General features: G+C 67.1%; 48 protein-coding genes and 1 riboswitch (2 of these 49 only partly in view). Of the genes, 27 read left to right on the top strand and 21 right to left on the bottom strand.

All coding sequences use genetic code 11. The features are described from left to right. Both CAL11_RS10770 and CAL11_RS10765 read left to right on the top strand, forming a co-directional pair. Positions 1–478 carry the 3' portion of a hypothetical protein gene (locus CAL11_RS10770; protein ID WP_086092921.1) on the top strand. 2069 nt of this gene lie to the left of the window's left edge, so 478 of the gene's 2547 nt are visible here — the last part of the coding sequence; its start codon lies beyond the left edge, outside the window; the stop codon is at positions 476–478. Between the two features lie 2 nt (positions 479–480). After that, positions 481–1443 (top strand): hypothetical protein, encoded by a 963-nt coding sequence (locus CAL11_RS10765; RefSeq protein WP_033466364.1) that lies wholly within the window; start codon positions 481–483, stop codon positions 1441–1443. Here the strand turns inward: CAL11_RS10765 and CAL11_RS10760 are convergent. Further along, positions 1386–3329 carry a sensor histidine kinase gene (locus tag CAL11_RS10760; RefSeq protein WP_086094558.1) on the bottom strand — a complete coding sequence of 648 codons (1944 nt, stop codon included), beginning with the start codon at positions 3327–3329 and terminating at the stop codon, positions 1386–1388. The genes CAL11_RS10765 and CAL11_RS10760 overlap by 58 nt on opposite strands. Next, positions 3322–3996: a response regulator transcription factor gene (locus tag CAL11_RS10755; protein WP_086092920.1), complete on the bottom strand. Its 675-nt coding sequence runs from the start codon at positions 3994–3996 to the stop codon at positions 3322–3324. The genes CAL11_RS10760 and CAL11_RS10755 overlap by 8 nt, the downstream gene beginning before the upstream one ends. A 129-nt stretch (positions 3997–4125) precedes the next feature. On the opposite strand from CAL11_RS10755, the gene CAL11_RS10750 reads away from it, so the two are divergent. After that, complete coding sequence (locus CAL11_RS10750) at positions 4126–7212, top strand: autotransporter domain-containing protein (RefSeq protein WP_086092919.1); 3087 nt, start codon at positions 4126–4128, stop codon at positions 7210–7212. 33 nt (positions 7213–7245) lie between these two features. On the opposite strand, the gene CAL11_RS10745 is transcribed toward CAL11_RS10750, so the two are convergent. After that, entirely contained in the window at positions 7246–7869 is a 624-nt protein-coding gene (locus CAL11_RS10745; RefSeq protein ID WP_033459951.1) for a glutathione S-transferase family protein, read from the bottom strand. A 117-nt stretch (positions 7870–7986) separates the two neighbouring features. Continuing rightward, positions 7987–8940 (bottom strand): LysR family transcriptional regulator, encoded by a 954-nt coding sequence (locus CAL11_RS10740; protein WP_086094557.1) that lies wholly within the window; start codon positions 8938–8940, stop codon positions 7987–7989. 122 nt (positions 8941–9062) lie between these two features. On the opposite strand from CAL11_RS10740, the gene CAL11_RS10735 reads away from it, so the two are divergent. The 3 genes from CAL11_RS10735 to CAL11_RS10725 are packed head-to-tail and all read left to right on the top strand — an operon-like array spanning position 9063 to position 11988. Next, entirely contained in the window at positions 9063–10025 is a 963-nt protein-coding gene (locus tag CAL11_RS10735; RefSeq protein WP_086094556.1) for a Bug family tripartite tricarboxylate transporter substrate binding protein, read from the top strand. 14 nt (positions 10026–10039) lie between these two features. Beyond that, on the top strand, positions 10040–11434 hold the full coding sequence (locus CAL11_RS10730; RefSeq protein WP_086092918.1) for an arylsulfatase: 1395 nt from the start codon (positions 10040–10042) through the stop codon (positions 11432–11434). Then, complete coding sequence (locus CAL11_RS10725; protein ID WP_086092917.1) at positions 11431–11988, top strand: LamB/YcsF family protein; 558 nt, start codon at positions 11431–11433, stop codon at positions 11986–11988. Before CAL11_RS10730 ends, CAL11_RS10725 begins: the two co-directional genes overlap by 4 nt. A gap of 12 nt (positions 11989–12000) precedes the next feature. On the opposite strand, the gene CAL11_RS10720 is transcribed toward CAL11_RS10725, so the two are convergent. From CAL11_RS10720 to CAL11_RS10690, 7 genes are all read right to left on the bottom strand, one after another. Then, positions 12001–12819 (bottom strand): IclR family transcriptional regulator, encoded by an 819-nt coding sequence (locus CAL11_RS10720; protein ID WP_244172941.1) that lies wholly within the window; start codon positions 12817–12819, stop codon positions 12001–12003. A 150-nt stretch (positions 12820–12969) separates the two neighbouring features. Continuing rightward, the gene (locus CAL11_RS10715) at positions 12970–14196 is read right to left on the bottom strand and encodes a CaiB/BaiF CoA transferase family protein (protein ID WP_086092915.1); all 1227 of its coding nucleotides are present in this window, start codon (positions 14194–14196) and stop codon (positions 12970–12972) included. A gap of 37 nt (positions 14197–14233) precedes the next feature. Further along, positions 14234–15376, bottom strand: a complete 1143-nt coding sequence (locus CAL11_RS10710; RefSeq protein WP_086092914.1) for a thiolase family protein — start codon at positions 15374–15376, stop codon at positions 14234–14236. Between the two features lie 21 nt (positions 15377–15397). Then, positions 15398–15817: a Zn-ribbon domain-containing OB-fold protein gene (locus tag CAL11_RS10705; protein ID WP_033459941.1), complete on the bottom strand. Its 420-nt coding sequence runs from the start codon at positions 15815–15817 to the stop codon at positions 15398–15400. Between the two features lie 79 nt (positions 15818–15896). Then, positions 15897–16913 carry a Bug family tripartite tricarboxylate transporter substrate binding protein gene (locus CAL11_RS10700; protein WP_086092913.1) on the bottom strand — a complete coding sequence of 339 codons (1017 nt, stop codon included), beginning with the start codon at positions 16911–16913 and terminating at the stop codon, positions 15897–15899. Between the two features lie 189 nt (positions 16914–17102). After that, the gene (locus CAL11_RS10695; protein WP_167382483.1) at positions 17103–17915 is read right to left on the bottom strand and encodes an SDR family NAD(P)-dependent oxidoreductase; all 813 of its coding nucleotides are present in this window, start codon (positions 17913–17915) and stop codon (positions 17103–17105) included. A 156-nt stretch (positions 17916–18071) separates the two neighbouring features. Continuing rightward, the gene (locus CAL11_RS10690; protein ID WP_068926173.1) at positions 18072–18968 is read right to left on the bottom strand and encodes a LysR family transcriptional regulator; all 897 of its coding nucleotides are present in this window, start codon (positions 18966–18968) and stop codon (positions 18072–18074) included. A 146-nt stretch (positions 18969–19114) separates the two neighbouring features. Between CAL11_RS10690 and CAL11_RS10685 the strand changes: the two genes are divergently transcribed. The 9 genes from CAL11_RS10685 to CAL11_RS10645 are packed head-to-tail and all read left to right on the top strand — an operon-like array spanning position 19115 to position 28800. Then, on the top strand, positions 19115–20086 hold the full coding sequence (locus tag CAL11_RS10685) for a Bug family tripartite tricarboxylate transporter substrate binding protein (protein ID WP_086092912.1): 972 nt from the start codon (positions 19115–19117) through the stop codon (positions 20084–20086). Between the two features lie 17 nt (positions 20087–20103). Beyond that, positions 20104–21330 carry a CaiB/BaiF CoA transferase family protein gene (locus CAL11_RS10680; protein ID WP_244172940.1) on the top strand — a complete coding sequence of 409 codons (1227 nt, stop codon included), beginning with the start codon at positions 20104–20106 and terminating at the stop codon, positions 21328–21330. After that, positions 21327–22085 (top strand): enoyl-CoA hydratase/isomerase family protein, encoded by a 759-nt coding sequence (locus CAL11_RS10675; protein ID WP_086092910.1) that lies wholly within the window; start codon positions 21327–21329, stop codon positions 22083–22085. Before CAL11_RS10680 ends, CAL11_RS10675 begins: the two co-directional genes overlap by 4 nt. A gap of 29 nt (positions 22086–22114) precedes the next feature. Further along, the gene (locus CAL11_RS10670; protein ID WP_086092909.1) at positions 22115–22915 is read left to right on the top strand and encodes a crotonase/enoyl-CoA hydratase family protein; all 801 of its coding nucleotides are present in this window, start codon (positions 22115–22117) and stop codon (positions 22913–22915) included. 31 nt (positions 22916–22946) lie between these two features. Continuing rightward, positions 22947–23921 (top strand): Bug family tripartite tricarboxylate transporter substrate binding protein, encoded by a 975-nt coding sequence (locus CAL11_RS10665; protein WP_086092908.1) that lies wholly within the window; start codon positions 22947–22949, stop codon positions 23919–23921. Between the two features lie 10 nt (positions 23922–23931). Continuing rightward, positions 23932–26016, top strand: coding sequence for a 3-hydroxyacyl-CoA dehydrogenase NAD-binding domain-containing protein (locus tag CAL11_RS10660; RefSeq protein WP_086092907.1), 2085 nt, complete (start codon positions 23932–23934; stop codon positions 26014–26016). Then, positions 26013–27185: an acetyl-CoA C-acyltransferase gene (locus tag CAL11_RS10655; protein ID WP_086092906.1), complete on the top strand. Its 1173-nt coding sequence runs from the start codon at positions 26013–26015 to the stop codon at positions 27183–27185. Before CAL11_RS10660 ends, CAL11_RS10655 begins: the two co-directional genes overlap by 4 nt. Then, positions 27182–28336 (top strand): iron-containing alcohol dehydrogenase, encoded by a 1155-nt coding sequence (locus tag CAL11_RS10650; protein ID WP_086092905.1) that lies wholly within the window; start codon positions 27182–27184, stop codon positions 28334–28336. Before CAL11_RS10655 ends, CAL11_RS10650 begins: the two co-directional genes overlap by 4 nt. Then, positions 28333–28800, top strand: a complete 468-nt coding sequence (locus CAL11_RS10645) for an acyl-CoA thioesterase (protein WP_086092904.1) — start codon at positions 28333–28335, stop codon at positions 28798–28800. Before CAL11_RS10650 ends, CAL11_RS10645 begins: the two co-directional genes overlap by 4 nt. A 10-nt stretch (positions 28801–28810) precedes the next feature. Here CAL11_RS10645 and CAL11_RS10640 read toward each other — a convergent pair whose 3' ends face one another. From CAL11_RS10640 to CAL11_RS10630, 3 genes are all read right to left on the bottom strand, one after another. Further along, positions 28811–30022, bottom strand: a complete 1212-nt coding sequence (locus tag CAL11_RS10640; RefSeq protein ID WP_086092903.1) for a D-amino acid dehydrogenase — start codon at positions 30020–30022, stop codon at positions 28811–28813. 159 nt (positions 30023–30181) lie between these two features. Further along, positions 30182–30270, bottom strand: a riboswitch (glycine riboswitch). An 89-nt stretch (positions 30271–30359) separates the two neighbouring features. After that, positions 30360–31565: an FAD-dependent monooxygenase gene (locus CAL11_RS10635; RefSeq protein WP_086092902.1), complete on the bottom strand. Its 1206-nt coding sequence runs from the start codon at positions 31563–31565 to the stop codon at positions 30360–30362. Between the two features lie 39 nt (positions 31566–31604). Continuing rightward, entirely contained in the window at positions 31605–32600 is a 996-nt protein-coding gene (locus tag CAL11_RS10630) for a Bug family tripartite tricarboxylate transporter substrate binding protein (protein WP_086092901.1), read from the bottom strand. A 155-nt stretch (positions 32601–32755) separates the two neighbouring features. On the opposite strand from CAL11_RS10630, the gene CAL11_RS10625 reads away from it, so the two are divergent. From CAL11_RS10625 to CAL11_RS10605, 5 genes are all read left to right on the top strand, one after another. Then, positions 32756–33679: a LysR family transcriptional regulator gene (locus CAL11_RS10625; RefSeq protein ID WP_086092900.1), complete on the top strand. Its 924-nt coding sequence runs from the start codon at positions 32756–32758 to the stop codon at positions 33677–33679. Positions 33680–33819: 140 nt separating this feature from the next. Then, positions 33820–34950 (top strand): BamA/TamA family outer membrane protein, encoded by a 1131-nt coding sequence (locus CAL11_RS10620; RefSeq protein WP_167382482.1) that lies wholly within the window; start codon positions 33820–33822, stop codon positions 34948–34950. A gap of 124 nt (positions 34951–35074) precedes the next feature. Next, complete coding sequence (locus tag CAL11_RS10615; RefSeq protein WP_244172939.1) at positions 35075–36868, top strand: N-acyl-D-amino-acid deacylase family protein; 1794 nt, start codon at positions 35075–35077, stop codon at positions 36866–36868. Positions 36869–36931: 63 nt separating this feature from the next. Beyond that, on the top strand, positions 36932–37903 hold the full coding sequence (locus CAL11_RS10610) for a Bug family tripartite tricarboxylate transporter substrate binding protein (RefSeq protein WP_086092899.1): 972 nt from the start codon (positions 36932–36934) through the stop codon (positions 37901–37903). Positions 37904–37916: 13 nt separating this feature from the next. After that, positions 37917–38630: an SDR family oxidoreductase gene (locus CAL11_RS10605; protein ID WP_086092898.1), complete on the top strand. Its 714-nt coding sequence runs from the start codon at positions 37917–37919 to the stop codon at positions 38628–38630. A gap of 5 nt (positions 38631–38635) precedes the next feature. On the opposite strand, the gene CAL11_RS10600 is transcribed toward CAL11_RS10605, so the two are convergent. Continuing rightward, entirely contained in the window at positions 38636–39553 is a 918-nt protein-coding gene (locus CAL11_RS10600; protein ID WP_086092897.1) for a LysR family transcriptional regulator, read from the bottom strand. Between CAL11_RS10600 and CAL11_RS10595 the strand changes: the two genes are divergently transcribed. Both CAL11_RS10595 and CAL11_RS24365 read left to right on the top strand, forming a co-directional pair. Continuing rightward, on the top strand, positions 39552–39962 hold the full coding sequence (locus CAL11_RS10595) for a hypothetical protein (RefSeq protein ID WP_244172937.1): 411 nt from the start codon (positions 39552–39554) through the stop codon (positions 39960–39962). The genes CAL11_RS10600 and CAL11_RS10595 overlap by 2 nt on opposite strands. Positions 39963–40696: 734 nt before the next feature. Next, positions 40697–47065, top strand: a complete 6369-nt coding sequence (locus tag CAL11_RS24365; protein WP_208617580.1) for a hypothetical protein — start codon at positions 40697–40699, stop codon at positions 47063–47065. 138 nt (positions 47066–47203) lie between these two features. Here CAL11_RS24365 and CAL11_RS10580 read toward each other — a convergent pair whose 3' ends face one another. The 3 genes from CAL11_RS10580 to CAL11_RS10570 all read right to left on the bottom strand — a co-directional run bounded on the left by CAL11_RS10580 (position 47204) and on the right by CAL11_RS10570 (position 50379). Next, positions 47204–48043: a pirin family protein gene (locus CAL11_RS10580; protein WP_086092894.1), complete on the bottom strand. Its 840-nt coding sequence runs from the start codon at positions 48041–48043 to the stop codon at positions 47204–47206. Positions 48044–48062: 19 nt separating this feature from the next. Continuing rightward, complete coding sequence (locus CAL11_RS10575) at positions 48063–49277, bottom strand: hypothetical protein (protein ID WP_086092893.1); 1215 nt, start codon at positions 49275–49277, stop codon at positions 48063–48065. A gap of 160 nt (positions 49278–49437) precedes the next feature. Then, on the bottom strand, positions 49438–50379 hold the full coding sequence (locus CAL11_RS10570) for a sensor domain-containing diguanylate cyclase (protein ID WP_086092892.1): 942 nt from the start codon (positions 50377–50379) through the stop codon (positions 49438–49440). A gap of 204 nt (positions 50380–50583) precedes the next feature. On the opposite strand from CAL11_RS10570, the gene CAL11_RS10565 reads away from it, so the two are divergent. From CAL11_RS10565 to CAL11_RS10555, 3 genes are read left to right on the top strand one after another with little or no spacing between them, the layout of a single operon-like run. Then, a complete protein-coding gene (locus tag CAL11_RS10565) occupies positions 50584–51747 on the top strand; it encodes an iron-containing alcohol dehydrogenase (protein ID WP_086092891.1) in 1164 nt (387 codons plus the stop codon). 47 nt (positions 51748–51794) lie between these two features. After that, complete coding sequence (locus CAL11_RS10560; protein WP_086092890.1) at positions 51795–53342, top strand: NfeD family protein; 1548 nt, start codon at positions 51795–51797, stop codon at positions 53340–53342. A 42-nt stretch (positions 53343–53384) separates the two neighbouring features. Then, positions 53385–54146 (top strand): slipin family protein, encoded by a 762-nt coding sequence (locus CAL11_RS10555; protein ID WP_086092889.1) that lies wholly within the window; start codon positions 53385–53387, stop codon positions 54144–54146. A 49-nt stretch (positions 54147–54195) separates the two neighbouring features. On the opposite strand, the gene CAL11_RS10550 is transcribed toward CAL11_RS10555, so the two are convergent. From CAL11_RS10550 to CAL11_RS10540, 3 genes are all read right to left on the bottom strand, one after another. Continuing rightward, positions 54196–54948: an amino acid ABC transporter ATP-binding protein gene (locus tag CAL11_RS10550; RefSeq protein ID WP_015063819.1), complete on the bottom strand. Its 753-nt coding sequence runs from the start codon at positions 54946–54948 to the stop codon at positions 54196–54198. Between the two features lie 25 nt (positions 54949–54973). After that, positions 54974–55627: an amino acid ABC transporter permease gene (locus CAL11_RS10545; protein ID WP_015063820.1), complete on the bottom strand. Its 654-nt coding sequence runs from the start codon at positions 55625–55627 to the stop codon at positions 54974–54976. Positions 55628–55721: 94 nt separating this feature from the next. Further along, on the bottom strand, positions 55722–56513 hold the full coding sequence (locus CAL11_RS10540; RefSeq protein WP_003817462.1) for an amino acid ABC transporter substrate-binding protein: 792 nt from the start codon (positions 56511–56513) through the stop codon (positions 55722–55724). 316 nt (positions 56514–56829) lie between these two features. On the opposite strand from CAL11_RS10540, the gene napE reads away from it, so the two are divergent. Continuing rightward, on the top strand, positions 56830–56988 hold the full coding sequence (gene napE / locus CAL11_RS10535; RefSeq protein ID WP_086092888.1) for a periplasmic nitrate reductase, NapE protein: 159 nt from the start codon (positions 56830–56832) through the stop codon (positions 56986–56988). Further along, a protein-coding gene (locus CAL11_RS10530) for a chaperone NapD (protein WP_086092887.1) crosses the window boundary here: on the top strand, positions 56988–57144 show its 5' portion. The gene runs 179 nt beyond the window's last position; 157 of the gene's 336 nt are visible here — the first part of the coding sequence; the start codon lies at positions 56988–56990; its stop codon lies beyond the right edge, outside the window. The genes napE and CAL11_RS10530 overlap by 1 nt, the downstream gene beginning before the upstream one ends.

The raw sequence follows: 57144 nt of genomic DNA, 5'->3' as shown, positions 1-57144 counted from the left end.
GCTGCTGGTCGGCTCGCTGGCGCCCCTACCGCTGGACGCCGCCCGCATCGCCGCGCGCTACGCCCAGCCCGGCGTGAGCGAAGCGCTGTCGGAGGTAGGGGTGGGTTCGCCCGCCGCGCTGCTGGCGACCTGGGTCACCGACCGCGCGGGGCTGGCGCGCTTTGCCGGCCAGACGCCGGCGGTGACCGACGACCGGCCCGCCATCGAATACGCCGGCTGGGTGCGGCCGCGCGAAGTGACGCGCACGCTGCCGGCCCTGATGGCGCTGCGCGGCGCGCCGCCCGTGCAGGACGACGGCGTCATCGCCGCCGCCGAGATCGCCCGCGCGCGCGCCGAACTGGACCTGCTGTACCGCAGCGCCCTGGCCGCCTACCAGGGCGACCGGCAGGCCTGGGCCAGCCATGCGCCGGCGCTGGCGCGCGCCAGCCGCGACAATCCGTATCTGCGCTGGTTCGTGGGCGGCGCCGGGGAGCGCTAGGCATGCGGCCGGCGGCCGGGCGCCCGGTCCCGTGGCTGATGGCGCTGGCGGCCTGCACCGTGGCGTCGGCCGCATGGGGCCAGCAAGGCCTGCGGCTGAGCAAGGACGACCTGCAGAAGCGCGCCAATGGCGTGCTGGCGCTGATGTCGTTCTCCATCGTTCCCGACATCACCACCAGTGCCCTGAACATCGCCGGCGGCGGGGGCTCGACCAGCGGGTCGACCGAGTTCTACATGACGCAGCTGGGCGGCGGCGACACCATCTCGAAATCGGTGCCCCTCTACCTGGAAGGCGTGCTGGCGGCCAGCCGCTACGATCCGACCTTCGTCGCGACCCAGGGCGCCGATTCGCGCCGCATCCCCGCCAAGTGGAACAGCGTCTCGGCCACCGGCGGCATAGGCTGGGATTTCCCGCTGACCGACGAACTCAAGCTGCGGCCCATCTTCAATGTGGCGCTGGGCAACGTGACCAGCGACCTGCGCGCGGCCAGTTGGTACGTGGGGCGGCAGACCGGGCAGGACATCGACTTCCTGGACCGCGGCTCGCTCAATGCCTACGGGCTGGGCGGGTCGCTGATGCTGGACTACGAGCATTACCGGCCGGGCTACGAGGTGGACGTGGAGTTGCGCTACTCGGATATCCGGCTGCGCAGCTTCGATAGTTCGGCGGCGGTGCGCGGCCAGGCCACGGCGCAATCGGCCAACCTGTGGGCGCGCTATCGGGCGCCCACCGGCGCGACGCTGCTGCAGCGGCCGCTGCGCTATGTGCTGGAACTGACGCATTCGGAGTTCCTGGGCGATCAGCGCGGCATCCTGGGCTTCGATCGCCTGACTTCGGTGGGCGCGGGCCTGGAGCTCGATTCCAGCGCCTACGACGTATTCGTGACGCGCACCCGGCTGGTCGGCCGCTATGTGTTCGGCAACAACGTATCGGGGTTCTCGGTCGGCCTGGCGGTCAGCTTCTGAGCGTGGTCGCACGGCAAATGCAATTCGAAATGGGTGCCGCGCGCCACCTCGCGCCACAGAATGCGCGCCTCGATGGCGCGTGCGCGCGCCTGCATGCCGGTCAGGCCGCGCCCGGGGCTGGCCGCGGCCGGCGCCTGCCGCCCGCCGCGAAAGCCCGCGCCGTCATCGACGACGGCGATGACCGCGTGCGCGGGCTCCAGCCGGGTGCTCACGGTCAGGCGGCGCGCCCGCGCATGCTTGAGGATATTGGTGAACACCTCCTGCAGGATGCGCAGCACGTGCAACGCGGCCGGCGGCGTCAGCCAGGACACCGGCGGCAGCGGGCCGACCCGCCAGTCGATCGCCAGCCCGGCGGCCTGCAGGCGCGGTCCGAGCCGAAAGCGCAGCGTGGCCAGCAGCAGGGCCAGGTCGGTCTGCGCGGGTTCGAGCGAATCGATGGTCAGCCTGAGATCGTCCAGGCATTCCTGCAACACCTGCGCCACCGCGCCTTCCGAGCTGTTGCCGTGCTGCACCATGCGCAGCGCCGACACCAGCGAGGACCCCAGGCCGTCGTGCATGTCCTGCATCAGGCGTTCGCGCTCGCCGGCCAGGATACGGGTGCGCTCGACCTCGCGCAGGCGGCGATGGCTGCGCTCCAGCTCCCGTTCGCGCTCGGCCAGGCGGTGTTGCAGCGTGGCCTGCGCGCCGGCGGCCTCGGCCAGGGCGTTGACGTAACGCCGATAGGCGACATACAGGAAGATGACGAACATGCCGATGCCGGTATAGGGCAGCAGGTAGACATGCTCCATGCTGAGCCGGTAGTTCTGCAGCAGCATGTCGTGCACCGCCACCGGGATGGCCGCCAGGTTCCAGCAGGCCAGCACCAGGCCATCGCGCGAGCGGGCTCGCCACGCGCCCCAGACCGCCAGCAGGCAGGCGAACAGGCTGACCACGGTAATGCCCAGGTAGGCCAGCGGCGCCAGCAGCACCAGGTGCGGGTGGATTTGCCAGACCGGCAGCATGGCCACCGTCAGCGCGCCCATGCCGGCCAGCATGGCGCGCTCGCTGCGCGGATAGGCGCGGCCGTGCAGGCGGAACGCAAAGAAATACGAGGCAATCGCCAGCCAGCCGACCGAGGTGATGGTCAGCCAGCTGAACCATTCATCGTCCAGCAGCAGCTGGAACGGACCGGCGTGGTAATGCAGGCAACGCAGGTAGAACACCACGGAAGCCGCGAAGAACAGCCCGTAGATGGATTCCTTGCGGCGCACCGCCCACACCCCCAGCGCGAACAGGCCAAGCGCCAGGAACACGGCGCTGGCCAGGTACGGCAGGTCCTGTTGCAGCCAGCGGCGCAGCTCGTAGCGCCAGCGCAGCTCGCCGGCGGCGCCGACCCAGGCGGTCGAGAGCCCCGCGCCCGCGCCGTCCAGGCTGCCGATGCGCAGCAGCAGCGTCGCGGGCGGCGCGCCACCGGCGGCCAGGGGCAGCCATAACGGCCGGTTGAAGCCGCTCCATTGCGCGCTGCCGCCGGAGCGGTACAGCAGCTTGCCGTCGCCATAGACGGCCAGGCGCCCGACCGTCTGCCAGCGCGGCAGGTACAGCACGGGGTCGTCGACCCCGCTGGCGTCGAGGTCCAGCCGGTACCAGGCCAGCGCTGCGTCGCCGGCGCGCGGGTCGGGCACCATGTGGCGCCGCAGGCCGGCATGGGGCAGCGCCACGCTTTGCCAGTCGCCGGGCGGGCCCTGCGCCGGCACGCGCTGCGGCGCGGCGGCCGCCGCCTCGTCCTGCAGCAGGAACTGCGCGGCCGTGAAGTGGCGGGGCTCGGCCTGCACGGCCGCGGGCAGCGCCAGCCACAGCCAGGCCAGCACCGCCCAGGCCCGACGCATCAGCCGCCGGCGCTCATCCATGCGGGCGCAGGCCGCGCGCTGCATTGATCGCGTCGACCTTGGAATGGACCTGCAGCTTGCGGTAGATGCGCCGCACGAAGGTCTGCACCGTATGGTGCGAAACGTCCAGTTCGCGGGCGATTTCCTCGTAGGTGTAGCCCAGCGTGATCCGTTCGAGCACCTGCTGCTCGCGCGGCGACAGCGCCAGCGCGGCGGGCGGCTCGGCGGGCGGCAGGTCCGCGCGCAGCCGGTCGAGCAACTGGCGCGCGATCAGCGGGCTGATCGGGCTGCCGCCGTCGCGCAGCGCGCGGATGTCGCGCACGATGCCGGCGGGCTCGCTGTCCTTGAGCAGGTAGCCGCAGGCGCCGGCCTCGATGGAGCGCAGGACGTGGGCGTCGTCGCCGAACATGGTGTTGACCATGACGCCGCAGTCGCGCCACAGACGCCGCGCCTGCCGGATGACGTCGATGCCCGAGCCGTCGGGCAGGCCCAGGTCGACCAGCAGCACGTCGGCCGGCGGGCCGTGCAGCATGGCCAGCGCGTCGGCGTACGTGCGCGCCTGGGCCAGGACCGACATGCCGGGCTCGTGCGCGATCGCCGCGACCACGGCGTGGCGAAACGCCGGGTCGTCCTCGACGATGGCGATGCGCAGCGATGCGGCAGGCCGCGCCGGCGTACAGGTTTGCATGGCGTGCGTCTCCGTGCGGCCCCGGCTGTCCCCAGTTCGGGGGACAGACACAGAGCGAAAGTAATCGTAACTTTTGCTGCACTGTAGCGCGGCCCCTGGGCCGCGACAACCCGGACTCGATGCTCGTTCATGAAACCGATTTTTCGAATCGAATACCCATTTGGACCGTTGCCCGCCCGGGCCGCGCGCGGCGGACTGCTGCTGGCCGGCGCGCTGGCCTGTTGCGCTGCCGCGCATGCCGAGCTGCTGGGCGTGGACGGCGGCGGGCCGTCCGGCGGCGCGGGCTCCCCCAGCCGGGGGCTGCCGGGACAGCCAGGCAGCGGACCCGCGCCGGGCCTGGGCGGCGACAGGACGACGCCCGTACCGGGCGGTAACGGCGGCGCCGGCGGCGGCGCGGGCGCCGCCGGCGCCAGCGAATCGACCCATAACGGCGGCGGTGGCGGCGGCAGCGACAGCGGTGGAGGCGGCGGCGCATTGGTCCTCGAGATGGGAGGGGGGGCGGCGGGCGGCAACGGCGGCAACGGCGGCGGCGTGGCCCAGGCGCTCAGCGTCGGCGCGGATCTGCAGTCCAGTCGCGGCGGCGCGGGCGACGACGGCGGCGCCCCGAGCGACGGCACGGAGCCCGGCGGTGGCGGTGGCGGCGGCGGAAGTGGCGCGGCCATACTTGCCGGCGGCGGTTATCGTGCGCGAGGCGCGGCCATCGTGGGCGGGCGTGGCGGGACGGGCGGCGCGGGGTTCGAGTCGGGTGGCGGCGGGGGCGGCGGCCACGGCATACGCGTCGATGCGGCGGATGTACGGATCGACTTGCTCGCCGCGCAGGTCGCGGGCGGCCAGGGCGGAGACGGCGGCGCCGGTTCCGGGGGCAGCGGCGGCGGCGGCGACGGCGGGCATGGCCTGGCGGGCGCGGCGAACGACCTGCGCCTGCGCGTGGCCGCGGACAGCAGCCTGCGCGGCGGCGATGGCGGCACCACGCGGCCGGTTAGTCACTGGGCGGGCGCGGGCGGAGCCGGCGGGGCCGGCCTGTTCGTGTCGGCGTCGCGGTGGCAGGTGGAAACCGCGGGCCTGATCCAGGGCGGCAACGGGGCCAGGGGCAACGCCAGCCGCGAGTTCGACGGCGGCAAGGGCGGCGCGGGCGGCACGGGCCTGGCGTTGGCCGGCGATATGGGCTGGGTAGTCAACCACGGCCGGATCCAAGGCGGCCTGGGCGCGACGGGCGGCACGAGCGAGCGGGCCGCCCCCGGCGCACCCGGCGCGGGCGGCGCCGGCGTGCGGATCGCCGGCAACGGCAATCGCCTGGTCAACGCCGGCCGCATCGCCGGCGGGCTGTCCGCCGATGGCGCGCGGGCCGACGCAGTGCGCATCGACGGCGCGGGCAACACTTTCGAACTGCACGCGGGGTCCGTCCTGCAAGGCAACGCGGTGGCCATGGGCGGCGCCAACGTGCTGGCTCTCGGCGGCACGGAAAGCGCCGCCTTCGACGTCTCGGCGCTGGTGGCCGGCGCGCCGGCCGCGTGGAGCGGCGTGCCCCGGTATGCCGGTTTCACGGCGTACGAAAAGACAGGCGCCGGTACGTGGCGCCTGACGGGCAGCAACCCGGCCGCCTTGCCCTGGACCGTACGGGCCGGGCGGCTGGCCGTGGATGCCGAGATGGCGGGGTCGACCATGACGGTGGCCGCTGGCGGCACGCTGGGCGGCACGGGCACGGTGGGCGACACGACCGTCCGGGCCGGCGGCGCGCTGGCGCCGGGCAATTCCATCGGCACCTTGCGCGTGGCGGGCGACCTGGTGTTCGAGCCGGGTTCGCGTTTCGAGGTCGAAGCCGACCCGGCCGGCACCTCCGGCGATCGCGTCGCGGTCAGCGGCGCCGCCGACATCCGCGGAGGCGCGGTTCTGCATGTCGGGCCGGAAGGCGGGTTCGAGGCGCGCCAGCGCTACGTGATCCTGACGGCAGGCCAGCGGCGCGGCCAGTTCGATACGGTCAGCTCGGACTACGCCTATCTGGCGCCGTCGCTGTCGTATGACGCGACCAGCGTGGCGCTGATCCTGCAACGCCGCGCCGGCCCAGGGGCCGGAGGCTCGATGGCCTTCGCCGACCTGGCCGAGACGGCCAACCAGCGCGCCACCGCGCGCGCGGCCGATACCTTGCCGGCCGGGCATCCTGTCTACCGTGCCGTGGAAACGCTGCCGGAGGGTGCGCCGCCGGCGGCCTTCGACAGCCTCTCGGGCGAAGTGCATGCCAGTACGCGCAGCGCGCTGCTGAGCGGCGCGCGCCTGGCGCAGCAGGTCAGCCTGGGACGTTTGCGCAGGCATCTGGACCTGGGTTCGCAGGCCGGCGCGCCCATCGCGGCTGCCGGCGGCGCGCCCGGCGCGGCGGCGCTGCCGGGCGCGCCGTCGCCGGCCTGGGCCGAGGTGGTCGGCGCCTGGCAACGCCTGGATGGCGACGGCAACGCGGCGCAGGTGCGCCAGCACACGGGCGGCCTGTTCGTCGGCGCCGATACCGAGCTGGGCAATGGCTGGCGCGTGGGCGGCTCGCTGGGCTTTACCGATGCCCGGATCGAGGTCGACGGGCGCGCCTCGCAAGCCGACGTCGACAGCTACACCGCCGCGCTCTACGGCGGCCGCGCCTGGGAGCTGGGCGCCGGACGGCTCAAGCTGCTGGCCGGCGCCGCCTACACCTGGCACGACATCGCCAGCGAACGCCACGTCGCCGTGGGCGATCTGCGGCAGGACCTGGCGGCGGACTACGGCGCCAGCACCACCCAACTGTTTGCCGAACTGGGCTACGCCATGCCGCTGGGCGCGTCGGCCGAACTGGAGCCGTTCGCCGGGCTGGCCTGGAACCAATTGCGCGTGCGCGGCTTTACCGAGACGGGCGGCAGCGCCGCCTTGCATGGCGCCAGCGGGCATGACGACATCGCGGCCAGCACGCTGGGCGCGCGCGTTGCGGTGCCGGTCGGGGCCGGCGCCACGCTGCGGGCAATGGCCGGCTGGCGGCACGCCTTCGGCGACCGCACGCCGCAAAGCATGCTGGCCTTCGGCCAGGGCAGCGCCTTCGAGGTGGCCGGCGCGCCGATCGCGCGCGACGCGGCCCTGGTCGGCGCGGGCGCCGAGATCGCGCTGGCGCGCAACGCCAGCCTGAGCGCGGCCTATACGGGGGAATTCGGCGGCGGCAACCGCCAGCACACCGCCAGCGCGGTCCTGCGCTGGCGGTTCTGAGCGGGGCCGACCCCGCCGGCGGCCCGGCGCAGGTCAGCCGTTCATCTCGGCCAGCGCGCGCTGCACCGCCGGCCGCGCGCCGACGCGCGCCAGGTAGTCGGCCAGCTTGGGAAAGCGCGACATGTCCACGCTGTCGCCTTCCAGCCAGCTGCCCACCGTGTACAGATAGCCGTCGACCACGCTGTAGCGCTCGCCCAGCGCCCAGGGGCCGACGATCTGCGATTCCAGGTAGCCCGCGATGGCCGTCATGTTCTCGGGAATCTTGGCGCGCATGGCCTCGTGCGCGGCCGGGTCGTCGGCCCAGCGCGCGCCGCGCCGCTTGTGCGCGTGCGCCACGTGCGCCGTGGACGCCAGGTAGTTGGCCAGCTCCTGCATGCGCGCGAACGCGAACGGATCGTCCAGCGGAGCCAGTTGCGCCTGCGGGAAACGCTGCGCCACGAAGGCGAGCAGGGCGGGGTTCTCGGTCAGCACGCCATCCTCGGTGGCCAGCGCCGGCACGCGGCCCTTGGGGTTGACGCGCAGGTAGTCGGGGCTTTGCTGCTGCGTGGCGCCGAAATCCAGCTTGACCAGATCGAAATCGGCGCCGGCTTCATGCAGCGCGATGTGCGTCGCCAGCGCACAGGTGCCAGGGGCGGTATAGAAGGTCCAGCGGGACATCGTCATCCTCGTCGTGTGTCGTTGAGCAGCGGTATCGCCGCGTCGCCGCGGCGGACTGCATACAGAGTAGCCGGCGCGGCCCGCCAAGCAAAGCCCCGTCGATGCCCAGGCCGCCGCTCAGGCGCCCGGCAGCTGTTCCGGCATGGCCTCGAACACGGAGCGAAAGCGCACGACCTGCGGATGCGTCTCGGCGCTTTTGCGCAGGATCAGGCAGACCTGCATCGGCGCCACCCCCAGCGCGATGTCCAGCACCTTCACGCGGCCGCTGCGTGCGTGCGCCATGGCGGTATGGCGCGGCGCCGCGGTGAGCAGGCGGGTGGCGGCCACGATGTCCAGCGCCTGGGTGTAGGTGGGGGTCTCCACCACGGGGTGGGGCAGCACCAGCCCCTGGCGCAGGAAAGCCTCGGCCAGCGCCTGGCGCACGCTCGAACTGATCCGCTGCAGCACCCAGTCGCATTGCGCCAGCCGGGCGTATCCGGGTTTCTTCAGGCGCGCCGCCGGATGGTCGGGGCCACACACCACGCAAACGTCGTCCTCGTACAGGTTGACGAAGGTCAGCGTGGCGATGTCGCGGCCCAGCTTGGCCACGTCCGGCGGCAGGCGCCCCAGCACGCAATCCAGTTCGCCGGCCAGCAGCCGCGCCAGCAAGTCTTGCGCGCTGCCTTCCACCGTATGCAGATGACAGCCGCCGGCCTGGCGAAAGCCCTCGATGGCGCGCGGCAGCAGGACGGTGAACGCCTGCGGCACCACGCCGACCCGCAGCACCTCGTGCTCGCCGGTGTCCAGCCGGTCCAGCATGGCGCCCAGTTCGTCGAAATCGTTCATGAGGATGCGCAGCCGCGGCGCCAGCGCCAGCGTTTCCGCCGTCGGCGCCACGCCCTGGCGGCTGCGCGTGAACAGCCGCACGCCGAGCAGGCTCTCGATGTCGCTGAGCATGGCCGTGACGGCCGGCTGGCTGATGCTCAGCCGCCGCGCCGCCTTGCGCAAGGTGCCTTCCTGCAGCAGGTACTGGATGAGGGCGATGTGGCGGAATTTCAGGTGCGAGAGCGCCGCGCGCGAACGTTGGGCCATGGCGGGGATGCGCTTTTCGTGAAAGGTATTGGTTATCACATAAGAGGATTTTTTGAATATTAACGGTTCAGACTTGTCCCTACACTTTGTTCTTTCGCGACGCAGACGAAAAGGGGAAGAGCATGAAAACAGTCTTTCGTATCCTGCTGCTGGGCGCCGGCCTGCTGGCAGCCGCCGCGGCCCGCGCCGAGTGGCCAGCGGACCAGCCCATCAAGATCATCGTGCCGCAGGCGGCCGGCGGCACCAACGATACGGTGGCGCGCCTGATGGGCGTGGAGCTGGGCAAGGCCCTGGGCCAAAGCGTGGTGGTGGAAAACCGGCCCGGCGCCTCCGGCGCCATCGGCATGCAGCTGGCGTCGCGCTCGCCCGCCGACGGCTACACCCTGGCGATCGCTTCCGACACCGCGTCCATCCTCAGCGCCACCCGCAAGATGGACTGGCGGCTCGACCAGGACATGGCCGGCGTGGCGATGGTCGGCGACCAGCCCATCGGCGTGGCCGTATCGGTGCGCTCGCCGTACGCCAGCCTTGACGCGCTGCTGGCCGCCGCCCGCAAGGAGCCCGGGACCATCGCTTTCGGCACCTCCGGACTGGGCACGTCGCAGCATATCGTCGGCGAATGGCTGACCCACCTGGCCGGCGTGCAAATGATCCACGTGCCGTACAAGGGCGGCGGCCAGGCGGTCACCGACCTGGTGTCGGGCACCACGCCGGCGGCGGTGCTGGGCTTCGCGCCCCTGCTGGGGCAGGCGCGCAGCGGCGGGATCCACATCGTCGCCGTCACCACGGCCGAACGCAACCCCGCCATGCCGGATGTGCCGACGCTGACCGAACTGGGCTACCCGCAGATCACGCGTTCGCAATGGGTGGGCGTGGTGGCGCCGCGCGGCACGCCGCCGGCGATCGTCAAGCGCCTGTCCGAGGCCATGGCCGCGATCGGCGCGCAACCCGACGTGCAGGCCAAGTTGCGCGAGATCGGGCTCACGCCCAAGTCGATGGCCGCCGCGGAATTCGACGCCTTCATCCACAAGGACGTGGCCGACTGGGGCCGCCTGGTCACGGAACTGAACATCAAGCTGGACTGATTCGGAGGTTTTTCATGTCGCAAGTGAAGCAACATCCCAATGTCGTGTTGATCCTGGCCGACAATCTCGGCTGGGGCGAACTGGGATGCTACGGCGGCGGCGCGATCCGCGGCGCGCCCACGCCGCGCATCGACGCGCTGGCCGCGCAAGGCACGCAGTTCCTCAATTTCAATGTCGAAAGCGACTGCGTGCCCACGCGTTCGGCGCTCATGACCGGCCGCCACCCGGTGCGCACCGGCGCCATGCAGTCGGTGCCCGCGGGCCTGCCGCAAGGCCTCGTGCCGTGGGAGCGCACGCTGGCGCAGGCCTTCGCCGAGCAAGGCTACGCCACCGCCATGTACGGCAAATGGCACCTGGGCGACAAGGAAGGCCGCTATCCCAAGGACCGGGGCTTCGACGAGTGGTACGGGATCCCGCGCACCACCAACGAAAGCATGTTCATGGAGGCGGTGGGCTTCGATCCCGACGTCGTCGAAGTGCCATACGTCATGGAAGGCCGCAAGGGCCGGCCGGCCGAAAAGCGCGAGCGGTACGACCTGGAAATGCGCCGCCGCATCGACGAGGTGCTCGCGCAGCGCAGCTGCGAATTCATCGGCCGCCACGCGGGCAAGACCCCGTTCTTCCTCTACGTGCCGTTGACGCAGCTGCATTTTCCCACCATCCCGCACCGCGGCTTCGAAGGCCGCACCGGCAAGGGCGACTTCGCCGACTCCCTGGTGGAGATGGACGCGCGCGTCGGGCAGATCCTGGACGCGGTCGAGCAGCACGGCATCGCCGACGATACGGTCTTCATCTTCGCCAGCGACAACGGGCCCGAGTATCGCCGGCCCTGGCGCGGCAGCGCCGGCATGTGGACCGGCACCTATCACACGGCGATGGAAGGCGCGCTGCGCGTGCCGCTCATCGTGCGCTGGCCGGGCAAGGTGCCGGCCGGCCGGCAGACCAACGAGATCGTGCACGTGGTGGATCTGTTTCCCACGCTGGCCGGCATCGCCGGCCTGCAAGTGCCGCGCGACCGGCCCATCGACGGCGTCGACCAGTCCGCGTTCCTGCTGGGCCGCCAGGAGAAATCGGCGCGCGAGGGCTTTGTCTACTACATCAAGAACGAGCTGCGCGCGGCCAAATGGCGCGACTGGAAAATGCATTTCGTCTGGGAGGTGGAGCCCAACGCCGGGCCCAACCATCTGGAGACGCCTTATGTGTTCAACCTGGTGCAGGATCCCAAGGAAGAAACCGACGTCAACACCATGCAGGGCTGGGTGCGCGGCCCCATACGCCGCATGGTCAATGCGTTCCAGGCCTCGCTCAAGGCCTATCCGCCGATCCCGCCCGGCGCGCCGGACGATTATGCGCCGTCCTACGACATGACGCCGCCGGCCGCCGAGGACGGCGGCCGGGAGGCGCCGTGAGCGGCGGCCGGGCCGAATGGGCCGCGCACATCCGCACGGACGTCGACGCCGCCTTGCCGGCGCTGCCGCCGGCGTGCCGCGTGGCCTATCTGGCCGACGGCCCGGCCCCGGCCCTGGGCCGGGCCGTGCGGGCGCTTGCCGCCGGCCTCGACGTGGGCCTGAGCCTGGACTATCCGCGCGGGCTGGACCCGCGCGATAGCGGCATGGCCACGCCGGATATCGAGCTGGAGGACGCCTTGCTGGCGCGGCTGGCCGCCTTCGCGGCCATCGCGCGGCGCTGGGGCCGTCCGCTGCGCACGGTAGGCTGCCACGGCATGCTGGCGCTCGACCTCGCCGACGACGAACGCACCACCCAGGTCGTGGCGCGGACATTGCAACGCTACGACGCGGCGCTGTCGCTGGCCGTGCCGGCCGGGCGGCGCGGCATCGCGGTGGCGCACCATTGCGGCATCGCCGTGGTGCGGGAAGCCTGGGCGAGCGCGCCACAGTCCGATGTCGCCGATGCGCGCGTCGATCGGTACCGACTCCATGCGTGCGCCGGCGCGCCGCCGTGATTTGCCGCCCGCTCAGGCCCGGCGCGCGGCGGCGGCCGGTTTGCGGGGTTGTGCTTCCGACGGCGGCGCGTAGCCCAGGCTGTGGCTCAACCGCGCTGCATGCTCGATCAGCGCCTGGGTGTATTCGGCCTCGCGCCGGGCGTTGAAGCGTCCGTGGGGAATGGTCAGGCACAGCGATCCGAGCACGTTGCCGTCGACGCCGAAAAACGGCGCGCCCAGGCCGATGGAGCCGGCGATGCGTTGCCCTTTGGTTACGGCATAGCCGCGCTTGCGGATCACGGCCAGGTCCTTCTGCACCGTTTCATCGACCACGCCGGCGCCGGTTGCCGACGGGCCGGCCTCGGCGAGGATGCGGTCGATATCGTCCTGGGGCAGAAAGGCAAGAATGCTGCGCGCCGTGGCGCCCCATGCCATCTGCAGCGGCGTGTTCTCCTTGACGTCGTAGCGCAGGAGTTCCGTGCCGTGGTGGACGCTGACGATGGTGTAGCGGCGCTGCTGGGCCAGGTACAGGCACAGCAGCGTCGTTTCGTTGAAGCGCTCCACCAGGGATTGCAGCAGGGGCGCGGCAAGGTCCTTGATCTGCGACGAATCCACCACCAGCGACGCGATGCGCACGAACTCGACATCGCAGTAATACATCTTGGTGACGGGGTCCCGGGCCACCAGGCCTTCGTCCCTGAGCAGCGCCAGCAGGCGATGGATCGTGGAAGGCGCCAGCGCCAGCTCCGACGCCAGGTCGCTCAGGGTGACCCGGTTGCTGCGTTCGGCCAGGATGCGCAGCAATGCAACCACGCGCGCGACGGTCCCCAACGTATTGTCTGTCTTTGCCATAGTTCCCATGTCGGTAGCGACGAGCGTGGCCGCCGGCCTGGCGCGTCGTCGTCCTGACCGCGCAGAAAAGGCCTGCGGTCGACTCTGTAGGCCGACATTGTAGCGGGGCGCCATCCCGCGGACGGCCCGGGGGATGGCGCTGGCGGGAAACTACATGACGACTTTCCTGGCCTGCATGGCCAGGATCTCCTGTTCGCTCCAGCCGAGCCACCGCGCCAGGATCGCCGGCGCGTCCTCGCCCAGACGAGGCGGGTAGCGCGCCGGCGGCTCGGCTTCGCCCATGAACTTGATCGGGTTGCCGACCACTTCGATCTGCGGCCCGCCCGGCCGCCGCAACGGCATGACCATGCCGCGCCCGCTGGTGCGCGCCTCGCTCAGCGCTTCGGGCACCGTCTTGATCAAGGCCACGGGCACGCCGTTGGCGGCCAGGGGTTCTATCCACTCGGCGGCGGGGCGGGCGAGGAAGGCCGCTTCGAGCAGATCCCACAAGGGTTCACGGTTCTGCAGGCGCTTCTCGCCATCGGAGAAGCGGGCGTCCTGGACCAGGTCCGGCAACCCCAATGCCTCGCACAGGCCTTTCCACATGCGCTCGGTGTTGGCGGTGACCACCAGTTCGCGGCCGTCGCCGGCGACGAACGATCGATAGGTGGGGATGGAATCGTGGCGGGCCGCCTGGCGTTGCGGCGTCACGCCGGCCACCAGCGCGTAGGTGCTTTGGTACGAGAGCATGGCCAGCTGGCAATCGAGCATGGAGATGTCGATATGGCGACCCCGCCCACCGCGCTCGGCGTCGGCCAGCGCGGCGTTGACCGCGATGGCGGCGTACATGCCGGCCGCCAGGTCCCCGGCGGGAATGCCCAGGCGGACGGCAGGGCGGCCCGCTTCGCCCGTCAGGCTCATCACGCCCGACATGGCCTGCACGATCATGTCATAGGCCGGGCGGTCGCGCAGCGGCCCGACCTGGCCGAAACCGCTGATCGACGCCCAGACCAGGCTCGGATGCCGCGCCATCAGGGCCGCGATATCCAGGCCGATGCGCGCCGCCACGCCCGGCCGGTAGTTCTCGACCACCACGTGGCTGCGGGCGATCAGCGACTTGACCAGGGCCAGCCCCTCGGGCTGCTTCATGTCGACGGCCAGGCTTTTCTTGTCCCGGTTGATGCCCAGGTAGTAGGCGCTGTCGCCGTCCACGAAGTGCGGCGGAATGTGCCGGCTGGAGTCGCCGTCGGGCGCCTCCACCTTGATGACTTCGGCGCCGAGGTCGGCGAGGATCTGCGTGCAGAAGGGGCCTGACAGGAAGGTCGTCAGGTCCAGCACGCGATAGCCGGCCAACGGCCTGGCGGCCGGGGCGGGGGACTGCTCGGGGACTTCATGCATGGTGCTGCGATTCCAGGCTTGTTCTTGTCGTAGCGTCTCAGACGGCTTCATACAGATGCACGGTACATGCGCCATGGTCCAGGCCGGCGATGCCGCCGCCGGTCACGTGGCTGAGCGCGCGTCTGGCGCCGGCCACCTGGCGCTCGCTCGCCTGGCCCGTCAGTTGCCAATAGACCTCGACGGCCTGCGCCACGCCGCTGGCCCCCACCGGATGTCCCTTGGAGAGCAGGCCGCCGCTGGGGTTGACCACGACCTGGCCGCCGTAGGTGGACTGGCCGGCGCGCAGGAACGCGGCGGATTCGCCGCGCGGGCACAGGCCGAGGGCCTCGTAATAGACCAGCTCGGCAATCGAGAACGCGTCGTGCAGTTCGACCACGTCGAGGTCTTGCGGGCCGAAACCGGCCGCTTCATAGGCGTCGCGCGCCGAGTCGGTGCTGATCTCCGGGTTGAGCATGTCGCGATAGCCCGCGGTGACCTGTCCGCTATGGACGACCGAGGCCGCCACGCGCACGGCCGGGGCGGCGAGTTTGCGCCGGCCCGCCTCGGACACCATCACGACCGCCGCGGCGCCGTCGCCGGTGGGGCAGCACTGCAACAGCGTCAGCGGGTCGCAGATCGGGCGGGATTGCAGCACTTCGTCGACCGTCACTTCCGAACGGAACTGCGCGTAGGGATTGCGGGCGCCATGCCGGCGGGCCTTGACACTGACTTGCGCGAGATCCGCCACGGTGGCGTCGCGTTCGTACAGGTAGCGTTGCGCGCGCATGGCATAGACCGCCGGCATCACGATGCCCTGCCGGACTTCCGGGTCTTCCGCGACCAGGGGCAGCGTTCCGCCGCCGAACTGGGTCAGCTTGTCCACGCCGATGACGAGCACGATATCGTGCTTGCCGGCCTGGATATCCTTGTAGGCCAGGTGCAGCGCCGACGCGCCGCCCGAGCAGGCGTTATCGACGTTGAAAATGGGGACCGCGCCTATCCCCACCTCCTTGACGATGCGCTGGCCGGTCAACATGCCGCCGAAGGCATGGCCGCAGACCACGGCCTGGATGTCCTTGGGCGCGATGCCGGCCGAGCGCAGCGCGTTGAGCAGGGCGGGCACGGCGAGGCCCGAATAACTGGACTGGCGGTGCTTGCCCATGGGGATCATGGCCGCGCCGGCGATATAGACTTTGCTCACTGGTATCTCTCCTGGTCCTGGTCAGGCGGGCGTGACGAACCAGCGTTCGCCATCGGCGCGCAACCGGACCGCTTGGCCGCAATGCAAGGGTTGGGCGGGGTCGGCCACGACGTGGGCGAGCACGCGCACTCCATTGGGAAAATCCACGTAGCCCAGCGTGTAGGGCACGGGCCGCGCGGACGAAACGTGGACAGTGGTGTACGAGTACAGCGTGGCGTCGGGGCCGAACAGGAACGGCTCCATGTCGCGCGCGCCGGTCTGCAGGCATACCTCGCGTTCAGGAAAGGCCATGCTGCCCGAGGACCGGCTGCGGCTGCCGCGCAGGTACACCACCGCGTCCTTGATCTCGAACGGCGGAAGCGTGGCTTCCTTCAGATCCTCGATGGGAAGGGCATCGTCGGCATACCGCTGGCCGCCGCTTGCCTGTGCTGTTTCTTGCATTTTGCTTGCTCCTGTGGCTTTGCCTCGGGCGGCGAGGGGCTCGCCGTCCGGGTGGTGTCGCTGTGCGGGCCGATGGCGCTCAGCTCGGATTGATGCCGGCGTCCTTGACCAGCGTGATCCAGCGTGCGGTGTCTTCCGCGATGACTTGCTCGAACTCCTTGCCGCCCCGGGTGTCGACCTGCATGCCCATGGACTGGTAGGCAGTGCGCACTTCCTCGGTGCGCGTGGCTTTCTCGATGGCGGCGTGCAGCTTCTCGCGGACGGCCTCGGGTACGCCGGCGGGCGCGGAGATGCCGTACCAGATGGTCATCTCGAACGGCACGCCCAGTTCGCGCAACGTCGGCACGCCGGGCCAGGCCGGGTCGCGGTCCCGGGAAGTCACCGCCACGCCGCGCACGTTGCCGCCGCGCACCTGGGCCGACGCCGAGCCCGACGTATCGATGGCGAACTGCACGTTTCCGGCGATCAGGTCCACCATCATGGGCCCGGTTCCCTTGTAGGGAACATGGATCGCGCTGAGTCCGGCCGCGCTCAGGAACGAGGCCGTCGCCATGTGCAGCGCCGCGCCCACCCCGGACGAGCCGTAGTACAGCTTGCCGTCGTTGGCGCGCAGATACTCCAGGAACTCCTTGCCGTCCTTGACCGGCAGGTCCTTGTTGATCTCCAGGACGCAAGGCACCTGGCCGAGCAGGGAGATCGCCGACATGTCCTTGCTGAAGTCGTACGACATGTTCTTGTACAGGGCGGGCGCCGACGTCAAGGTGACATTCGACAGCAGCAGCGTGTAGCCGTCGGCGGCCGCGCGCGCGACATAGGCCGCGCCGATGGTGCCGCCGGCCCCGCCTTTGTTCTCGACGATGACCGACTGCCCCAGCTCGGCCGCCAGGGCCTTCGCGACGACGCGCGCCAGCATGTCGGTGGACCCGCCCGCGGCAAAGGGAGCGACCAGCGTGATGGGCTTGGCGGGGAAGGCGTCGGCGGCATGCGCCGGCGCCAGGACCGCCAGGGGAGCCAGGGTGAGCGAGCACGCCGCCGCGAGGGTTTTCAGTGCGCGGCGGCGCGGGACGACAGCATCTTCGGGATGGCGGTCTTGCATGGAAAGTCTCCTGTCTTTTCTCGGCGCGGAGGCCGGGCGCTGCATGCGCGGTAGTTGGTATTAATTCCGTTGAACGGAAATGACTTCCGTTAAACAAAATTCTAAGCGCCCGACAAAAGGCAGGGATAGCTAGGGTTTTCCCGCGGGAAGGGCCGGACGCATGGCGGCGCGGCGGTCGCGGATCCGCGTTCAGGGCCCGACGCGCGCCAGGGCTCCGCCGTCCACGGGCAATTGCGCGCCGGTGATGAAACCCGCCTGGTCGGACGCCAGGAACACCGCGGCGTGGGCGACGTCCCAGCTCGTGCCCATGCGGCCGCGCAAGGGCACCATCGCATTGCGTTCGGCGACGATCTGCTCGCGCGGCTTGCCGGTCAGCCGGACGCGGGCCTCGATAGCCATCGGCGTGTCGAGCAAGCCCGGCAGGATGGCGTTGGCTCGCACGCCGTGCTCGGCGTAGGTCGTCGCTATGTGCTGCGTCAGGCCCAGCACGCCCATCTTCGTGGCCTTGTAGGCCACGTTGGGATACAGCGCGTAGGCCGCCGTCGACGCGACATTGATGACGCAGCCGCTGCGTTGGCCGCGCATGGCCGGCAGCACGTGCTTGCATGTCAGCACCATGCCTTTCAGGTTGAGGTTGGCCAGCAGATCGAACGCCTGCGCGGAGATATCCTCGACCGGCGCGTCGCCGCCGGCGCCCGCGATACCGACATTGTTGTGGAGGATGTCGATGCGGCCGTGCGCATCCATGACCTGGCGCACCATGGCGGCGATGGAGGCTTCGCTGGTGATGTCGGCTTGCACCGCCATGGCCTGGCCGCCTTCGGCCAGAATCAGTCCGACCGTCTCGTCGGCCGAGGCCATGTCGCGGTCTACCGCCACGACCTTGGCGCCCGCGCGCGCGAAGGCGATGGCGGTGGCGCGGCCATTGCCCATGGTGCTGCCGGGCGTCTGTCCGGCTCCGACGACGATGGCGATCCTGTTTTCAAGAACATTGGACGACATGGCTTTCCCTTTTCCGATGGAACCCGCCGGTTCGCGGGTTCATGCTGCGAATACAGGCCCATCCTGTATTTCCGTTGAACAGAAACTGATTTGGTTCAACGGAAATAAGTGTATTCGATCGGAAAGGGCGGCGCGGCGCCCGTGCCTGGGCGCGGCCTAGGAAAGACCGTCGAAATCGCGTAGCGGCTCCAGGCTGTCCACCAGTTTCTCGACCAGCCCGTCCGCGGTGCCGTCCTGCCAGATAAGGCTCAGTTCCAGATAGTGCGGCGCGCCGCTGAACGGCAGGAAGACGGCGCTGCCCTTGTAGATCCGCTGCAAGGAGCGCGGCACGACTGTCACGCCCAGGCCCATGGCCACCATCTGCAGGATGGTCGACTGGTGGCGCGCCGTGTGGTGGATCTTGGGGCTGAAGCCGGCGCTTACGCAAAGCGACACCATCTTGTCGAACAGGCCCGAAGCCAGGGAGCGGGGAAAGAACACGAACTCCTCGCTTGCCAGGTCGGAGACGGCCACGGCCTTGCGGCCGGCCAGGCGATGGCCGCTGGGCACGGCGGCGTAGAACGGTTCGCGCAGAACCTGGCGAGTCCGCAAGTCGGCCGTATCGATGGGCGTATGCACCAGGCCGATATCGAGCTCATCGCGCAGGACCGCCAGGGTCTGCTCGCGCGAGCTCATCTCCGTCAGTTCCACTTTGGTGCCCGGCATGGACTGGCCGACCTGGGCCAGGATGCAGGGGACGAGATGGGCCAGCGCCGAGCTGACCGTGCCCATGCGGACCGTGCCCAGCATCCCGGCGGCGATCTGGCTGGTCTCCTGGGCTGCCATCCTGACCTGCGTCAGGATCGCGCGGCACGATTTGAGCCAGGCGGCGCCCGCTCCGGTAAGCGCCACGCCACGGGGCAGGCGGCGAAACAGCTGGGCGTTGAGCTCGTCTTCCAGCGCCTTGATCTGCTGGGACAGCGGCGGCTGGGAAATGTGCAGCCGTTCCGCGGCGCGGCTGAAACTGCGCTCTTCGGCCACCGCCACGAAATACCGCATCTGCTTCAGATCCATGGTCCTGTTCTTCGATTCGATATTGGTAGTCGATTTTCATATGGGAAGGATATAAATTCAATATTTGTTGATATGGCACTGCGTTGGCTACGCTTCCTTCCGTCACAACAAGAACCCGCTCATGGCGGGACAACGGGAGACAGGAAATGAACCGACGCGATGCGCTGGGCGTGTTCGCCGCGCTGGCAACCACAACCTGGCTGGGCAGCGCCGTGGCCGCCAGGCCTTACCCCCAACGCCCCATTACGCTGATCGTTCCGTATTCGCCCGGCGGGGCCACCGACAACGTTGCCCGGGTCATCGCCGAGCACATGCAGGCCGCGCTGGGGCAGCCGGTCATCATCGACAACCGCGCCGGCGCCAACGGCCGCATCGGCACGCTGGCCGTGGCGCGCGCGGCGCCGGACGGTTATGTGCTGCTGCTGGGCGGAATCGGTCCGATCACGATCGCTCCCCACATCGAGAAAGTCCCGTACGACCCATTCCAGGACTTCGCGCCTGTGAGCCTGCTGGTCAAGAACGACGTCGTGCTGCTGGTCAACCCATCGGTGCCGGCGCGCGGGCTGGACGAGCTGATCGCGTTGCTCAAGGCCGAACCCGGCAAGTTCAATTACGGGTCTTCCGGCACGGGCGGCCCGTTCCACCTGTCGGGCGAGCTGTTCAAGAGCCTGGCCGGGGTCGAGATGACCCACGTGCCCTACAAGGGCGACGGCCCCGCGCTGGTGGACCTGATGGCGGGCAACGTGCAGGTCATGTTCACCACCATTTCGGCGTCGGCCGCGCACATCCGGGCAGGCAAGCTGGTCGCGCTTGCCTGCGCGGGCGAGGCGCGCTCGAACCAGATGCCGGATCTGCCGACCATCGCCGAATCCGGGTTGCCCGGTTTCTCCTCGGAAACATGGCAGGCGCTGTTCGCGCCGGGCGGAACGCCCGCCGGGGTCGTCGAGGCGCTGCAGGGCGGCCTGGCAACCGCCATGCGGGACCCGCGCCTGCGCCAGGCGCTGCAGGCGCAGGGCAACAGCGTCGTCGGCAGCGATGTGGCGACCTGCGCGAAGTTCGTGCGCGATGAATACGACAAATGGGGCGGCGTCGTGCGCAAGGCGCAACTTGCCGGGTAACGGAAAAGGAAGCGGTAATGAGCAGTGATGGTGCAAGCAAGCCCATGCCGATGGACGGCATCCGGGTGCTGGACCTGTCGCGCGTGCTGGCCGGCCCGTGGTGTACGCAGATGCTGGCCGATTTCGGCGCCGATGTGATCAAGGTGGAACGTCCGGGGCAGGGCGACGACAGCCGGGCGTGGGGGCCGCCGTTCTACGAGTCGGCCGATGGCCAGGCGCGGGTGTCCGCATACTTCTGCGCCGCCAACCGGGGCAAGCGTTCCGTCTGCCTGGACCTGGAGTCCGAAACGGACCGCCAGGCGCTGCGCGAACTGGCGTTGCGCAGCGATGTCCTGGTCGAGAACTTCAAGGCCGGCGCGCTGGCCCGCCACGGGCTGGACTACGCCACGCTGTCGGCGCTGAATCCGCGCCTGGTGTACTGCTCGATCACGGGCTACGGGCAGACCGGCCCTTATGCGGCAAGGCCGGGCTACGACTCGATCATCCAGGCCGTGGGCGGAATGATGAGCGTGACCGGCCTGCCCGACGAGGCCGCCGGCGGCGGCCCGCAGAAAACGGGGATTCCCATCATCGACCTGATGACCGGGGTCTACGCCTGCTGCGGCGTGCTGATGGCCTTGCGCGAGCGCGACGCGAGCGGGCAGGGCCAGCACCTGGATCTCTCGCTGATGGACGTGCAGGTATCGGCGCTGTCCACCCTGGCGGCGAACTTCCTGGCGTCGGGCCAGGCGCCGCAACGCAATGGCAACGAGCACCCAACCGTCGTGCCGGGCGATGCGGTCCATTGCATGGATGGGCCGCTCATGCTGATGGTGGGCAACGACCGGCAGTTCCAGCGCCTTTGCCGCCACCTGGGCCGCGAATCGCTGGCGCGGGATCCGCGCTACGCGACCAACGAACTGCGCGTCCAGGGCAAGAACGCATTGATGGCGCAATTGCGCGAGGCATTCCGCGGCCAGACGCGCCAGTACTGGATGGAGCGCCTGCTGGCCGAAGGCATACCGTGCGGCCCCATCCAGACCGTGGCGGAGGTGCTCGACGATGCGCACGTCCGCCATCGAGCGCTCGTGGCCGCCGCGCCGGACCCGGTATTCGGCGAAATCCGCTCGATGGGCAGCGCGTTGCGCATGTCGCGCACGCCGGCCCGGCACGGCAGGCCGCCGACCGTGCTGGGCGAGCACACCGAAGCGGTGCTGTCGTCGCTGTCCGCATCCCGTCTTCAAGCCAACCCGGAAGTCAAATGAACACATCCTCGACCGTAAGATTCGAAGCGCGCGAGCAGATCGCGATCATCACGCTGAACCGGCCCGACAAGCGCAACGCCATCAACCTGGAGATGCGGCAGGCGCTGATCGCCGCCTGGGAGCGGTTCGAAAACGATCCGTCGCTGCGGGTCGCCATTCTCACCGGCGCCGGCGAGCGCAGCTTCAGCGCCGGGCGCGACCTGTCCGAGAACACCGATCTCAGCCAGAAGAGCTTCCTGCCCATACTGGGCGACAACGTCCAGGCAAGCAAACCCGTCATCGCGGCCGTCAATGGGGCGGCGCTGGGCGGCGGCTGGTTCTTCACGCAAATGTGCGACCTGGCGGTGGCCGCGGACCATGCCGTGTTCGGCATGCCGGAGTCCAAGGTCGGCCGGGCGCCCGCCTGGGCGGTCTGGCTGCAGGGGGTCATTCCGCAGAAACTGGTGCTCGAACTGTTGCTGACCGGCAATCCCATCAGCGCCCAGCGGGCCGCCGAGATCGGCTTCGTCAACCATGTCGTGCCCGCCGCGCAGCTCATGGACAAGGCCATGGAGCTGGCGCGCGCCATCGTTGCCACCGCGCCGCTGAGCGCGGCGGCCTGCAAGGAGATGGTCTACGCCGCGGCCGAGATGGGACGGGGCGCGGCCCTGCGCACGGCTTTCCACATCATGGAGCCGCTATACCGCTCGGACGACGCGCGGGAAGGCGCGCTGGCGTTTCGCGAGAAGCGCGCGCCGCGCTGGAGCGGACGTTAAGAATTGCTCAACGAGGAGAAACAACGGATATGACCCGATTTCTTGAGGTGGAGCGGCGCGGCCGCATTTGTATCGTCAGAATGAATCGCCCCGAGGCGCGCAATGCGCTGACCGATACAGAGCAGTTCCAGGAGTTCGAGGATCTTGTGCGCGACCTAAACACCGACCTGGACGTAAGGGCGGCGATCCTGACCGGCAACGGCCCCTCTTTCTGCGCGGGTGGCAATGTCAAGAAGATGCTGGAGGATTATGGCCCGGACAGCGGGCCCGCGGCGCGCATCCCCGCCAAGTACGCCACGGGAATCCAACGCATTCCCATGGCCCTGGCGCAACTGGACGTGCCCTTGATCGCCGCGGTCAACGGCGCAGCCATCGGCGCGGGCTGCGATCTGGCCTGCATGTGCGATATCCGCATCGCCGCCGACGATGCGCGATTCGCCGAAAGTTTCGTCAAGCTGGGCATTATTCCGGGCGATGGCGGATCCTGGTTCCTGCCGCGCATCGTCGGGCTGGCGCGCACCTACGAAATGGCCTTCACCGGCGACATGCTGGATGCGGCAACCGCGCTGCAATGGAACCTGGTTTCCAGCGTCGTGCCGGCGGGGCAACTCATGGACGCCGCGTGCCAGCTGGCCGAGCGGATTGCCGCCAACCCGCCGCAGCAAGTGCGCTTTGCCAAGCGACTGATCCGCGAAGGGCTGCACCAGCGGCTGGAGGCCATGCTTGAACTCTCCAGGCTGTACCAAACCCTGTCGCATCGCACCGCCGACCACCAGGAGGGCATCGCGGCCCTGCTGGAAAAGCGGCCGCCGGTTTTCCACGGACGCTGAAGTCCGCACCGTTCTAGCACGAGAGGAGACCATGAGAAAAAAACAGTTCGTTCTGTCGGTCCTGCTGGGCGCGACATCGCTGCTTGCGAGCAGCGCGCCGCTGGCGCAGCAAACATTCCCGGCGCGCCCGATCCGGCTCATCGTGCCGTTCGCGCCGGGCAGCGGCACCGACAACACGGCGCGCTATCTGGCGCGCGAGATGGAAGCCGTCTTCAGTTCGCCGGTGGTGGTCGAGAACCATCCTGGCGCCAACAGCTTCATCGCCGCCAAGATGGTGGCCGCCGCGCAGCCCGACGGCTATGCATTGCTGATCTCCGGGTCGTCGGCCATGACGGTCAACGCGGCCATCTTCAAGGCGCTGCCCTACGACCCGCTGAAGGATTTCGCGCCGGTCGCACGGCTGGCAAAGGGCGCGATGGGCCTGGCGGTAAATGCCGAGTCTCCCTACCGTTCGGTGGACGATCTGGTCGCGGCGATGCGGGAGCGGCCTGGCGCGCTGAACTACGGCTCGGGCAGCGCCGCCTACCAGATCACCACGGAGCTGTTCCTTTCGATGGCCAGCAGCAAGGCCAGCCACATTCCCTACAAGGGGGCTGCCCAGGCGTTGACGGACCTGGCCGGCAGACAAGTCGATTTCGCGTTCGCCGATTACGCGGCGCTGGTGCCTTTCCTGCGCTCCGGAAAATTGCGCCTGCTGGCCGTCAGCAGCGCCGAGCGCCTGGAAAGCGAGCCCGGCGTGCCCACGGTCGAGCAGGCGGGCTATCCGGGTTTCGACATGGTGAACTGGACTTCGGCGTTCGCGCCGGCCGGTACGCCCGAGCCGGTCATCGACAAGCTGAGCAGCGCCATCGTGGCGATTTACGAGCGTCCGCAGACGCAGGAGTTCCTGGCCGGCACGAATTGGGACAGCTTTGCGGCGGGTCCCGCGGCGTTGCGCCGGTACCAGATCGACGAGATCGCCAAGTGGAGCCGCGCGGCCGAGATCGCCGGCATCGAGAAACAGTAGGAGCCTGGACATGTCGGTAGCGATCACGATGCGGGGCGAGATAGGGGTGCTGACCCTGGACAGCCCGCCAGTGAATGCATTGGGCCATGCGTTGCGGCGCGACCTGGCCCGCTGCCTGGAGGACGCGTATGCGAGGCCGCAATTGCGGGCATTGCTGCTCGTCAGCGCCCGCGCCGGCATCTTCTCGGCCGGCGCGGATATCAAGGAGTTCGACCATGCCGGCCCGCAGCAGGCCCCCGGGCTGGGCGAACTGATCGACCGGATCGAGAGCGGGCCGTTGCCCGTGGTGGCGCTGCTCGACGGCGTGACGCTGGGCGGCGCGCTGGAGCTTGCGCTGGGGTGCCACTACCGGCTGGTGTCGCCGCGCGCTTCGCTGGGATTGCCGGAGATAAAGCTGGGATTGCTGCCCGGCGCCGGGGGGACGCAGCGCCTGCCGCGCCTGGTGGGCGCGCGCCAGGCCGTCGAGATGGTGCTCGGCGGCGAACCCGTGACCGGCGAGACCGCGCTGCGGCACAAGCTGGCCGATGCGCGGGTGCCGCAGGTCGATACGCTGGAGCAGGCGCTGGCGTGGATGCGCGGCGCGCCGGGCGGGTTGGCGCCGCGCCGGGCGTCCAGCCTGCCCGCGCTGGCGCCGCAAGCCATCGCCGAGGCGGCGCGCGAAGCCGCCATCCGGCCAGTCGGCAGCGCGCCGGCGCGCGAGGCGGCGCTGCTATGCCTGGCCGCGGCGCAGGGGCCGTATGAAGCCGGGCGGGCGCTGGAGCATGACTGGTTCGCGCGTCTGCGCGACGGCCCCGAGGCGCGGGCCTTGCGCTATGCCTTCTTCGCCGAACGGCCGCGCGCGCCGGCCGGCGATGCCTCGGCCAGGCGCATCGACCAGGTCGCGGTCATCGGGGCCGGCACGATGGGCACCGGCATCGTTATCTGCCTGGCCGAGGCCGGCCTGCCGGTGCTCTGGCACGATGTGGATGCCGGCTGCCTGGCGCAGGGGCGCGCGCGCGTGCGGCAGCATTTCGATCGCCAGGTCTCGCGCAAGCGCTTGACGCCTGGCCAGGCCGACCAGTACGCCAGCGCCGTCACGACGGTCGGCGACATGGCGGACGTCGCGCAAGCGGACCTGGTCATCGAGGCCGTGTTCGAAGATATGGAGGTCAAGCGCGGGGTTTTCCGCCAACTCGACCGCATCCTCAAGCCGGGCGCCATCCTCGGCACCAACACCTCGACGCTGGACGTCAACCGGATCGCGCACGCCACGCGGCGTCCGCCGGACGTGGTCGGCCTGCATTTCTTCAGCCCCGCGCCGGTGATGCCCTTGCTGGAAATCGTGCGCGGCGACGCCACCCATGCGGATGTCGTGGCCGCCGTGCAGGGGCTGGCGCGGCGCTTGCGCAAGATCGCCGTGGTGGCCGGCGTGTGCGACGGTTTCATCGGCAACCGCATGTGGCACCAGTATCTGCGGCAGGCGGCCTTGCTGGTGCAGGAGGGGGCCATGCCCATGGAGGTCGACGCGGCGCTGCGCGAGTGGGGGTTCGCCATGGGGCCATTCCAGGTCGCCGACCTGGCGGGTCTGGACGTTGGCTACAGTATCCGGCAGCGGCAGCGCAGCGAAACGCCCGAGCGCCCCTGGCCGGACTGGCTGGACCGGGTCAGCGAGTCGGGCCGCCTCGGCCTGAAAGGAGGCAGCGGAATTCACGCCTATCCGGACGGCGGCCGCCAGCCCCGGCGCGATGCCGAGGTGGAAGCCATGATTGCCGCCGCCTCGCGCGAGGCGGGCGCCTCGCCCCGGGCGATTCCGGCGGGGGAAATCGTCGAGCGTTGCCTGCACGCGCTGATCGCCGAGGCCGCGCGCCTGCTGGAGGAAGGCATCGCGGCCAGCGCGGCGGACGTGGACGCGGTATTCCTGGCCGGGTACGGCTTTCCGCGATGGCGCGGCGGCCCTTGCTACAGCGCCGACGTTTCGGGCCTGCCGGCGGTCGTGGCCGCCCTACGGCGGCGCGCGGCCAACGAAGAGCCGCAATTCTGGCAACCGGCCGAACTGCTGGTCCGCCTGGCGCGACAGGGCGCGCGGCTGCGGGATTTTTGCAGGGAGGAAGCATGAACGACGAGGTGGTCATCGTCTCGACCGCCCGCACGCCCATCGGCAAGGCGTATCGCGGCGCGCTGAACAATACCCATGGCGCCACCTTGGGCGCGCACGCGGTCGAACACGCGGTGCGGCGCGCCGGCGTCGACGCAGCCGAAGTCGATGACGTCATCATGGGTTGCGGCCGGCCCGAGGGCACGGCGGGCGAGAATATCGCGCGCCAGGTCGCCTTGCGCGCCGGCCTGCCCGTGGAGGTGCCGGGCGTCACCGTCAACCGGCTTTGCTCGTCCGGATTGCAGGCCATCGCCATGGGAGCGCAGTCCATCCTGTGCGGCAGCGCGGATATGGTGGTGGCTGGCGGACTGGACTCGATTTCGTGTGTGCAGAACGAGCACATGAATCACCATATGGAGCAGGATCCGTGGCTGGCGCATCGCATGCCGGGCATCTTCCTGCCCATGATAGATACGGCCGAAGTGGTTGCCAGGCGCTACGGTATTTCGCGCCAGCGCCAGGACGACTACGCGGCCGCCAGCCAGCAGCGTGCCGCGGCGGCGCGCGCGGCGGGCCGCTTGCGCGAGGAGATTGCGCCCATGCGCGTGCGCCGTCTGGCGGTCGATCCGCCCGGCGAAATCGAAGTCCTGCTGGAGGAGGACGAGGGCATTCGTCCGGAAACGACGGCCGCGAGGCTGGCCACGCTCAAGAGCGTGCGGGAGGGCGGCTGCGTCACGGCCGGCAATGCCAGCCAGCTTTCGGACGGGGCCTCGGCCTGCGTGCTGATGCGCGCCGACGCGGCGCGAGCGCGCGGCCTGCGGCCGCTGGGAGGTTTTCGCGGCTTCACGGTGGCGGGTTGCCGTCCCGACGAAATGGGTATAGGTCCGGTGCACGCCGTGCCCAGGCTGCTGGTGCGCGCCGGGCTGGCGATCGGCGACATCGGTCTATGGGAATTGAACGAGGCGTTCGCCGTGCAGGTAATCTATTGCCGTGACCGCCTGGGCCTGCCGGACGATCGGTTGAACGTCAATGGCGGCGCCATCGCGCTCGGCCATCCCTATGGAATGTCCGGCGCGCGGCTGGTAGGGCATGCGCTGCTGGAAGGGCGCGCCCGAGGGGTGCGCTACGTCGTGGCGACCATGTGCGTGGGCGGCGGGATGGGCGCCGCGGGATTATTCGAGGTGCTATGAACGGATTCGAATTTCGGACACACGCCCGCACGCTCGCGGGCGAGGGGGCTTCGCAACGGCTGGGCGAGGCGGTCGCGGCGCAATGGGGGCCGTGCCGTATCCTGGTGGTCACCGACGAGCAGCTGGTGCGGCTGGGCCTGGTTGCCGCCTTCGCGGCGGGTCTGCGTGGCGCCGGCCATACGGTTGATGTCTACGACGGCGTGCTGGCCGACCCGCCCGAAGCGGCCGTGGACCAGGCGATCGCGCAGGCGCGCGGAATGGACGCGCAATGCGTGATCGGCTTTGGCGGCGGCTCGTCGATGGATATCGCCAAGCTGGTGGCGGCTTTCGCCCGATCCCCGGCGGACTTTCGCGATAGCTACGGGATCGATCGCGTCACCGGCGCGCGGCTGCCGCTGGTGCAGGTGCCGACCACTGCCGGCACCGGATCGGAAGCCACCCCCATTGCCATCGTGACCCGCGCGGACAGCTCCAAGGCGGGCATCGTGTCTGCCGTCCTGTATTGCGACATCGCCGTGCTGGATGCGGAGCTGACCCGCGGCCTGCCGGCGAGCGTGACCGCCGCCACCGGCATCGACGCCATCGTGCACGCCGTCGAAGCCTATACCAGCAGGTTGCGCAAGAACCCGATCTCCGATGGCCTGGCCCGCGAGGCGTTGCGCCTGCTGTGCCGTTCCATCGGCCCCGCATGCCGCGACGGCGCCGACATGGCGGCCCGCCACGACATGCTGCTGGGCGCGATGCTGGCGGGGCAGGCGTTTGCCAATGCGCCGGTGGCGGCCGTCCATGCGCTGGCGTATCCGCTGGGCGGCGCGTTCCACGTGCCGCACGGCCTGTCCAATGCCTTGATGTTCGGGGCGGTGCTGCGCTTCAACCTGCCGCGGGCTTGCGCCGCCTATGCCCAGCTTGCGCAGATCGTCTGCCCGGAAGTCGGCGGCACGGAGCAGGCGCGCGCCGAAGGGTTCGTGCGGGAGATGGCAGGCCTGGGTCCGCGGCTGGGGCTGCCGCGGCGCCTGGCCGAAGTGGGCGTGGCCGAGCCGGACCTGCCCATGCTCGCCGAACAAGCCATGCAGCAACAGCGCTTGCTGGTCAACAACCCCAGGCAGCTTGGCTACGACGACGCCTTGCGGCTTTACCGGGAGGCGCTATGAGCGACGCCACGCAGCCGTCCCCGCGCGCGCCACGGTGGCAGCGCGCCGATTTCGGCCATTTCGAGGCCATGCCGGTGCGCTGGATGGATTGCGACATGTACGGGCACGTCAACAACGTCGTGTATTACGCGTACTTCGACACGGCGGTGAATCGCTACCTGTCGCTGGCCGGCGAACTCGATCCGCGCCAGGGCGCGGTGATCGGCCTGGTGGTGGAAACGCACTGCAATTTCCACGCGCCGGCCGTATTCCCGGAAACGCTGGAGATCGGCCTGCGCGTGGCCCACGTGGGGCGCAGCAGCGTGCGCTACGAGCTGGGCGTGTTCCGGGCCGGCGACCAGCTTTGCACCGCCCAGGGCCACTTCGTGCACGTCTACGTCGACCGCGCCAGCCGCCGTCCCGTGGCGCTGCCACCTGGCCTGCGGGCATGCCTGGGCCGGCTGGACGCGGCCGGGCGCGCCTGAGGCGCGCCCGCTATTTCCCCCCGCCCGCCGCCACCGCGTCGGCCACCAGTTGCGCCGTCGCGGCCGACAGCGTCCAGCCAAGGTGGCCATGGCCGGTGTTGTAGTACACGCCCGGCCGCTTGCCAGGGCCGACGCGCGGCAACATGCTGGGCAGCATGGGCCGCAGGCCCGCCCAGGGCACGACGCGGCTGGTCGAGACCTGCGGGAAATACCTGCGCACCCACGCGATAAGCGGTTCGATGCGGTCGGCGCGGATATCGCGATTGAAGCCATTGAATTCGGCGGTGCCGGCCACCCGGAACCGGCCCGCGCCGAGCCGGCTGGTCACGATCTTGGCGCGGTCGTCCAGCAGGCTGGTCCAGGGCGCGCCGGCCTGGCTGGCCTCGTCGTCCAGGCTGACCGTGATCGAATATCCCTTGACCGGATAGACGTTGACGCGGTCGCCCACCATGCTGGCGAACTGGCGGCTGCCCACGCCGGCGCAGATCACCACCTTGTCGAAGGGTTCGACGTCCTCGGCGGTCGTGATGGCGATGGCGCCGCCGCGATGCTCGATGCCTCTGACGGGCGTTTCGTAGCGGAACACGGCGCCGTGCCGCGCGGCGGCCCGGGCCAGGCCGGTGGTGAATTTGTGGATGTCGCCGGTGGAGTCCGACTCGGTAAAGAAGCCGCCGTGGAAATCGCCCTGCAGGGCCGGTTCGATGGCGCGCATTTCCTCGGGCGATACGGGCCGCCGCTCCAGCCCGCCGGCGCGCAGCAGCGCGTTGACGCGCAAGGCGCCGTCGTACTCCTGCTTGCTGGCATAGAAGTGCAGGATGCCGCGCCGCTCGTGATCGAAATCGATCCGTTCGCGGGCCGCGATCTCGAACAGGTGCTGGCGAGCGGCGATGGCCAGGCGCACGGTCTCTATGGTGTTGGCTTCGTAGCGGGGAATCTGGCGCAGGAACTCGCCCAGCCACGAGTACTTGTGCCAGCTGGGACGGGGATTGAGCAGCAGCGGGGCGTCGCGCCGCAGCATCCAGCGCAGGCCCTTGAAGAGCGTGGAACGGCTGTTCCAGACCTCGGCATTGCTGGCGGACAGCTGTCCGCCGTTGGCGAACGAGGTTTCCATCGCGCTATAGCGGTGGCGGTCGAATACCGTGACCTGGTGTTGGCGCAATGCGAGCGCATAGGCGGTGGTGACGCCGGTGATGCCGGCGCCGATGACGGCGATTCGAGACATGGTCGTGGTCCCAGAAGAGGTTGGCGTCTGCCGGCCATCGGAATGGCCCGGCCACAACCCCATCTGTCCATTTACCTGAGAGCTTCACCCGTGCGCCGATGCAAGCGCGCCAGGGATCCCCTTCGGTGGGCGCCGTACCGCGCGCCACTCTCCAGATGTTCCTGCAGGTCGGTCCTTTTGCCTGAGAGTTTCCGGGGTGGTTGCTCCGTCGGCGTCGTCCGCTGGACGATCTCTCCCGAACTGCACGTTGGTGGAACCGGCACAACTTACAGCGATTGCGCCGGCACGACAAGGTGCCGGCGCGCATCCAAGGGGAAACCCTGTCTCCCGGAGGCGTTCAGACGGGCTCGGCGTCCACGTCGTACGTGAACAGCCATTCGTACCGTTCGCGGACCCGCGCCTCGCTCCATTGCTGTTCGACATAGGCGGCCGCGCCGGCCGCGTGCGCCAGCTCCGGGTTGTGGAAGCGCCTGGCGTTCTCGGCCGAGCCGCGCACCACGCGCGCCGTGCGCTCGACGCGCAGGTCCTGGTAGCGCACCAGCGCCCGCGGCGCGTCGGCCCGCATGCCGTCGAGGCAGCGCGCCAGCACGTAGCCGTCCTCGATGGCCATGGCCGCGCCCGAGGCCAGCATCGGCAGCGTCGGATGGCAGGCGTCGCCCAGCAGGGTGATGCGCCCGCGGGTCCATTGCGCCAGGGGTTCGCGCAGCATCATCGCCCACTTGAAGGGCGTATCCAGCGCATGGATCAGCGTCTGCACGTCCTCGTGCCAGCCGGTGAAATCGCGCGCGCATTCCGCGATCGTGCCTTCCTGGGTCCAGGATTCCACCTGCCAGTCGTCGCGCTCCAGGATGCCGACGAAGTTCACCAGTTCGCCGCGGCGCAGCGGGTAGTGGATGACGTGGGCGCCGGGGCCTACCCAGTTGACGGCATAGGGTTCGCGCAGATGCGGCGGCAGCTTGTGCGCCGGGATGACGCCGCGCCAGGCCAGCGCGCCGGAGAAGCGCGCCTGGTCCTGGCCGTGCAGCGCGGCGCGCACGCGCGAGTGCACGCCATCCGCCCCCACCAGGATATCGCCCCGGCGCGTGCTGCCGTCGGCCAGCGTGACGCTGGCCCCGGTGTCGTCCTGCGTGACGCTTTCGACCCGGGCGCCCAGTTCGATGGCGTGCGGGTCGCGCGCCAGCACGGCGTCGGCCAGCACGCGGTGCAGGTCGGCGCGGTAGATGGTCAGGTACGGGTAGCCATAGCGCTCGACCGATTGCGCGCCCAGGTCGAACAGCGGCCAGGTCTGGCCGGTGTTCCACAGGCGGATGCGCTTGCCGGAGGCCGGGCTGGCCACCTGTTCCAGCGCCGGGCCCAGGCCGAGCTGGTACAGTACGCGGTTGGCGTTGGCGCTGAGCTGGATGCCCGCGCCCAGTTCGCGCAGCTGCGCGGCCTGCTCCAGCACGCGGACTTGGAAACCGCGCGCCTGCAGGGCCAGCGCGGCGGTCAGGCCGCCCAGGCCGGCGCCCGCGATAAGGATCCGGGGTGAGGTGGTGTCGGGCATCGTGGATTGTCCTTCTGTGTAGCGGATACGTAGGCGCGGTTACTGGGGCTTGACGCCCGCGCTGCGGACCACGCCGGTCCATTTGTCGAGGTCGGCGCGGATCGACCGGGCGAACTCCTGCGGGGTGTCGCCCACCGGCTCCAGGCCCAGCGCGCTGAGCTGCTTGATGACCTCGGGATCCTTGGCGGCGGCGGCCAGCGCGTCGGTCAGCGCCTGCACGGCCGGCGCCGGCGTGCCGGCCGGCGCCATCAGGCCGAACCAGGAATAGGCCTCGAAGGGCTTGCCGATCGTCTCCGAGACGGTCGGCACGTCGGGCAGGCCGCTGTAGCGCTGGCTGCCGGTGACGGCGTAGGCGCGCAGCTTGCCGGCGTGGATCTGCGGCGTCAGCAGCGTGACCGTGTCGAACAACAGGTCGACCTGGCCGCCCATGACGTCCGTCAGGGCCGGCGCGCCGCCCCGGTAGGGCACGTGCAGCATGCGGGCGCCGGCCTCGCTCTTGAACATTTCGGCGGTCAGGTGGCCGATGGAGCCGGTGCCGGCCGAGGCCACGCTCAGGTCATGGTCCTTGGCGTAGTCGCGCAGCTGGCCGATATCCTTGGGGCCCAGGTCGGGGCGGCTGACCAGGATCAGCGGGCCGCGCACGGCCATGCCGATCGGCGTGAAGGACTTGATCGGGTCGTACTGCAGATTGGTGTACAGGGCCGGCGCGACCACGATGCTGCTGGTGCCGCCCCACAGCAGGGTGTAGCCGTCGGGCTTGGCGCGCGTGACCACGGTGGTGCCGACGCTGCCGCCGGCGCCGGCGCGGTTCTCGACGATGACGGGCTGGCCCAGCTGGTCGGCCATGACGGCGCCGAACAGGCGCGCGCTGGTGTCGGTGGGGCCGCCCGGCGGGAAGGGCACGACCAGGGTGACGGGCTTGGAAGGGAACGTCTCGGCGGCCGCGGGAGCGGCCGGACCCAGCGCCAGGGTGGCGGTGGCGGCCAGCGCCAGCACGGCGCGCAGCGTCATGGTCAATGCGGGCGAATTCGTCATGTCTCGTCTCCAGTGTCTTTTGCGGCAATGGGGCCTCGGATGGGCCGATCCACTATTTCAACGCACCGGGTTAAATAAGTAAAAGAACAATATTGGATAAATTGACAAGCAATGCTTGTTAATATGAACGCCTGTTCTCCCCGGGCCGGCCGACCATGAACTTCTCTTTTCGCCAGATGCGCGCCTTTCTTGCGGTGGCGCGCCATGCCAGCTTCACCAAGGCGGCCGAACAGCTGCACATCTCGCAGGCCGGGCTGAGCGCTATGGTGCGCGACCTGGAAACGCAGCTGGGCAGCCGGCTGTTCGAGCGCACCACGCGCGCGGTCCGCCTGACGCCGGCGGGCCAGAGCCTGTTGCCGGTGGCGCAGCGCGCGGTGCAGGACCTGGGCGCGGCGGTGGCGCAATTGGGCGCCCTGGACGCCGACGGACGCGACCGCCTGCGCATCGGCGTGACGCCATTGATCGCCTGCAGCGTGATCCCGGATGTGCTCAAGCGCTTCCAGGCGCTGGCGCCGCGGGTGCGCGTGGAAGTGATGGACCTGGATCGCAGCCTGATCGCCGCCCGGGTCGAAAGCGGCGACCTGGACGCCGGCTTCGGCGCGTTCTTCACGCGCGCGGCCGGCATACGGCGGCAAACGGTCTTTCCGGCCCGGCTGGCGCTGGCCGTGCCGCGCGTGGAGGGCGAGCGGCGCAGGTCGGTGCGCTGGCCGCAGATCGACCGCGACGGCCTGATCGCCTTGCCCGACGGGAATCCGATCCAGCGCCTGGTGAACCAGCACCTGGGCGTGCAGGGCGACGCGCCGGGGCGCGTGGTCACGCACCTGGAAACGGTACTGGCCATGGTCGAGGCGGGCCTGGGCCAGGCCGTGGTGCCGTCGTTCGCCGCGGTGGCGAGCCGGCGCTGGCGCGTCAGCCTGGTGCCGGTGGCGCCCCGGGTGGCGGTGGATTACTACTGCATCATGCGGGCCGGGCAGGGCGGCGGCGAGCGCATCGACGCCTTCGCGCAATGCTTCGGCGCCGTCGCGGCCGAGCACATGGGCGTCGCGCGCGCCAAAGCCCCCGCGCCAGGCGGCGCGTAGAGGGCAGGTGTTGGTTTTTCGCCTGTTGCGGCGCGGCGGCGATAGGGGCCAGCGGTTTTTGCGCCTATGCTAGTTCAAGCGGAACGCGGACGGTCGAGACGCGGCGGTCCGCGGCTTGCCTGGGACCGACGGGACGCTGGATGAGAACCACGAGAGGACTTGCATCGGGCTTGCTGGCCGGCGCCGCCATGGGCGCGGCAGCCTGCATGGCGCAACCCTCGTCCTGGAGGGATCCGCAGGATGGCGCGTTCGACATGAGCGACTACCTGCTGCATCGCAAAGGCGTGTTCCCGGTGCCGATGGTGATCACCGAGCCCGCCGTGGGCTATGGCGGCGGACTGATGCTGATGTACTTCGCCGAATCGCTGGCCGAGGCGGGGCAGAAGGCCCGGAAGGAGGGCGACGCCCTGGCGCCGCCGAACGTGACCGGCGCGGGCGTGCTGGGCACCGAGAACGGCTCGCGCGGCGCCGGGCTGTTCCACTTCCATACCTGGGACGGCGACCGCTACCGCTACCTGGGCGCGCTGGCGCAGGGCAAGGCCAACCTCGACTATTACGGCATGCTCAACCGCGGGCGCAGCTATGAGCTGAAAGGCACGTTCCTGGTGCAGCAGCTGCTGGCCCGGGTGGGCGACTCGCATTGGTATGTCGGCCCGCGCTACACCTACTTCAAGTCCGACACGCGCTTTACCGGCCAGGCCGCCACCGAGCTGGGCGTCAGGGACCAGGCCGCCAGCGTGGGCAAGCTGGGGCTGGTCATCGACTACGACAACCGCGACAACATGTTCTATCCCACCAAGGGCAGCTACGCGGAACTGGAGGCGCAGTTCGCGCGCGGCTGGCTCGGCGGCTCCAAGTCGTTCGAGACCTACCGGGCGCGCGGCTATACCTGGCTGCCGATCGATCCGAAATGGACGCTGGGCCTGCGCCTGGACGCCCAGACGACCAGCGGCGCGGTGCCGTTCTACGCACAGCCCTATATCGATCTGCGCGGCGTGCAGCGCGGCCGCTACCAGGACAAGACCGCGCTGGCCGGCGAGGTGGAGCTGCGCTGGAACGTCACGCCGCGCTGGTCCCTGCTGGGCTTTACCGGGGTGGGCAAGGCCTACGGCCGCTGGAAGTCGTTCGGCGAAGCCTCCAATGTGACCAGCATCGGCACCGGGTTCCGGTACCTGATCGCGCGCAAGCTGGGCCTGTCCGCGGGCATCGATATCGCCCATAGCAAGGACCAGAACGCGTTCTACATCCAGGTGGGCAGCGCCTGGCGCTAGGCGTGCGAGGCGGCGTCGGCGAACGCGCAAGCGGCCGCGCCGTGGATTGGAAATCCTTGTCACAGCATAAGAAATCCTTGCTTGTCGCCCGCCGGGTTCGCCGTTGTAATCCGTCGGGACAGGCATGGTGAACCCCGCCCCGCACGCAGGCGCGCAGGGCAGCTCAAGCGAGGAAGAAATGCACGACGAACAGGCGCTCGATCTTGTCATCCGCGGCGGACTGCTCATGGACGGGCGGGGCGGCGCGCCCCGGGTGGCGGACATCGGGGTGCGCGGCGCGCTGATCGCCGAGATCGGCAACATCGCGCCGGGCGCGGCCGCCGAGATCGACGCGCGCGGCAAGATCGTCACGCCCGGGTTCGTCGACATCCATACGCATTACGACGGGCAGATCATCTGGAATTCCCGCCTGGCCCCGTCCAGCTGGCACGGCGTGACCACGGTGGTGATGGGCAACTGCGGGGTCGGGTTCGCGCCGGTGCGCGCGGCCGATCGCGGCAATCTGATCGAGCTGATGGAAGGCGTGGAGGACATCCCGGGCGTGGCGCTGCACGAAGGCCTGGACTGGGCCTGGGAAACGTTTCCCGACTTCCTGCGGGCGACCGAACGGATCGAACACGATATCGACTTCTGCGCGCAACTGCCGCACGCGGCGCTGCGCGTGTATGTCATGGGCGAACGCGCGCTGCGGCTGGAGATGGCCACGCCCGAGGACATCGCGCGGATGCGCGGCCTGGCGGCCGAGGCCATACGCCATGGCGCCATCGGGTTCTCGACCTCGCGCTCGATCAATCACCGTTCGGTCACCGGCGATCCGATGCCGTCGCTGCGCGCGGCCGAGGAAGAGCTGACCGGCATCGCCCTGGGACTGGCGGACGCCGGCGGCGGCGTGCTGGAGATCATCATCGATTTCGACGATCCGGACCTGCTGGAGGCCGAGTTCGGCATGATGCGCCGCCTGGTGGAAAAGTCCGGCCGGCCGCTGTCGTTCTCATTGATGCAGAAGCACGGCAACAAGGAAGGGTGGCGCCGGCTGCTGGCCCTGACGGCGCAGGCGGCGGCCGAAGGCCTGCCCATCCGGGCGCAGGTCGCGCCGCGCGGGGTGGGCGTGCTGCTGGGCATGCAGGGCAGCCGCAACGTCTTCTCGGATTGCGCCAGCTACAAGGCCATCGCCGACCTTCCCCTGGACGAGCGGGTACGCCGGATGCGGGATCCGGCGTTGCGCGCGCAGCTGCTGCGCGAATTGCGCGAGAGCCGGGATACGCCGCTGGGCAAGCGCCTGAACGAATTCGACAACATCTTTCCGCTGGGCAACCCGCCGTGCTATGACCCAGGCCCCGAACGCTCGATCGCGGCGCTGGCCCGGCGCGCCGGCGCCGATCCGGCCGGCCTGGCCTACGACTGCCTGCTCGAGGACGACGGCAAGGCCTTGCTGTTCTCGCCATTCGCGAACTACGCCGACAAGAACCTGGACGCCTGCGCGCAGATGATTGCCGATCCGAACACGGTCATCGGCCTGGGCGACGGCGGGGCGCACGTAGCGTTGATCTCCGACGCCAGCTTCCCGACTTTCCTGCTCAAGCATTGGGGCGGGGGGGCAGGGCAGCCGGCCTTCGACCTGCCGTGGCTGGTCAAGCGCCAGACGGCGGACACCGCCCGGGCCGTGGGCCTGCTCGACCGCGGCGTGCTGGAAGTCGGCAAGAAGGCGGACATCAACGTCATCGATCCCGCGACGATGGATCCCGGCGTGCCGGTCATGAGCATGGACTTGCCGGCCGGCAAGGGCCGCTATCTGCAAAAGCCCAGCGGCTATGTGGCGACCATCGTGTCCGGCGTGGTGGTCTACCGCAACGCCGAGGCCACCGGCGCGCTGCCCGGCAGGCTGGTGCGCATGGCGGCCAAGCCCGCGCACGCCTGACCGCATCGCCGCCGGCCATGGCCGGCGGATGGCGCTCAAACAATAAACAAGGAGGAGAAGACCATGATGAAAGGCATCTGTGCAGCGTTTGCGTTCGCCGTGCTCTCGGCTTGCCGGCCAGGCCTGGCCCATGCCGCGTTTCCCGAGCAGCCCATCAGGCTGGTGGTGCCCTTCGCGCCGGGCGCCACGATCGGTCCGCTGGCGCAACTGGTGTCCGAGCAACTGTCCAGCGATCTGGGCACGCCGGTGTACACCGAGTTCAAGACCGGCGCCGGCGGCAACATCGGCGCCGACATCGTGGCCAAGTCGCCGGGCGACGGCTATACGCTGCTGCTGGGCACGATCAGCATCCTGACCATCAACCCGTCGCTGTACCACGACTTGCCGTTCGACCCGGTCAAGGACTTCAAGCCGGTTTCGATGCTGGTCACCACGCAGAACATCCTGGTCGTCAATCCGGACAGCAAGATCCAATCGGTGGCGGACCTGGCCGACTATGCCAGGCAGCATCCTGGCCAGGCCACCTTCGGATCGTCCGGCACCGGCAGCACCATGCACCTGGCGGGCGAACTGTTCAGCACCACGGCGCAGGTCAAGATGACGCACGTCCCGTACCGCGGCGGCGGGCCGGCCCGCTCGGACCTGCTGGGCGGGCGGCTGACGCTGATGTTCAGCGACCTGAGCGCCATCCCCATGGTGCAGGCCGGCAAGCTGCGCGCGCTGGCCGTGACCGGGTCGCAGCGCGACGGCCGCATCCCCGATATCCCGACCATGCAGGAAAGCGGCATGAAGGGCTTCGATGTCGAACCCTGGTATGGCCTGGTGGCGCCCGCAGGCACGCCCGACGCGGTCATCGCCCGGCTCAACGCCAGCGTGCGCAAGGTGTTCGACAAGCAGCAGGTGCGCGAGGCGCTGCAGAACATCGGCCTGCGGCCGGCCAGCGACCTGTCGGTGGCGTACATGGCCGGCAAGATCGATAGCGACCTGGGCAAATGGGCGCCGATCGTCAAGTCGGTCGACATGAAAACCAACTGATGAGCGGCCCGGCATGAAGACGCAAGCAACAGCCGGCGACGGCGCGGCCGTGGTGGCCATCGCCGGCGGCATGGGCGCGCTGGGCAGGGCGCTGGCGCAGCGGTTCAGGCGGCGCGGCGACCTGGTCGTCGTGCTGGACCGGGCCACGGACGCCGCCGGCCGGCCGCAGGCGGGTGCCGACCTGGCCTTGCTCGACGTCGATCTCAACGACGTCGCCAGCACGCGCCATGCCTTCGACACGATCGCGCGCAGGTTCGGCAGGCTGGACGCCCTGGTCAGCGTGGCCGGCGGCTTTCATCACGAGACGCTGGCCGACGGCGGCGTCGAGGCCTGGGACCGCATGTATGCGCTCAATCTGCGCACCGCCGTGGTGGCCTGCCAGGCCGCGCTGCCGCTGATGCTGGCGCGCGGCGCCGGGCATGTGGTGTGCATCGGCTCGGACGCCATCGGGCGCGCGCACGCCGGACTCGGGGCGTACGCCGCGTCCAAGGCGGGCGTGGCCGAACTGGTAAGGACTCTGGCCAGCGAAACCCGCCACCGCGGCATCGCGGCCAACGCGGTGTTGCCCAGCACCCTGGACACGCCGGGCAACCGGCAGGCCATGCCCGAGGCCGATTTCTCCCGCTGGGTATCGCTGGACGCGGTGGCGGAGCTGATCCTGTTCCTGGCCTCGCCGCTGGCCGCCCAGATCAACGGCGCCTGCATCCCGATCGTGAACCGCTGCTGACTACGCTACGCGGCGGCGCCGCAGTGGGCGGCCAGCAGCCTGGAAAATACGTGGATGGACGAGGAGGCCGGATTGGAGGGGTCGCTCGTGCAATAGAAGTCGACCGCCGGCGCGCCGCGCGGCAGCGCGATCTGGCCGACCGTGTCGCGATCGTAGGAATCCGCCAGGAAAGTGGGCACGAAACCCATTCCCATGCCGGCCGAGATCAGGGACGCCACCGTGGCCAGGTGGCACACCTCCTGGCGCCGCAGGGCATGCGCGCCGGATTCCAGCAGGTAGCGGTCGACCACCTGCTGCACCGCATTGGAGTCCGGCAGCACCCACAGCACCATGTCGTGCAGGCGCGCCCAGTCTTCCACCCGCGCGATCTCCAGGCCCGGCGGCATCAGCCTGCCAGGACAGGCCAGCCGCAAGCTCATGTCGAAGATGAACTCGCTCTTGAGCCGCGAGGCGCGCCGCATATAGGTGCCGTAGGCGGCATCGAGCCTGCCGGCCTCCACCATGTCGTGCAGCACTTCCAGTTCAGCGTCCACAACCTCGCACGACCGGCCCGTGCATTGCTGGAACTCGCGCATCACGGCCGGCAGGACCGTGCCGGCGATCAGGGGCGACACCCCGACGCGGATCCCGCCTTGCTGGCGGCGGGTCAGCGCGGACAGCTCCAGCGCGCCCTTGTTGAGGCTTTCCATGGCCTGGCGGGCGTAGGGCAGGAACTGCGTGCCGGCCTGGGTGAGGGCGGTCGCGCGGTTCGAACGCTCGAACAGGCGGATCCCGACCTGCGTCTCCAGTTCGTTGATCATGGAGCTCAGGCCCGCCTGGGTGACGTGCAGCGTCTCGGCCGCGCGCGTGAAGCTGCGGACCTCAGCGACCAGCAGGAAGGCTTGGAGCTGGCGGGTGGATACTCTCATGTCGGTTGGGCCCATGCTTGTCGGCCCCGTCTTTTATCATGGCGCCGGCGCCGCGGGCCAGATGGCCCGTCCAGGACGGGGCGAGCGGCGCGTGTCGGATTCGATGTTTCAACAGGAGCGGACCGCCTTGTTTCTCTATTACCGGATCAGTTTCGTCCTCAGCGTGCTGGCGCTCGCGGCCTGGGCGATCGCCAGCACGCTCTACCAGGCGCCGCGTTACGGCGACGGCTACGGGCCTGACCCGCTTGGGGTCTTGCTTTACCTGGCGCTGTGGCCGGTGGGCCTGCTGCTGGCGCATTCCGGCCTGCTGGCGTGCCTGGTGCGCGCGCGGCGGCCCGCGTCGATCCTGCAAGGAAGACAGGGGGTCGCCATTCATCTGGCGCTGGGAGCGGGTTTTGTGCTTTACGCGCTGTACAGGTTCTAGCCGGGGTCGATAGGTGGCCAGGACGGTGGGTGGGTCGAAGATCACATTTGGGCATGAATTGATTCTTGACTGGCACACCCTTTCGGGAATCGCTCTTATCGATGATGACGATCAATCAATAGCTCGTCGCCTTCAGAAACAGGTACGCGAAGTATGGCTGCAGCAAGTGTTCAAAGGTATAAATACCTCAGGTCTCGGAACATTGTCCGAACAAATTGCTCAACGCTATTGGCTCGCCATGGTGGAGGTATCCGCTGCCGCGCAGTGTGCGTTCCTATCGTTCGGCGTCGGACGGCAAGTCATACCGTGAAAAACTCTTCATTACTTTGGCTCTAGAAAAAAAACTGCGAAGCATTCCCAGACCGAGCAGTACGTTTAGAAAAATAGAGGGATGATGACCAGAAAGGAAGCCCATACGCGTCGAACGAAGCGCGGCGCTATCTCGAGAGCTTTACGAATGACCGCGATTGGGCAGCATACGCTCTGTTTTATTTGGAACTAAAATTTCGAGCGGCGACTTATCTTTGGTATAACGGGAAACACCTATTGAACGCACTGATCGCTGAAGCAGAAGGGTGGCTAAGGAGCTCAGTTTTCAGGGCCAATTTCAACGTTTGCATGCTATGACAAATAGATTAACCCGAGCATCCATCGAGACAGATGTTACTCCGATTACAGTATCGCCCTCAAGAGATGAGAATAGAGAGTCTCTCGTGGAGGAGCTTCATACGCCAATGGGAAACGTTAAGCGAGAGGCGATCGCACCACGCAGAGGATATCTTTATCAGGACTATAGAACAGCCATTGCGTGGCTAGAACTTAAGGATGGGGAAGTGCTATTTGTCGAGGTCGCCGAGGATTACGTAAAAATCGTTAACAAGGAACTCGTCGCCACACAAGTTAAGGATTTGTCGAGAAATATCACGTTGAACGACGAGGGCGCTCGGAGCGCATTGGCGTCTTTTGTTGAACTGAAACGCCTGAATTCAAATAAGGCTGTCAAATATGCGTTTATCACAACGGCGACCGCGTCGGTGGAGCAGCGTACCCAGCATCGAGCGTCTCCGGCAGGCAGCATTTCTTATTGGCAGCGAGTTCAAGAGGGTGGCGAAATCGCTCCATTGAGGCGCGTATTGCTTGCGATGTCACTATCTCCCGAACTCCACGAATTTATAAAGGTAAGGTCTGAGGACCAGCTTCGTGAAGACCTAGTAACGCAGTTCGATTGGCATACAGGGGCTTTGCCGATCGGCCGTCTCGCCGAAGATTTGGAAGAAAGGGTGATTGCACGTCTACGGCAACGCGGGGTCGAGCGGGCACAAGGAAAAAAATATGTGGGCGCCGTTCTCCGACATGTGATTGAGCTTGCGCAGCACACCGATAGAGATGAACGGAGGCTTGATAAGCCTGGTTTGGAAGAATTGCTCGACAGACTTGCCACTCGAAGCATGAGTGCCCAAGAGTTCGAGGAACTCACTACTAAGGCGGCAATTGCGGATAATTTACCCAAAGACGTGCTGGATAGTAACGTTTTATCTCGCATTAACGCTCTGAAGAGCTCTAGGTATTTCGTCGGCTACGACAAGGTGGCCGCGGCACGAGCGCTCGCAGCAGATATTCGTCTACCAGGAAAGTATTCAGGGGCGTCAGATGATGTACGCGAGATGGCGTTATCTTGGTCGGCGAGGGTTTTATTGGATGAACAACCGGAATTGGCTGCTGAGTTAATCGAAGCTGCTAAGGAGTTGGTGGCGGACTCAGAGATGGCGCGTCTCACGGGCGCAATCCGTTCTGCAGTTGACGATGTTTCGTTGGCTTTTTCCGAGATCGAAAATCTAACATCGCCCCAGGCGATGACTGCACGCTACATCATTCAGCGACGCTCCGTGAAAGGCCCTATAGGCTTCGCGACGGCGATTGCGTGGTTCGAGCAAGCAGGTCTGGGCGTTGACGAGCTTGATGAGGACGGCCAAGCACTTCTTCTTGGAGACCTGATGCGTACTGAGCGATGGAACGAGGTCACCAGGTTCGCCGCCCTCATCGATACCGAGAACTGTGTACACCCGAGCCTGCTGTTGACCTGCGCATTGGCCAATCTCTGTCAAGCAGCGCCGATTGAACGACGCGACGAGATCCTGGAGATGCCGCCTTTATGGGATCCGTTGGGGTTCCCACTTGCCGCGACAGCCATGGGGATGGCGGCGCGCGCGCGAGCGATTGAACTGTTTGACCGGCTTCGGACAGTCGCAATAAACCTAGAGTTGAGTTTGGTGAGCGATCACGCGCTGGAGTATATGCTTTGGTTGAAATTAGCGGAGGCGCCACACGAGCAGAACACGATGCGAGAAATCGAAATGTTAGTATCGCGCAGCGAGGATTGGGAGCGCTGGGTGCCGCTTGCAATCTCGGCTGGAGTCAAAGTAAGCATTTCGACAATACGACAAAGACTTCAACATCGCTATATCCGCCTTGGCTCTCACAATTTCAGTAGTGCGCGAGCACTACTGGCCACAATTTTGATTGGGCAAGGGCGGACAAGTTCAGGCGACTGGCGTGCCTATGAGAACCAACTTGCGACACATTTTTCCGATGCGTTTCTCATTTCGCTGGAGGTGCAGATCTGCTTGCAGGACGACAATATAGAGGGCGCTCGCACTGCTCTCAACCGGCTGGAGTTCAATCCTGATACGGAGCGCACGCGGAATCGACTAGAGATATTAATTTCAGCACGGGGAAGTACGGATTTATTGACCAAGCGTCGTGAAGCGTTCCTGCGTACGGGGGAGATGTTTGATCTTCAGCAACTAATCACGAGCCTCTCGCATAACCAGCTATGGCCAGAGGTCGCCGATTACAGCCGCGAGATGTTTAACCGATCAAAGAGTGTCGACAGTGCTATTCATTATGTATCTGCACTCAAAATGGCCGAACGATGGAGCGAGCTGGTCGGGTTCTTTGAGCAGTATCCAGAATTTTCTCGTCACCCAGGTGAACTGGCAGATACATATGCACAATTTTGTCTTCTTCTGGGGCGATGGCGGCACTTACAAGAGGCCCTTGCGGGTAGTCCACTATCAGAGGCATTAGCCCGGAAAGTCCAGCACCTTGTGTCGTTGCTGACCTTTCAATGGGACGACTTTAACTCGCAGATTGATGAGGCCCTGGCCATGCCAAACAAATACGCCGCGGAGGCGTTGTTGGAACTGGCATCCGTCGCAGCCACTATTGGTCGCGACACCGACAGCAAAAAACTCGCAGCTCATGCGGCCGACACAGCACCTGCCGACCCCAAGATCTTGATGTCCTCGTATCTGCTTGCAGCGAAGGGCATGTGGGATAACGAAGAAATCGCACGGACGTGGCTGAAGTTGGCTATCGAGCAGTCAGGCGATGATGGCGTACTACAACGACATTCGCTCGCAGATTTAATTGAGCGGATTCCAAAATGGCGTAAACAGAATGAACGGGCGTGGTCTGCATTGCGATCGGGTGAGCTCTGGCTTGGAGCATACGCAAAATCAGTAAATCAGCAGCTATCTCAAATAACTGTCGGCGCCGCAATCAACAATGCAAATCTCGACGATGTTCGCCGCCGATCTATCGTCCTTGCCTATAGTGGAGTACGTCAACCGCTGACGTTGGCGGTAGGGAAAAGAGTGGCAGTGGATATGACGGCGCTAATGACCTTGGCGTATCTTGGATTGCTGGATAAACTGCGGGGTATCTACTCGCGTATATTCGTACCACATTACACTGGCGCTTGGCTATTCGAGGACATTCAGCATTCGGAGTTTCATCAGCCGAAGCTGATTGAAGATGCGGGCCGACTGCTCGGCTATATAGCCCAGGAGCGGATACAGGTCTGCTCTAAGGTGATTATTGAAGATACGATGCTCATTCCCGAGGTGGGGCCAGAGTTGGCAGATCTGCTGCATCGCGCCAAGGAGTTGCAGGGAACGGGACAAGCGGCGTTTGTAATCAGTACTGCACCAATTCATCTGGTGGATTCGTTGCTCGAACGGGAAGCTGATCTTGCGCACTATGAGGGAGTTCTCAGAAGCCTTGGCTGCTTGATCGAGACACTCGACTTGCATGGGCTACTTACAGCACGGGAAAGAGAGAGGGCGCAAGTACTTTTACTCCGTGTCGATCGGAGATGGAGTCGCGACGCAGAGATCCCAGCGGGTACAACGCTCTTGCTGGACGACTTGGCCGTTAGCTATATCCAGTCACTGGAGTTACTTCCCCAGCTTGCGCGATCAAAATTCAAACTAATAATACATTCAAAGCTCAGGGACCAAGCAAGAGAGTATGCCGAACTGCGGGAGTCGGGGAGACAACTGCGTAATGTGCTTTATAGGGTTCGCGAGTTTCTGACCGCTGGTGTGCGGTCGGGAGAGATCGAAGTCCTTCCATTGCCGTATGAGCATTGGGGGCAGCCAAATCAGCCCTTGTTTCCGACTACAGATATCTTCCTACTTCAAGATAAATTCGATTCTATCCTAATTGATGATAGGTTGTTCAACAAACACCACGAGATTACACGTGAAAACGGCGAAGCAATTTCGATCAATTGCACACTGGATGTCATTGATCATTTGCGTGATACAGGGATACTCAGTGATTCCCAATGGATATCTCATCGTACCGAACTACGCCGTGGAGGCTACGCGCTCATCCCTGTGACAGAACAAGAGTTGGCTACAGCTGTTCAAGCGACTCACGTGCGTTCGGATGTAGTAACCGAAGGGCGTGATTTTCGAGCTATTCGGGAAGCAGTCTTATTAGTCCAAATGCGGGGTGTGTTAAGTCTACCGCTAGAGCATGCGTGGTTAGAAACGCTGCTTAAGGCGTGGAATGAGCTACTTATCGTATTGCTACAAGTTACTGACAATAATCGGCAAAGTGTGCTGGTCAAAACGGTACTTGATCTGAGTGATGTCAGAAATTTCGGCGACTGTTTCCCAGGAGAGATGTCCGCCGAAAGATTACGCTTTATGGGCCTCACTTCGTATGCGAGACTGATGGCCGCAAGCATGTTCCTGGAAGAGAGTGGACGGCCCAGCGATACGGTTACAGAAATATTTGATACGCTCCTTTGGCACTCACCGGTCGCGCACGAACAGTTAGTTGCGCAATCGAAGGCCATGTTGTTTCGTTTGAAGGAGCAGTTAATTCAAACCGTACCAATGGAAGATAGGCCTCGCGTTCCAACGCTACTATGGAGCCGCATTCGACAGTTACCGAAATCGCTGCGCATCGCCTTGGTTGAGGACGAGTCGGTTCGAACGAATTTGGCCTTGCCGATTGAGCCACAACTTCAGCTTAATATTTTTGAAAATCCAAAATTCAACTCTGATGTTCTGTACTCCGCTGTGGCTAAGGTTCTACAGGGCGCGGAGAGTGCCGAAGTTGCCGATTGTGATAAAAAGTCATGGATTGTTAGACGCAACAGTCGCGGACAGGCGGTTCTTGACGTGGTGGGCCATGCACGTCCCTTGGTGTTTCCAGATATCGAGTATATGTTCGATGACCCTCAGGCCCGCGTCGCGCATTTCATCTCCAAATGTACCGCGGCAGGTGTGAGCATCGGGTCCCTGGACGATACAGTACTCGCCGATCTAGGGCGTGCACCATTGACTAGTAGGAAGATCAACGAGATACAGACGTTGCTTTTGCAGTTTCCAATAGCCCGACATGATATGTTGATGGATGATATGCAAAGGGGCGGGGTAACGCTGGGCACAATGTTTCCATCACAGTTGGCCTACTACGAGCATATGGTAGGCGAGTGGCAAGGTGAGCCCGACATCTTGACATTCGCAGCGCGCGCAACTCCCGAACAAGACGAAGCAGTCCAGTTTGATACACGCCTCTTGATTGGGCTCCTATCATGCGGGCATAGCGCCACGAGCCCACACCTCATGATCGTGCAGGCAGGTATACCAGCGCTCAAGGCATTTATTGCTGATCATGTTTTATCTCTAGACATCTGGTCCCTAACGGCCTTTCTTGAGGGGCTATTTAGGCGAGGCGACGCAGCTCAGGAATTTAAAGACGAGATCCTACAACTCTTGAGCCTCTTCGATCGCCTCGTGAATCAGACTATGGATAGATGCCGCTCGCTCGTAGCGCTGGTACGCGCGGCTGATATTCGGATCCGATCATTATCACCTTGTACGGATCCACCGCCATATTGGCGTAGGCTTGCATCCATAGGTCAAGCAGCATTAATTGAGCGTGCTCTGATACGTACGAGCGGAAATATTGAGCCGTATTTAGAAACGCTCGAGCCGATGGCAGCCGTGTACTTCGGCGCCAGTATCATCGATATGCAACGGGAGCCCGCCTGGGCCCCTTTGCTGTTAAATGAGCACCAACTGCAGCAAGAGCTACTGGGCAGGGTGCTCGCGGCTTGGTTTAGTTATGTCGACATAGCTCCAGCCTTCGAAACTCATCGCGAGGAATTCGCTTCGACGATACAAACTTTACAGTCGTCAGGCGATATGCTGATGAGTACTGCCCCTGGCCCCACGGAGGGCAGTATTGCGTTGCAAGAGCTGCCGGCCATACATCACGATGCACTTGAGCGGTTATTGGGCCAACTGCCTACCAAAGCACTGCATGCGTGGATGATGGCCGCCAGGATCGGAACGACGGTTAGGCTGCCCAAGTCGCTTCACGCTAAGTTATTGGCAAGCGTCGAACAATATGGAGCTCAAGTTTTTGCAGGGCACACTGACAGCCAATCCATCGAAGTGTTGGCGTGGCTCGCTTATCTAGCGGCCAGTGGGCGGGATACAGCTCTCGCCACGCTTGTCATCAAGCAGGCAAGGGCTGCAGCAACTGCGTCACAAGAGGGGATCGTTTTTTGCTTGTACGTTAGTGTAATTGCTCTTGCAGCCTACGAGGACCGCCAGGAGTGGCAAGCGCTGATGGTTGAGTGTGCTAGCCATGCCGCGTACTCCTGTAGCGATCGCACTGAAGCGATGCATTGTCTCGCGGCCATCGAAAATTTCGTGGTCGCCGACTGGAGACTGCAGTTGCCATTGGCCAACGCACGGGCGGCTCTGAACGGATTGATACACCAAGCCGGGATTTAGCCTTGCGAATGTGTATGGTTTATCTCGAATGGGCAGCAGGCTGTCATGCTGCCAGCTCATCAATCCAATACTTTACATAATATACATTATGCGTATTTTGGGCGTCCGTATCCGCGGGCCGATGGCCGCCATGGAAAGTCAGAAAGGCACGCCATCCAGCGTGCCCATTTTCCCGCTGGCGTAGTCGCGCTTGGCCTGTTCCAAGCGCGCTGCCGTGTCCATGACAAAGGGACCTGAAAACAGAATCGGACCTTCGGCCGGTGCTCCGCCCAGCAGCGCGACATCCGCCGGCTGTCCTGCAGTTGCGGTAATGCGCACGCTGTCGTCGCCCGAAGTCAGCACGGCCAGGCTGCCGGCGCCGATGGCGGGTTCCGTTCCATGCTGGATCAACCCATCCAGCACATACAGGCCAAGCTCGGCGTCCGCGTCGACCTTCAGGGCGATGCTTGCGCCGGCGTCGAGCCGCGCGACTGCCCAGATGGTGGGAGATGCCAGATGCATGGGGCCTTCGACATCGTCGATACGGCCCGCCAGCACCCGTACGCGCGCGCCGTCGCGCTTGATTTCCGGGATGGCGGCCTCGCGGTATGAGGCATAGGCAGGCTCCGCCAGCTTCTGGCTTGGTGGAAGCGCGGCCCAGAGCTGCAGGCCATGTCGCCCTCCTTGCGGTTGCTCTGCGTGAAGCATCCCGCGGCCGGCACGGATGTGCTGGGCATCTCCTGGGCCGAGCCGGTCAGAGCGGCCCATGCTGTCGCGGTGCTCCACGCCCCCTTCCAGGAGGTAGCTCAGCACCTCGATGCCGGCATGTGGATGCGGCCGATCGCCGATTCCGCGTTTGCTTTGATGCCGATAGTGGTCAATGAAAACGAACGGACCTAGCTGATCCCGCTGGTCTGAAGGCAGCGCACGCCACAAGAGCATATCGCCGTCATCGATCAGACGCTGGCCCGGCAAGACGTTGGCAATGGCACGAGTCATGACGCTCACCCTTCTGCGGCTAGTTGCTGCTCGAACGGATCCCGCCGCTGATCTGCAGGGATCCGATTTCGCCGTGGATCTCCAGCGGGGCAATCTCCTTGCCGTGCGTGATGACACCGCCCGCGATCACCACTTCGGCCACCGAGCCGCCCGGTTTGATGCTCAAGGCAACGGCGCTCAGCGAAACCACCACGCCCTTGACGAGTGAATCGCCGGTGGCCCCGTATGTTTCGATTCCCCGGTTCACATGCAAGGGCCCCATCGGCTGGCTGACCTGTACGCCGACCGCGCCATCCGCATGGGTGGCGATGCGATCGAACTCGGCCCGATTCAACGTGCCCGCGTACAGGTTGAAGCCACGCGCTCCCTGGCCAAAGGTCTCGATCGGAGCGTTGATCTTGAGCCAGCCCAGGCCGCCGAAGTTCACGAAGCCGATGCCGCTCGGGCCGAATGAGGTGATCTTTGCATCCGCTTCCCAGCGATCAACCTGCCCCCAGTTGTCGAGCACCATGTCGTTGACGCCATAGGTAGTGACCGGGCCGAGATTGCGCACGCTATCGACATAGGCGCCGTGCACGGTGAATACGCCGCCCGTGATGACATCGGGCGTGCCGGGTGGAATGCGTCCGTCGCTGAATATCGGCCCGGTCTCGAGCCTGCGAATACTCAGACAGCCTTGGGCGAAGTCCGGCCCGCTGACAAAAATCCCGCTGCCGATGACAGGCGCCGACGCGCGTCCGGCGGACAATCCGATCAAGTCGGCAGTCACGACCACCTGCGGGTCGGTTTGCATGTTCCACAGCGTAAATGCCCCCTGGATCACGCGCACGCCGAACCCTTGCGGGCGCTCGTCCCGAGAGCGCGTATCGGCGGCAATCACATCCAGCCCGGCGACTTCCAGATGCCCGCCCCGCACCTGGTCGCGCGCCAGGATCTGCACCTGGCCGATGGTTGCCACGTCGGCCAGGCGCATGACGCCGAGATGGGTCGCCTGCGTGTCGTTGTGGATCGCCCGGCGTTCGGGGGCCGTCTCCAGGCGCAGATTGCACACCGTGTTGTCCGTGGACAGGCACAGGCCATCCTGATCGGGCGCAAACGTAATGATGGCCTGCCGATCCGCGCCTTCGAGGCCTTGCCCGGGGGCCAGGGAGAATCCAGGAACGTTGGTCAGATGGCCTTTTATGATGATTTTTCCTGGCCCTGCCTTGCCCACCGCCGCAAGCAGTTCATCCACCGTGGAGGCTATGGATACGTCACCTGGGCACATGATCAGCACCTCGATTCGGAGAGATCGAGAGAAAGTATAGAACTGCGCCGCGCGCGGGAGCAAGGTCAATTACGGGGAGAGCCGCCCTGCTTCGCAATCCTGCCGCCCCGGGCTTGGGCGCCCAGGCCTACACCCGCGCATGCTCGATGCGATGCCTGCCATTCTTCTTGGCCGCATAGAGCTGCCGATCGACGGCTTGGATGAAGCCGGCCGGCTTCGTCTGCCCGTCCGGCACCACGGTGCCGGCTCCGATGCTGACCGTGACGCGCCTGCCATGCGGCGACAGCGCATGTACGATGGATTTCTTCTCGATCAGGCGCTGGCAGCGCTCGGCGACCTTGCGGGCCACCTCGGCGTCGGCCTCGGGCAGCAGCACGACGAACTCCTCGCCGCCGTAGCGCGCGACCAGGTCGCGCGGGCCATCCAGCGCCAGGCTCAGGGTCTGGGCGATCTCCACCAGGCATTGGTCGCCCTGGGTGTGGCCATACAAGTCGTTGTATTGCTTGAAATAGTCGACGTCGAACAACAGCACGGACAGCGGCTGGCGTTCGATGCGCGCGCGCTCCCACTCCAGTTCGAAACTGCTGTCGAAGCGGCGCCGGTTGGCGATGTTCGTCAAGCCATCCTTGAAGGACAGCACCTCCAGCTCTTTTTGCAGAAGCAGCAGCTTTTCTTCCGTCTTCTTGCGTTCGGTGATGTCGAACATGAAGCCGATCAGCGCTTCGGCCTCGCCCTCGTCGTTGCGCACCACATGCACGACGTCGCGAATCCAGACATAGCCGTTGTCCTTGGTCAGGGCCCGGTAGTCGGCTTCATGGTCCGCGCCGGCCTGGGATTGGCTGACGCAGTAATTCACCACATATTCGCGATCCTCGGGATGCATGCGCATGGCCCAGTCCTCCACGCTGACCCAGCTGTCGGCGCTCCAGCCCAGCAGGGCCTCGATCTGCGGGCCGATATAGGTGAACTTCATGGTGGCCCAATCGATCTTCCAGGGAATCGCCTTGGTCGACTCCAGCAAGGTCCGGTACACCGCGCTGTCGTCCAATAGTGTGTTTGCGTCAGACATGCCCAACCCTTTTCGATACATATCGATACGCTACTGTAGCCCGAAGATGGCGGCCCTGGCGCTGGATTAAACGCGCGGTTAGTGTCCTGACGTATCGGTTGAATTCATGCATAATCGTTGTGCATTCCATCCGTGTCCTTCGTGCCACCCTGGAATGCGTCAGGCTTGACCGATAACCATAACGCCAGCCCAAGGAGACAGACCATGCGGGGTCGCTACGAATTCCTGGCCCAGGACCGGGTCATCTATGGCGAGCCGGCTGCCGCCGCCGTGCTCGATACGGCGGCGCAGATGGGCGCCAACCGGGTGTTCCTCGTCAGCAGCGCCACCCTCAGCCGCAAGACCGACGAAATCGAGGCCATCAAGACCGCCCTCGGGGCGCGCTTTTGCGGCATGTTCGACCAATGCGTGGCCCATGTGCCGCGCGACAGCGTGCTCGAGGCCGCCGAGCGCGTCCGGCAGGCCCGGCCCGACCTCATCGTCACCATCGGCGGCGGCACGCCGATCGATACGGCCAAGATCCTGCTGATCTGCCTGGCCGAGGACATCCGCACGGCCGAGGAACTGGGCACCTATCGCATCCAGGTGCTCGAGGACGGCAGCAAGCGCGTCCCGGCGGTCAAGGCGCCGCCGATCCGCCAGATCGTGGTGCCGACGACCCTGTCGGGCGCGGAATTCAGCAACCTGGGCGGATGTTCCGACCCGCTGCGCCAGGTCAAGGACCTCTATACCGGCCGGTTGATCGGCGCGCAGGCGGTCATCCTCGATCCGCGCCTGACGGTGCATACGCCCGAGTGGCTGTGGCTGTCGACGGGCATGCGCGCCATCGACCATGCGGTGGAGACGATCTGCTCGCGCAATCCGCAGCCGTTTACCGATGCGACCTGCCTGCATGGGTTGAAAATGCTGTTCGACGGCTTGCGCCAGACCCGGCGCGCGCCCGACGACCTGGACGCGCGGCTGCAGAGCCAGCTGGGCGTCTGGCTGGCCTCCACCGGCCTGGGCCGGATCGAATGGGGAGCCAGCCACGGCATCGGGCACCAGCTGGGCGCGGTGGCCGCGGTGCCCCACGGACATACCTCGTGCGTCATGCTGCATAACGTGATGCGCCACAACCTGTCGCACACCGCCGAGCGGCAGGCGCTGATTTCCGCCACGCTGGGCCAGCCCGACGTGCCGGCCGCCGACCTGATCGAGGCGCTGGCGCGCGAGCTGGGCATGCCGACGCGGCTGCGCGACGTGGGGGTCGAGCGGGCGCATTTCGAGGCCATCGCCGCCGGCGGCATGCAGAACATGATGGTCCGCAGCAACCCGCGGCCGATCTCCTCGCCGGCCGATATCGTGGCGATCCTCGAACAGGCGTATTGAGGCGGCGCGATCCGGCGGCCGGGCACGGGCCTTGCTGACCGGCGGGCGTGAAACCGGGTACCGCACGCAAATGGAGTACGCTGGAGCCAACGAGGCGGGCTTTCCGCCCGCCGTCGTCCGCCCACCGCGATTTGGGGGATACGCGCATGCATGCCCGCGTCCCGAGGCTGGTCGCCGATTTATTGCACCTGCTGCGCCTGCTGGGCTGCGTGGCCGCCCTGCTGCTGCCGGCCGGCTGGGGCGGCGCGCGCGCGGCCGACGGTAGCGCCCCGCCGCCGCGCGCCGCCGTGGTGCTGTCGCTGGACGGGATCGTCGGGCCGGCCAGCGCCGACTATGTCGTGCGCGGCCTGGCCGGCGCCGCAGCGCAGGATGCCGTGGTCGTGCTGCGCATCGACACCCCGGGCGGGCTGGATGCGTCGATGCGCGAGATCATCCGCGCCATCCTGGCCTCGCCCGTGCCGGTGCTGGCCTATGTGGCGCCGGGCGGCGCCCGCGCGGCCAGCGCGGGGACCTACATCCTGTATGCAAGCCATGTGGCGGCCATGGCGCCGGCCACCAACCTGGGCGCGGCCACCCCGGTGTCGCTGGGCGGCGGCTTCACGCCGCCGGACGACAAGGCTGAGCGCGACAAGGCCGCCCCTGGCGCCGCGGCGCCGGCCGATGGCGGCAAGGCCGTCACGCCGCGCAACGCCGCCGAGTACAAGGCCATCAACGACGCGGTGGCGTATATCCGCGCGCTGGCCGATCTGCGCGGCCGCAACGCCGACTGGGCCGAGCAGGCGGTGCGCGAGGCGGCGTCGCTGTCGGCCAGCCAGGCGCTGGCGCGCAACGTGATCGATATCGTGGCCGAGGACACCCCCGCCCTCCTCGCCCAGGCCGACGGCCGTACGGTGCGCGTGGGCGCGGCCAATACCGTGCTGCACACCAGCGGGCTGGCGCTGGTCGAGCGCGAGCCCGACTGGCGCACGCGCCTGCTTGGCGTGATCACCAACCCCAATCTGGCGCTGATCCTGCTGATGGTGGGCGTGTACGGGCTGATCTTCGAATTCATGAGCCCCGGCGCGCTGTTTCCGGGCGTGCTCGGCGCCATCTGCCTGTTGCTGGGGCTGTATGCCTTGTCGGTGCTGCCGCTGAGCTACGCCGGCGCGGGCCTGGTCGCGCTGGGCGCGGCGTTGATGGTGGCGGAGATTTTCACGCCCTCGCTGGGCGCGCTGGGCGTGGGCGGCGCGCTGTCGTTCGTGCTGGGCGCGACCATGCTGGTCGACGCGGATACGCCCGCCTACGCGGTGTCGCTGCCGCTGGTGGGCGGCGTGGCGGCGGCCAGCCTGGGGCTGACCTTCCTGATCGCCCGGCTGGCGCTGCGCTCGCGCCGCGCGCCGCAGGTCAGCGGCGCGCAGGGCCTGGTCGGCCGGCGCGGCCGCGTCCTGAGCTGGGAGCACGAGCAGGGTTTCGTCGCCGCCGACGGCGAACGCTGGCGCGCGCGCGGCCCGGCCGGCCTGGCCGCCGGCGACGCGGTGACGATCCACGCCGTGCAGGGCGTGACGCTGCACGTGGCGCCCGAACCGCCGGCGCCGCAAGCGCCCTCCCGCCCGTGACGCGCGGGCGGCCCGACTATCCTTTTCTTTGCGGAGTGCGCCATGTTCATGAACCTCGCTTTCTACGTCCCCATCCTCGTGCTGCTGCTGGCCCTGATCGCGCTGTCGGTGCGCATCCTGCGCGAGTACGAGCGCGGCGTGATCTTCACGCTGGGGCGCTTCACGGGCGTCAAGGGGCCCGGCCTGATCCTCATCATCCCGGTGGTGCAGCAGATGGTGCGGGTCGACCAGCGCACGGCCGTCTTCGACGTTCCCAGCCAGGATGTGATCTCGCGCGACAACGTATCGGTCAAGGTCAACGCGGTGATCTATTTCCGGGTGATCGACCCGGAACGCTCGGTGATCCAGGTGGAGAATTTCCGCCAGGCCACCAGCGAGCTGGCCCAGACCACGCTGCGCTCGGTGCTGGGCAAGCATGATCTGGACGAAATGCTGTCCGAGCGCGACAAGCTGAATATCGATATCCAGGAGATCCTGGACGCGCAGACCGATGCCTGGGGCATCAAGGTCGCCAATGTGGAGATCAAGCACATCGACCTGAACGAAAGCATGGTGCGCGTGATCGCGCGCCAGGCCGAGGCCGAGCGCGAGCGGCGCGCCAAGGTCATCAACGCCGAGGGCGAGGAGCAGGCCGCGCAGAAGCTGCTGGACGCCGCGCGCACGCTGGCGCAGCAGCCCGAGGCGATGCAGTTGCGCTACCTGAGCACGCTGGCGGTGATCGGCGCGCAGAACAGTTCCACCGTGGTGTTCCCCTTCCCCACCGACCTGGCCGGCGCGCTGGCGCGCTGGGCGCAGAAGCAATAGGGGCCCGCATGCGCAAGGCCTTGCGCCGGCCCTGGCGGCCCGGCAGGGCCTACAGCATGTGGGCGAGGAATTCGCGCGTGCGCGGATGCTGCGGCGCGTCGAAGAAGCGGTCGGAGGCGGCTTCCTCGAGGATGCGGCCTTCGTCCATGAAGACGACGCGGTGCGCCGCCTCGCGGGCGAAGCCCATCTCGTGGGTGACGACCAGCATGGTCATGTGCTCGTCGGCCAGCTGGCGCATGGTGCGCAGCACTTCGCCCGTGAGTTCGGGGTCGAGCGCCGAGGTGGGCTCGTCGAACAGCATGATGTCCGGCTCCATGGCCAGCGCGCGGGCAATGGCCACGCGCTGCTTCTGGCCGCCGGACAGCCGGCCGGGATAGTTGTCGCGCTTGGCCAGCAGGCCGACCTTGCGCAGCAGCTCCTCGGCCTTGGGGATCACGGCGTCGCGGCGCAGGCCCTTGACCGTCACCGGCGCCTCGATCACGTTCTGCAGCACCGTCATGTGCGGAAACAGGTTGAACGACTGGAACACCATGCCCATCTTGCGGCAGATGCGGCGCACGTCGGCATCGGCGGCGTACTGGCTCTTGCCGCCGGGCACGGCGCGCGCCAGCGTCTCGCCCTCGATCTCGATACCGCCCTCGTCGATGGTTTCGAGGTGGTTCAGGCAACGCAGGAAGGTGCTCTTGCCCGAACCGGATGGCCCGATCACCGCCACCACCTCGCCCTTGCGCAGCGTCAGCGACACGCCGTCGAGCACGCGCACGCCATGGAACGCCTTGGCGATGCCGCGGGCGTCGATCATGGCCGGGCGCTCGCCGGGCCCCGGCTTACTGGTCGTATTTGGCATAGCGCTTTTCCATGTGTTGAAAGAACCAGGTGAGGATCAGCGTCATGATCAGGTAGAAGGCGGCGGCGACCAGGAACGGCGTGGTGGTGAAGTCGCGCTGCACGATGCCGCGCGCGGTGCGCAGGATGTCGTTGAGCGCCAGCACGTAGATGAGCGAGGTGTCCTTGACCAGGGTGATGGTTTCGTTACTCATGGGCGGCAGCACGCGCTGCACCATCTGCGGCAGCACGATGCGCCGCATGGTCTGCAGGTAGCTCATGCCCAGCACCTTGCTGCCCTCGTACTGGCCGCGGTCCACCGACTGGATGCCGGCGCGGAAGATCTCGGCGAAGTACGCCGCGTAGTTCAGCGCGAAGGCGACCACGGCGGCCGGGAAATCCGGCAGGCGGATGCCGACCACCGGCACGAACGGCAGGGCGAAGTAGATGAACAGCAGCTGCAGCATCAGCGGCGTGCCGCGCATCAGCCAGATATAGCCGTTGACCAGGCGCGACAGCAGGCGCCAGCGCGAGATGCGCGCCAGCGCCAGCACCAGGCCCAGCGGCACCGCCAGGGCCAGCGTGATGAAGAACAGCGTGAGGGTGACCTGGGCGCCTTGCGCCATCGGCCCCAGGAGGGAAATTACGTAGTCCATGCCGGGGGTTCCCACCGCCTGCGACGACCTGCGGGAAAGAGGATTGGCCGGGCCCTGCCGGTCCGCGCCGCGGCGCGGACCGGGACGGGGCCGCTTACTTGATGATGTTGGCGCCGAACCACTGGGTGGCGATGCGGCCGGCGGTGCCGTCCTCCTTCATCGACGCCAGGGTCTTGTCCAGCTTGGCGAGCAGCTCGGTGTCGTCCTTGCGCACGCCCACGCCGTAGTCCTCGGTGCCGAAGTTCTCTTCCAGGACGCGGTACTGCCCTTCGCGCTTGCTGGCCAGGTAGCGGCCCACCACTTCGTCGACCACGATGGCGTCCAGGCGGCCGGCCGCCAGGTCCATCAGGGCGGTGACGTTGTCGGCGAAGGTCTTGATTTCCTTCAGGCTGGCGGCCACCGGGGCGTCTTTCTTGATGGCGTCGACCGCGCTGCTGCCTTCCTGGGCGCCGACCACCTTGCCGGCCAGGTCGGCCTTGGTCTTGATGGGCGAGGCGCTGCCCACGATGATGATCTGGTGGTTGGCCATGTAGGGCGCGGTGAAGCTGATGTTCTTCTTGCGCTCTTCGGTGATGGTCAGGCCGTTCCACAGCACGTCGACGCGCTTGCCGTTGAGTTCGGCTTCCTTGGCGCTCCAGTCGATCGGCTTGAATTCGACCTGCATGCCCAGGCGGCGGCTGGCTTCCTTGGCCATGTCGATGTCGAAGCCGACCAGTTCGTTCTTCTCGTCGCGAAAGCCCATGGGCGGGAAGTTGTCGTCCAGGCCGACCACGACCTTCTGGGACGCGGCCGGCGCGCTGGCGGTGGACGAGGCGTCGTCGCCCTGGCCGCAGGCGGCGAGCAGCGCGGTGGCCGAGAACAGCAGTACAGCGGTGATTTTCTTCATGGATAGTGGCCCGACGGGCGCAAGAATGGACAACGGTGCGGCGCAGCCCCAGGCTGCGGACAGCCATTTTATCCCCCCGGGGACGGGGGCGCCGGGCGATCAAGGCCGCAATTGTAGCCATACCGGGGCGCGGCGGCCCGCTATCGGGACGTACGGGGACATCGAACCGGACTATTTCCGCCGGCCCGGCGGCGTGGCCGGCCGGCGGCTTGCCGTGCCGCAACATTGATTTATGTCATTGACCCCCATGACCGGCCTTTGATACAACGATGTCATTGGCACGTTGGCGCAATATCAACCAGCAGAAAGGTGACGCGTGGCGAACGATCCAACCACCTACAGCAAGCGCCAGGAACTCAACAGTTTCCTGCTGCTTGCGGCGGTGATGGCCCCTGTGATCACAGGCATCATCATCGTGACCTACGGTTTCGCCGTATGGTTCTACCAGCTGCTTGCCGGCCCTCCCGGCAGTTGATGGCGCAGCCCCCCATGTCAGCCCTTCCCTCCCGCGCACTCGCGCCGCCGCCGGTGGCCGAGCTGCATATCACCAGCATGGTCGTGCATGCCCTGCCCGGGCGCGCGCAGGCGCTGGGCGCGGCCATCGCCGCCCTGCCCGGCGCGGAAATCCATG

The organism is Bordetella genomosp. 6 (assembly GCF_002119705.1).
Classification (GTDB): Bacteria; Pseudomonadota; Gammaproteobacteria; order Burkholderiales; family Burkholderiaceae_B; genus Bordetella; species Bordetella bronchiseptica_F.
Note: the sequence above shows the minus strand (reverse complement) of the source record. Positions and strands in the feature narration are given on the sequence as shown.

What these genes read in the sequence shown, in the direction of transcription:
- CAL11_RS10705 (WP_033459941.1), bottom strand. Translation starts at nt 15,817, where the DNA reads ATGCAAGAAACAGCACAGGCAAGCGGCGGCCAGCGGTATGCCGACGAT.
- CAL11_RS10720 (WP_244172941.1), bottom strand. Translation starts at nt 12,819, where the DNA reads ATGGCAAAGACAGACAATACGTTGGGGACCGTCGCGCGCGTGGTTGCA.
- CAL11_RS10620 (WP_167382482.1), top strand. Translation starts at nt 33,820, where the DNA reads ATGAGAACCACGAGAGGACTTGCATCGGGCTTGCTGGCCGGCGCCGCC.
- CAL11_RS10740 (WP_086094557.1), bottom strand. Translation starts at nt 8,940, where the DNA reads ATGGCCCAACGTTCGCGCGCGGCGCTCTCGCACCTGAAATTCCGCCAC.
- CAL11_RS10550 (WP_015063819.1), bottom strand. Translation starts at nt 54,948, where the DNA reads ATGATCGACGCCCGCGGCATCGCCAAGGCGTTCCATGGCGTGCGCGTG.
- CAL11_RS10735 (WP_086094556.1), top strand. Translation starts at nt 9,063, where the DNA reads ATGAAAACAGTCTTTCGTATCCTGCTGCTGGGCGCCGGCCTGCTGGCA.
- CAL11_RS10605 (WP_086092898.1), top strand. Translation starts at nt 37,917, where the DNA reads ATGAAGACGCAAGCAACAGCCGGCGACGGCGCGGCCGTGGTGGCCATC.
- CAL11_RS10565 (WP_086092891.1), top strand. Translation starts at nt 50,584, where the DNA reads ATGCGGGGTCGCTACGAATTCCTGGCCCAGGACCGGGTCATCTATGGC.
- CAL11_RS10655 (WP_086092906.1), top strand. Translation starts at nt 26,013, where the DNA reads ATGAACGACGAGGTGGTCATCGTCTCGACCGCCCGCACGCCCATCGGC.
- CAL11_RS10670 (WP_086092909.1), top strand. Translation starts at nt 22,115, where the DNA reads ATGACCCGATTTCTTGAGGTGGAGCGGCGCGGCCGCATTTGTATCGTC.
- CAL11_RS10635 (WP_086092902.1), bottom strand. Translation starts at nt 31,565, where the DNA reads ATGCCCGACACCACCTCACCCCGGATCCTTATCGCGGGCGCCGGCCTG.
- CAL11_RS10650 (WP_086092905.1), top strand. Translation starts at nt 27,182, where the DNA reads ATGAACGGATTCGAATTTCGGACACACGCCCGCACGCTCGCGGGCGAG.
- CAL11_RS10695 (WP_167382483.1), bottom strand. Translation starts at nt 17,915, where the DNA reads ATGTCGTCCAATGTTCTTGAAAACAGGATCGCCATCGTCGTCGGAGCC.
- CAL11_RS10595 (WP_244172937.1), top strand. Translation starts at nt 39,552, where the DNA reads ATGCTTGTCGGCCCCGTCTTTTATCATGGCGCCGGCGCCGCGGGCCAG.
- CAL11_RS10645 (WP_086092904.1), top strand. Translation starts at nt 28,333, where the DNA reads ATGAGCGACGCCACGCAGCCGTCCCCGCGCGCGCCACGGTGGCAGCGC.
- CAL11_RS10750 (WP_086092919.1), top strand. Translation starts at nt 4,126, where the DNA reads ATGAAACCGATTTTTCGAATCGAATACCCATTTGGACCGTTGCCCGCC.
- CAL11_RS24365 (WP_208617580.1), top strand. Translation starts at nt 40,697, where the DNA reads ATGGGAAACGTTAAGCGAGAGGCGATCGCACCACGCAGAGGATATCTT.
- CAL11_RS10685 (WP_086092912.1), top strand. Translation starts at nt 19,115, where the DNA reads ATGAACCGACGCGATGCGCTGGGCGTGTTCGCCGCGCTGGCAACCACA.
- CAL11_RS10615 (WP_244172939.1), top strand. Translation starts at nt 35,075, where the DNA reads ATGGTGAACCCCGCCCCGCACGCAGGCGCGCAGGGCAGCTCAAGCGAG.
- CAL11_RS10555 (WP_086092889.1), top strand. Translation starts at nt 53,385, where the DNA reads ATGTTCATGAACCTCGCTTTCTACGTCCCCATCCTCGTGCTGCTGCTG.
- CAL11_RS10675 (WP_086092910.1), top strand. Translation starts at nt 21,327, where the DNA reads ATGAACACATCCTCGACCGTAAGATTCGAAGCGCGCGAGCAGATCGCG.
- CAL11_RS10625 (WP_086092900.1), top strand. Translation starts at nt 32,756, where the DNA reads ATGAACTTCTCTTTTCGCCAGATGCGCGCCTTTCTTGCGGTGGCGCGC.
- CAL11_RS10580 (WP_086092894.1), bottom strand. Translation starts at nt 48,043, where the DNA reads ATGACTCGTGCCATTGCCAACGTCTTGCCGGGCCAGCGTCTGATCGAT.
- CAL11_RS10730 (WP_086092918.1), top strand. Translation starts at nt 10,040, where the DNA reads ATGTCGCAAGTGAAGCAACATCCCAATGTCGTGTTGATCCTGGCCGAC.
- CAL11_RS10545 (WP_015063820.1), bottom strand. Translation starts at nt 55,627, where the DNA reads ATGGACTACGTAATTTCCCTCCTGGGGCCGATGGCGCAAGGCGCCCAG.
- CAL11_RS10665 (WP_086092908.1), top strand. Translation starts at nt 22,947, where the DNA reads ATGAGAAAAAAACAGTTCGTTCTGTCGGTCCTGCTGGGCGCGACATCG.
- CAL11_RS10745 (WP_033459951.1), bottom strand. Translation starts at nt 7,869, where the DNA reads ATGTCCCGCTGGACCTTCTATACCGCCCCTGGCACCTGTGCGCTGGCG.
- CAL11_RS10690 (WP_068926173.1), bottom strand. Translation starts at nt 18,968, where the DNA reads ATGGATCTGAAGCAGATGCGGTATTTCGTGGCGGTGGCCGAAGAGCGC.
- CAL11_RS10680 (WP_244172940.1), top strand. Translation starts at nt 20,104, where the DNA reads ATGAGCAGTGATGGTGCAAGCAAGCCCATGCCGATGGACGGCATCCGG.
- CAL11_RS10640 (WP_086092903.1), bottom strand. Translation starts at nt 30,022, where the DNA reads ATGTCTCGAATCGCCGTCATCGGCGCCGGCATCACCGGCGTCACCACC.
- CAL11_RS10540 (WP_003817462.1), bottom strand. Translation starts at nt 56,513, where the DNA reads ATGAAGAAAATCACCGCTGTACTGCTGTTCTCGGCCACCGCGCTGCTC.
- CAL11_RS10760 (WP_086094558.1), bottom strand. Translation starts at nt 3,329, where the DNA reads ATGGATGAGCGCCGGCGGCTGATGCGTCGGGCCTGGGCGGTGCTGGCC.
- CAL11_RS10600 (WP_086092897.1), bottom strand. Translation starts at nt 39,553, where the DNA reads ATGGGCCCAACCGACATGAGAGTATCCACCCGCCAGCTCCAAGCCTTC.
- CAL11_RS10715 (WP_086092915.1), bottom strand. Translation starts at nt 14,196, where the DNA reads ATGCATGAAGTCCCCGAGCAGTCCCCCGCCCCGGCCGCCAGGCCGTTG.
- CAL11_RS10570 (WP_086092892.1), bottom strand. Translation starts at nt 50,379, where the DNA reads ATGTCTGACGCAAACACACTATTGGACGACAGCGCGGTGTACCGGACC.
- CAL11_RS10630 (WP_086092901.1), bottom strand. Translation starts at nt 32,600, where the DNA reads ATGACGAATTCGCCCGCATTGACCATGACGCTGCGCGCCGTGCTGGCG.
- CAL11_RS10765 (WP_033466364.1), top strand. Translation starts at nt 481, where the DNA reads ATGCGGCCGGCGGCCGGGCGCCCGGTCCCGTGGCTGATGGCGCTGGCG.
- CAL11_RS10700 (WP_086092913.1), bottom strand. Translation starts at nt 16,913, where the DNA reads ATGCAAGACCGCCATCCCGAAGATGCTGTCGTCCCGCGCCGCCGCGCA.
- CAL11_RS10610 (WP_086092899.1), top strand. Translation starts at nt 36,932, where the DNA reads ATGATGAAAGGCATCTGTGCAGCGTTTGCGTTCGCCGTGCTCTCGGCT.
- CAL11_RS10755 (WP_086092920.1), bottom strand. Translation starts at nt 3,996, where the DNA reads ATGCAAACCTGTACGCCGGCGCGGCCTGCCGCATCGCTGCGCATCGCC.
- CAL11_RS10660 (WP_086092907.1), top strand. Translation starts at nt 23,932, where the DNA reads ATGTCGGTAGCGATCACGATGCGGGGCGAGATAGGGGTGCTGACCCTG.